Origin of the sequence: Bathymodiolus heckerae thiotrophic gill symbiont, assembly GCF_900128515.1 — a bacterium.
Classification (GTDB): domain Bacteria; phylum Pseudomonadota; class Gammaproteobacteria; order PS1; family Pseudothioglobaceae; genus Thioglobus_A.
In genome coordinates this window covers 1-49,332 of sequence record NZ_FQTP01000004.1, presented here as the reverse complement: position 1 = coordinate 49,332, position 49,332 = coordinate 1, and the positions used below count along the sequence as shown (strand labels likewise).

Here is a 49,332-nt window from a genome sequence, read left to right as displayed (position 1 = left end):
CCATTGTTTTTGGCTTGCTAAAAAGAGGTGATAAGGTTTATACTGAGATTGTTCCAAACTGCAAAAGTACTACCCTACAAAGGATTATCAAGGGTAAAACTAGTATTGAAAGCGTCATTCATTCTGATGGTTGGCGAGGGTATAATGGTTTAGTAGATTTTGGCTATAAGAAGCATTTTAGAGTACATCATAGCAAGAATGAATTTGCTCGTGGTAATGCACATATTAACGGCATAGAATCATTTTGGGGTTATGCCAAAACAAGGCTGGTAAAATTTAAAGGAATGAATAAAAATATGTTTAATTTACACTTGAAAGAATGTGAATTTAGATTCAATAATCGCAAGCAAAATCTTTATAAGATTTTGCTTGAAATGTTCAGAAAAGAGTCGCTTAAGTTGTCATGACCCTATTTAATATATTGCAACTGTTTAAAAATTTTCAAGTAGTTTTTTTACTCAGATTGAAAAACTTAAACAGTGTACATGCCACCATTAACGTGAAGCGTTTGGGCGGTAACGTAAGCGCTTGCATCACTCGCTAAAAACAACACCGATCCTGCAATCTCTTCAACCGAGCCTAAACGCCCCATTGGGATTTGCTTGACAATCGCCTCTTTCTGCTCTTCCGGTAGCGCGTCAGTCATGTCGGTTTTAATAAAACCAGGCGCAACACAATTAACTGTAATACCACGCGCACCAACTTCACGAGCAAGTGATTTAGTAAAACCCATAATGCCAGCTTTAGCAGCGGCGTAGTTGGTTTGACCAGCATTACCCATGGCGCCCACAACTGAAGCAATAGAAATAATACGACCCGCGCGTTTCTTCATCATGCCGCGAAGAACAGCTTTTGACATTCTGTAAACAGATGAGAGGTTGGTGTTCATAATATCGTCCCACTCATCCTCTTTCATGCGCATTAACAGGTTGTCACGAGTGATTCCAGCGTTGTTAATTAAAATATCAACCGCACCATAAGATTCAGTAATATTTTTCATTACCTCGGCAATTTGCTCGTTATTAGTCACATTAAGTGCCATACCTTGTCCAGCAATGCCGTTATCTTTTAACGTGGCACTAATTGCCTCTGCACCCTTATCACTTGTTGCTGTACCGATAACAGTTGCACCCACATTGCCTAATGATAATGCAATAGCTTGGCCAATGCCACGGCTAGCGCCCGTGACTAATACGATTTTTCCTTCTAAATTACTCATGGTGCAATCTCCTCTAAAGTTGCTGCAATGCTGGCTGAATCGAGTACAGCATTTGCAGTTAATGATTTTTCAATTCTTCTTGTTAATCCGGCTAATACTTTACCCGGACCCGCTTCAATTAATTTTTCAACACCCATGGCGTGCATGGCTCTTACCGTTCCTGTCCAAAGTACAGGCTTATGTAATTGTGCAACTAACTTCGCTTTCATGTCGTTAGTATCAGCTGCTTTTGCTGCATCAAAGTTATGCAACACATCAACACTACCCATTGTAAATTCAACCGCATCTACTGCTGTTTTAAATTCAACTGCAGCATCATCCATCAGTGAACAATGCGAAGGAACACTAACTGGTAAGATAACAGCGCGCTTTGCACCCGCAGCTTTCATCGCCTCACAAGTAGCATCTACCGCTTCTTTATTGCCTGCAATTACCACTTGGCCATTTGAGTTAAAGTTAACCGCTTGTACAATACCTGAGCCGGCATAATCATTACAAACCTTAACCACAACTTCATCCTCCAATCCAAGAATAGCAGCCATTGCGCCCACACCTTTTGGCACAGCCGCCTGCATAAGCTCAGCGCGCGTACGTACCAACTTAATACCATCACTAAAACCAAGTGAGCCCGAAGCTACTAAAGCTGTGTACTCACCCAAGCTATGGCCTGCCATACAAACAGGTGATAAATCAACCTCACTAGTTAACACCTTGTAAGTTGCGTAGCCAGCTGCCAACATTGCAGGCTGAGTATTTTGTGTTTGATTAAGTGCATCTTGATCTTCTTGAATGAGCTTCCAAAGATCAAATCCTAGAGCGTCAGAAGCTTCTGAAAACGTGTCTTTTACAATGGGAAAATTGTCAGCAAGATCTGAGAGCATGCCCAATGATTGAGAACCTTGACCTGGGAATACGATTGCGTATTTCATAATAAAATTAGTGGGTGAAATAGCTTTATTTTAATTAATAAAAAAGCGCCCGTAAGGCGTTTTTGAAGATAATTCTTTATTACGAATTATGCAGTTTCGATTGAAACCGTTTGACGCATGAATTTACCTTTCTTAGCAAAAACGACTTTACCGTCTGCAGTTGCAAACAATGTGTCGTCCTTACCTTTACGTACGTTAGTGCCTGGATGAACTTTAGTGCCTCTTTGACGTACTAAGATGTTACCTGCCAATACAGCCTGACCACCAAATCTCTTAACACCTAGGCGTTTTGATTGGGAGTCGCGTCCGTTATTAGTACTACCACCTGCTTTTTTATGTGCCATGGGTTATTCTCCTATGCCTTAATTTTTGTAATTTCGATTTCAGTGTAAAGCTGTCTATGACCTTGAGTCTTCATAGAGTGCTTACGACGACGGAATTTCAAGATTGTAACTTTCTTGCCTTTTCCTTGTGAAATAACTTTTGCTTCAACTGTTGCCTTTGCAACTGTTGGTGCGCCAATTTGAACGTTGTCGCCATCAGCAACCATTAAGACTTCGTCAAAAGTAATTTTTTTGCCTGGTTCAACTTCTAATTTTTCAACCTTTAAAGTTGTGCCTTCGGTTACTCTAAATTGCTGGCCACCTGTTTTAATAACTGCGTACATAATAAAACCTAAATGTGAATTCGTAAAAAGATGCAATTATACGCCAACGTGACTATTTATGAAAGGGGCTTTTAAGTATAATTTGTATTTTTATTTACACGGATGAGCGAGCGATGATTATTTTTGAAACAAACATGGGTGATATTCACATTTCAGTTGATGCAGACAAGGCACCTATTAGTGCTAAAAACTTTATTGAGTACGTTGAGTCAGGGTTTTTTGATGATACAATTTTTCACCGCGTGATCAAAAACTTCATGATTCAGGGTGGTGGCTTTAATGAAGACATGAGTCAAAAGCCAACCAATGCTGAAATTGAAAATGAAGCTAAAAATGGTTTAAAAAACAACAAATACACATTGGCAATGGCTAGAACTGCAGCACCTCATTCTGCTAGCTCACAATTTTTCATCAACACTAAAGATAATGCATTTTTAGACTACCCAGGTCAAGACGGTTGGGGTTATTGTGTATTTGGCGAAGTTGTTGATGGCTTCGATATAGTTGATAAAATCAACCAAGTAGCAACTGGCAACAAAGGTGGACATGGCGATGTTCCAAATGATGCAGTGATTGTAACTAAAGCTTACATCAAATAATTTTAAACCCGGCTTTGACTGGGTTTTTTATGTCTAGATCTGAATCACATACACAAACAACTGAAATGGTAAATACTATTTTAATTATTGCTGACCTTCATCTTGTTGTTGACGAGACAGGGAAAAATAAGCTGTTTGAAAGCTTTTGTAATCAAGCGCAAGATGCTGATCGGTTATTTATCCTAGGTGATTTGTTTAATACTTGGCTAGGGGACGATCTCTCTGCACCTCATTATCAACAAATTATTTCGACACTTAAAGCCTTAAGTAGTAAAACTGAAGTTCTGATCATGACTGGCAATCGTGATTTTTTACTGGCTAAAGAATTTTCAAAGCAAACAAATTGCACGCTAATTGATTCGCCTTACTTGCTAGAAACAAACGATCATCAATATGTACTGACTCATGGAGATGAGCTATGTACAGATGATGAGTCATACCAGCAGATGAAATCAGTCCTGCAGCATCCAATTACCAAAGCTATTTTTGTACGATTACCTAAAAAATGGCGCTTAAAATTAAGTGGTCAATTACGTCAAAAAAGTATTAATGCCCAGCAAACTAAGACTCGGGAAATTATGGATGTCAATCCACAAGCAGTAAGCGAGTTGATGAAAAAATATCCAGGTACTGATTTAATTCATGGGCATACGCATCGACTCAACACTCATATTGAGAAGAGATTTACGCGCTATGTTTTAGGAGATTGGTCACAAGCTCAAGGCAATGCCATCGAGATTACGGATAAATTACGTAGGCTTAAAATTAGCTGATCTTTCCATTATATCAACGCGTGCTACCTTGAGCATAATCTTATCATCCGGTTTAGGAATTTGATCTTCTTTGAATTTAACTTGATCCATAAGACCCACTTCAGGAATCATAAATAAAGCTTTATCACCGCGGATATCAACTACCACACCTTCGCCCTTCCAGCTAGGATTTCTCTTTAAGAACAAGCATTTATAGTGATCATTACTAAAACGAGTAACACGCCCAACACTGGCAAGCGCATTGTTATTAATACCGATAATTTCTTTAACTCTGGCTTTATCCAAAGTTGGCTTACCGGCAATAAAATTAGATAGTTGCTGGTGCGCCAACAAATCGTAATAGCGTCGCAATGGACTGGTAATTCTTAAATATGAATCTAAGCCTAGACCATAATGCGGCAACGGTTTAATAGAAGTGGCTGAACGCTTGAAAAATTTAATGGCTTTAAATGATTCAGCCGTACTTAAATTTTCTTTCTTATCTAGCACTTCCTGAGGGAAGTCGCCTTCATCTTGCAAAGCATAAGGCATAACAATATCATTTTCTTGAGCGTATTGTGAAATAGTACGACCTGCCGTTACCATTACTTCAGCAACAAAATCACGACTTGGACTGGTTTTCTGCAGCTCAATCTGCACTTCGCCGTCAATATAACGCACATCAACATTTGGCAAATTTAAACTGATAGAGCCACTCTTTGCACGGAAAGCCTTATGTTGATCAATGAACGTTTGAATTTGGATAAAATCAGCATTACTGTTACTTTCTAGCTCTTTATCCACCGCCTCATAAGTTGTATTAATTACTTTAATGGTGCTATGTACAACTTCAATATTGCTAATAATTCCTTCGTCCATATTAAGCCCAATCGACAAGGCTGGAGAGGTTTCATTTTCACCTAATGCTAACGCCTTGGTAATTGACGTGGGCAGCATATGAATAATTTGCTCTGGTAAATATAAGTTTGAACCACGCTCACGTGCGTATTCATCAAGCTCAGAGCCCGATTCAACAATGGTTGAAACATCTGCAATGTGAATCCAAAGGCGATCACCGTCAACACTAATTGCATCATCGGCATCATTAGAGCCTTCATTATCGATGGCATAACTATTCATGTGGGTAAGATCAACACGCTCAATCTCAGGCAGAGTTACTTCAATCTCTTTATCTTCTGGAATAGAAAAACGCGCTGGATATGGATTAAAACTATCGGAAAAATATTTAATTTTTAATAAAAATTTGTAAGCCGCTTCTTCGTTATTTTCAACACCCACATGATCCAAAATTTTGGCATGCTTTGATTGATTTAAAGCGACCTTGGCAACCTCTTCTAAGTAAGGTACATCTTGCTCATCAAAGGTATTATTATTAAGATTGTCAATACAATGTTGTAGACTTTCGGCGGCTAATTTTTCAGCATTGCGTTTTTCAACGATACCTTGAATTTGATCACTTGGACGAACAAAAACACTATCTTTTTGCCAATAGAAATACAAGCCATCTTCAACCAAAAGGCAAGTACACCAAGCAGTTTGAGCGGTATATTCATCAAACAGCCATTCGGTAATTTCTTGCAAACCAAGAGTTTCTTCTTGAAATTCTTCAAGTACACTGATATCTGCATGCGCACACGATTCATTCACCTTGGAGAAATCAGGATGAATAAATCGGAAATCTTTTTCTCTAACTTTGCGTGTTGAGCCGTCCAAAAATTCTAAATCAAATTTATGCGTGGTAACACTAACAATGCGCGCAGGCTTGCCTTTATAGGCAACCAGTGAATTAACCAAGACTAAACTTAGTCTAGTGTATTTGTGTAATCTTCAGCAGACATCAAACCTTCGATATTATCTGCTTTAAATTTAACCAACCAGCCGTCATCGTAACAACTTGAGTTTACTAGTTCAGGCTCATCATCCAAAGCTTCGTTAGCAGCAACTATTTCTAAGTCGGCAGGTGCATAAACACCACTTGCTGCTTTGACAGATTCAACTACACAAAACTCATCTTCATGAGAAGCTTCATCACCTTCACCAGGCAGTTCAACAAATACCATGTCACCCAACAATGCTTGAGCATGGTCGGTTACGCCCATGGTAAACGTGCCGTCACCGTTGTCTAGAATCCACTCGTGGGTTTCTGTATATTGTCTGTCGTCTCTTACTTCACTCATACCCTTTACTGCGTCTTTTTATTTTCTACTGTGTTAAATTTGAAAAATATTCAGTCGTGTAGAATTACTACACTCTCTCATATTTTGAAAAATTTCCTGGTAGAAAAGAAAAATACTTGCAAGCTCCTGTTAAATTAATAATATTTTTTAAACTAATACTTTGCCATTTCTTACAAATGGTGGTTTGACTATTTTAGCCGAAACCAATTTATTTCGCATCTCAATTTCACAAGATCTTGTTGTGCCCATTGGCACTCTCGCCAAAGCAATCGCCTTACCCATTGTTGGAGAAAATGTACCTGATGTTACTTCACCATCACCTAGGCTGGTTACTACTTTTTGATGATCACGAATAACACCTTTACCCTCTAAAATCAAGCCAACAATGGTTTTTTTCACGCCATCGTCTCTTAATTTTTCTAACGCTTGACGGCCAACAAATTGACGGTCTTCGTTATTTAGATCAATTGTCCAGGTTAATGCCGCTTCGAGAGGTGATACTTCATCGTTCATCTCTGAGCCATACAAGCTCATACCAGCTTCTAGACGTAATGTGTCACGCGCACCTAAACCACAAGGCTTAACGCCTGCTTCTAATAGCATTTTCCAGGTAAATTCAGCTGATTTTTCAGGCAACATAATTTCAAACCCATCTTCGCCTGTATACCCTGTTCGAGCAATAAATAATCCGCCCAAACTAGCTGCATTAAATGGCTTTAATTCACCCGCCACCTCTTCGACACCTGGCATCGCTTCGAATACTTTAGCCCTTGCATTAGGTCCTTGGACTGCAATCATGGCCAAATCAAATTGCGGCTCAACACTTACGTCAAAACCTTCAGCTTGCGCATTAATCCAGGCAATGTCCTTTTCTGTGGTGCCAGCATTAATCACCATGCGGTAATCTTCATCGTTAATATAGTAAACAATTAAATCATCGACCACACCGCCATTTTCGTTCAACATACAGCTATATAGCGCTTTACCTTGAGTTTTTAATTTATCCACATCATTCGCGATCAAAATTTTCAAAAACTCTTTTGCTTGAGCGCCTTTAAAATCAACTGTGGTCATGTGCGAAACATCAAACATGCCTGCGTCAGTTCGAACCTGATGATGCTCTTCAATTTGAGAGCCGTAATTTAGCGGCATTTCCCAACCACCGAAATCAACCATTTTTCCTTGTGCATCTACATGTGCTTGATATAAAGGGGTGCGTTTCATAATTTTTTCCTATTGTTCTTGTTTGGTATATTTACTAATCATGATGACCGTAATAATAATCAAAATAAATGTCAGGCCCATAGTACCGAATAATTTGAAGTTTACCCACGATTCTTCTGTGTGTTGTGCGGCTAAGCATAAATCCTGCATGGTTGTGGCTGCACACTCTAACTCTGTTAATTCAATTTTAGGATCTAAGTCAGTTGAGGCAAATAACAACTCTCTTGCACTCAATGCTAGCTTGACATAATAGGCATTAACAAACGCAATACCAACAAAACCAGCACCCCAAATCCAGCTCATTTTCTGCCATACAATTTTTGGTAAATCTAGCTCTTTGCCAAGCATTCTTTCTAATAGTGGCTTCTTGCCAACCCACATACTGCCAATTAGTACCAAAGCAAATACCACATACAGCACACTTACTTTCCACATTAAAAATGCTGGATCTCTAAGCGCTAGCGTAACACCGCCCAAAACTACTAGCAAGGCAAAGGTAATAAGATGGGTGTTTTCAAATTTACCCGTTTGATAACGAGCAATCAACATTTGCAAAGCAGTAGCACCGATCATGGCATAGATTGCCGCGTACAAACCCATAGTCTTGTAAACGATAAAAAATAAAGCAATTGGAAAAAAATCAAGTAAAAATTTCATAATGGATTACCCTAGACATTTTTTAGAACAAAAAGCTTTTCCATCATGAATAATCGCTTCATTTTCAGGAATATGGGTTTTGCAAATACTGCAAGACAACATTTTTCTAGTTGAAGGCAATGGAATATCATTGCTTTTTGGTTGCCTTAGTTTGCGCCAAACACTAAAGCCCAGCCAAGCAATCAAGAAAATAATAATTAACTTTATCATGAAAAATCCCACCTCAAAAAAATAGAATTTTACCGATGCTTAGTATATAATTGTTTCTTTTTCATGTGTCTATAATAATTACACAATTCATGCCCGGGTGGTGAAATTGGTAGACACACAGGACTTAAAATCCTGCGCCTTTATCGGCGTGCCGGTTCGATTCCGGCCCCGGGCACCATCTTTCGTTTTCACTACATCCCATCAAGACTCACAGAGCACATAAACAAAGGGATTGGTGTCAAAACTGTATTTCACACAATATCATGAAACGTCATACAATCTCACTATAAAGTGAGTAGAAATTTTATAATCTAAACAGGATGTCTATTCAAACTCTTGCCAACGCAAAAAAAATAAAGATGTGCTTTATTGAATGGTTGATAGTAATAGTCTGATAATAAAAATCTCTCTTACCCTTACGACATACCTAGGATTCAAATTTTTCATTGATATAAAATATATCCATGAAAAACAAACCTTCTCCAACTATCAAAACACTCGACGATCTTGCAAAATTAGCTGACTATTCTTTTGTGAATACACTCAACTGCGATCCCGACACAAAAATTAATGGTGTTGATCATGATCCAAGACAGGTTTTCACTGGCCATTATACTTTAGTCAATCCCACGCCTATTAAAAATCCAGAATATATTACACATAGTAAAGATTTTTTCAACGAACTTGGCTTTAATGATAGCCTAGCCCAGTCAGATAATTTTATACGCCTATTTTCTGGCGATACTTCACATTTACCCAAATCTATACGTACAGCTGGCTGGGCAACTGGTTATGCGCTCTCTATTTTTGGCACAGAATACTACCAGCAATGCCCATTCCAAACTGGCAATGGATATGGTGATGGTCGTGCAATCTCCATTCTTGAAGTTGTGGCTAATGACCAGCGCTGGGAGATGCAACTAAAAGGTGGCGGTCGCACACCCTATTGTCGTGGTGCAGACGGTCGTGCCGTTTTACGTTCTAGTATCCGCGAATTTTTAGCACAGGAACACATGCATGCACTAGGCGTGCCAACATCTAGATCATTAAGTTTGTACGTTTCAAAGACGCAAAAAGTTAATCGTCCTTGGTATTCGCAAGGATCGCGCTCAATGGATCCCGATATGCTTGCATCAGAATCTATCGCTATTTCAACGCGCGTTGCGCCATCATTTATTCGGGTTGGGCAGCTCGAACTCTTTGGTCGTCGTGCTCGCAAACAGGAACATCCAAAAGCCATGGAAGAATTGGAGATGCTAGTATTACATTTAATTGATCGAGAGTATGCTGATGAAATCGACAATACGCTTAGTACTGGCAAAAAAGTAGTGCAGCTTGCGCACCGGTTTAGGGATCGACTAATTTCACTAGTGGCTAATTGGATTCGTGTTGGTTATTGTCAAGGAAATTTCAATAGTGACAACTGTGCCGCTGGAGGTTTTACCCTTGACTACGGTCCATTTGGATTCTGCGATGAGTTTGATTCACAGTATCAACCTTGGTCAAGTGGCGGACTGCACTTCTCCTTTTTAAATCAACCGATAGCAGCAGAACAAAATTTCAAAATGTTTTGTAATGCTTTACTACCATTACTAGAGTCTGATCAAGAACTCTCAAGCAAACTGATTAATGTCTTCAATGGATTTTCAGCAGCAATGAAAATACAAATGGAAAAAATGTGGCGTGCAAAACTTGGGATTTTTGCTTTTGATGTAACACTGTTTGATGAATTAGTAATACTGATGGAAAAAACGCCAGTTGATTACACCCTATTTTTTCGTGAACTATCAGAAGTGCCTGCCGACATCGAGCCATTGAAAAAGAGTTTTTATCGCTCAACATCAGAACAAATAGATAAGCACTGGCTTGAATGGTTTGAGAAATGGCGGAAACTTAATGCTTGTTCTATCAATAAAAACTCAGCATCATTATCTCGCGAACAACTTTCTAAACAGATGAAACTTGTTAATCCGAAATACAGTTTGCGCGAGTGGTTTGTTGCTCCTGCTTATCAGCAGGCTGCTGAGCGCGATTATTCTTTAGTTCGAGAGCTGCAAGCAGTAATTACACAGCCTTATGCAGAGCAGTCTAAAGATGTGGAAGAAAAATACTACAAACTAAAGCCGGATGAACTCTTTAATATTGGAGGATTATCGCAATATAGTTGTTCATCGTAATTTATTGTCTGCATATTAGTAAAATATTTCGTATAATCATTTTTATAATTAACCTTTTAAAATAAATACTATGCAAAAACACATCATCTCAACAGACAAAGCTCCGCAAGCCATTGGTACCTATTCTCAAGCAGTACGTGTTACTGGTGGATCAACCATTTATTTATCGGGGCAAATTCCTTTAGTACCAGAAACCATGGCAATGATTGAAGGGGACATTAGTGCACAAATTAATCAAGTGTTTAAAAACTTAACCGCAGTTTGTGAAAAATCTGGCGGCAGTTTAAATGACATTGTTAAGCTCAATATTTTCTTAACAGACTTGAGTAACTTCCCTATTGTGAATGAAATAATGGCGCAGTATTTTGACAAGCCTTATCCGGCACGAGCAGCAGTTGGTATTAACGAACTACCTAAAGCCTCTATGGTTGAAATGGACGGAGTGATGATTATAGAATAGCCATTTTCTCAAAAAATATACCTTTACGAAACACAGCCGAAATATGCATGATCTATCTGATCCGATCATCTCACTCAATGGACTAGGGCCTAAAGCTCAAGAGAGGCTTAATGCTATTGGTATTTACAATCTTGAGAATTTGTTATTTCATCTGCCTAATCGCTATCAAAACAAAACCCATTTCACCACGCTAGATCAAGCAAAAGTTGGCAACGAGATTGTAGTTGAACTTACTATTGATCGCATCGAAGAAATTAACACCAAACAGCGTCAACTACTTTGTTACTTATCAGATGACAATAACCGAACTTTAATACTACGTTTTTTTCACTTCAACCAATATCAAAAACAACAGCTAACTCGGGGTGAGTTAATTCAGTGTTTTGGTGAGGTTAAGATTGGTCGTGACGGTCTGGAAATTCACCATCCTGAGTATCGATTAGTTTCTAAAGGACAACCAACTTTAATTGAAAAAACACTAAGTCCCATTTATCCATTAACAGCTGGAATTCATCAGCCGCAAATGAAAAAATGGATCAATTTTGCACTTGAAGCGCTAGATAAATCAACTGTTTTTGATAATTTTCAAAATTTAGCAAAAAACTCTATGCCAACACTCAAGCAAGCATTAAATACGCTACATCACCCACAAATTGATGATAATATCGACCAAATAGCCAATTTTAGGCACATTTCACAGCAAAGGCTTATTATTGAGGAGCTTTGTGCTCAAAAATTAAGCTTATTAAAGCTTAAGAATGAACGAAAAAGTAAAAACTCTAACGTTTTCAAAATTTCCGAAATTTTATCTAGTCAATTATTAAAAAATTTAGGCTTTGAATTAACCAATGCACAGCAACGTAGTATTGACGATATTAATACTGACTTAAGTTTGAACCATCCAATGCTTCGATTATTACAAGGTGATGTTGGTTCCGGAAAAACTATTGTGGCAGTATTTGCTTGCTTGCAAGCAGTGGAAAATGGATTTCAAACTGCTATTATGGCGCCGACTGAAATTCTTGCCAATCAACATTTTCATGGATTTGGTGATTATTTAAATCCACTAGGAATCAAAATTGCTTTTTTAACTGGATCTCAAACTACTGTAGAGCGCAGTATACAATTGGCTTTAATCCAATCAGGTGAAGCTCAAGTAGTGATTGGCACTCATGCACTATTTCAAGATGTGGTTGAATTTAGCAAATTAGGTTTTATTGTAATTGATGAACAGCATAAATTTGGTGTTCATCAGCGATTATCACTAGCGCAAAAAGCACACAATACACCGCATCAACTAGTGATGACAGCCACACCCATTCCAAGATCACTAACCATGAGCGCTTATGCAGATTTAGATTGCTCAATTATTGACGAACTTCCACCTGGTAGAAGCCCAATTCAAACGGTGGCACTAGCAAACGATAAAAAAGACAAGGTGCTTGATAAAATCAGGCAAGTCTGCAAGCAAAATAATCAAGTATATTGGGTCTGCACTCTAATTGAAGAGTCAGAAGTATTGCGTGCTCAATCCGCCATAGATACACACCTTTATCTAGAGGAGAATCTAACAAATTTATCTATTGTGCTAATTCATGGCCGAATGAATAAGCAAGAAAAAAACAGCATTATGGCGAGATTTAGTCGTGGAGATATTGATGTACTTGTTGCCACAACAGTAATAGAAGTTGGGGTAAATGTGCCTAACACCTCACTAATGGTGATTGAAAATTCTGAACGATTAGGCTTGGCACAATTACATCAATTGCGTGGTCGGGTTGGTCGTGGCTCTGATGCGAGTATTTGTATTTTGATGTATCAACCACCACTAAGTGGCAATGCAATTGAGCGTCTTGATATTTTGCGACAAACTAATGATGGTTTTAAAATTGCCAATAAAGATCTTGAATTACGTGGCCCAGGAGAGATTTTAGGCACGCAACAGACTGGTATTGCTAATATGAAAATTGCCAATATTGTTCGTGATAGCTACCTATTAAAACAAGTGGATTATTATGCGGCCGAATTTATGCAATTTGATGAAGATAAGCAAGTTGCACTAATTCATCGCTGGATTACTGATGACAAATCCCAATATGCCAATACATAGACTAAAATAACCAAGCTATGATTGATACACAAGACCTCACCTGGAGTTCGCTAAAAAACACAGATAACGTGCCAAAATTGGCACTTACTTGGCTGGATGATAGCAAATCACTTACCGAAAAATTAAAGAAAAAATTTGAGAATTTTTCTGTGAATGTATTATCACAAATAAAAACCGCTCCTCACGATAATGAAATAAGTATGCTGGACTTTGATGGCGATTGTGTGGTGCGTGAAGTCGCACTATTAAACGCTGAATCGGTAATGGTGTTTGCTCGCTCTGTCATTCCTATTACTAATGACACTAAAGACTTGTTAAATATTGGCTCTAAACCCTTGGGTGAAATTTTGTTCAATAATCCAACAATTAAACGCGGCCCACTACAAATTACTCACACAGGTAGCACTTGGGGTAGGCGCAGTGTATTTAACATTGGCAGTAGTAAATTATTAGTGAGTGAGTTTTTTATGGAAGAGTTGTATGCATCATAAGAAAGAATCTGGCTCTCGTGATGAAATATTTATCCAAGATAATGATTTAGTTAACTTTACATTTGATGCTCAAGTGGCTGATGTATTTGATGACATGGTCAGACGTAGCGTGCCTGGCTATCAGACCATGATTGAGATGATTGGCCTAAGCGTTAAAACTTATGGCCAAGATAATACCAATTATTACGACTTAGGTGCTTCAACGGGCGCCACTACTATTGCGCTTTGCGTTAACAATCCTCATAAAAACAATCGAATTATTGCAGTAGATAACTCACCTGATATGGTGAAAAAGTGCCAGCTAAATTTAAAAACAACGATTGGAAGTACATCTGTCGTTTGTGCAGATATAAATTCAATCAAATTTAATAATGCTTCATTGGTTGTGTTAAATTTAACCTTACAGTTTATTACGCCAGAAAACAGGCAAGCGTTAATTGATAAAATCTACTTAGGTCTAAATCCAGGAGGTGCACTTATTGTCTCTGAAAAAATTCACTTTAATGATAATAAAAAACAGCAATTAATAACCGATCTTCACTTGGACTTTAAGCGTGCCAATGGTTATAGTGAATTGGAGATTGCAGCCAAACGTCAATCGATTGAAAATGTGCTAATTACAGATGACGAGAAAACCCATTTTAAACGCTTTAAACAGGCAGGATTTAACACCAGAATTTGTCATTTTCAGTGTCTTAACTTCGCATCCTTTTTAGCGGTAAAATAGGCCTCACTATGTTACTCATGATTGACAATTACGATTCATTTACCTATAACTTGGTTCAGTATTTTGGCGAACTAGGACAAAAGGTTGAAGTGCATCGTAACGATGAAATTAATATTCAAGAAATTGAAGCGTTAAACCCTGAATTTTTAGTTATTTCTCCAGGGCCATGCACACCGACTGAAGCTGGAATTTCTATTAAAGCTATTAAACATTTCTCTGGGAAAATTCCAATAATGGGAGTTTGCTTAGGATTTCAAGCCATGGTACAAGCATTTGGTGGCGATATTATTGGTGCCAAAAAAATTATGCATGGAAAAGTATCCGCCATTCATCATACTAATAAAGCCATGTTTAGCGACTTAAAAAATCCACTTAATGCGACGCGTTATCACTCTTTAGTAGCTGATCAACTCACTTTACCAGATTGCTTCGAAATCACCTCTTGGACCGAAAATAACCAAGGTGAAATCGACGAAATCATGGGTATTAGACACAAAGAATTTACACTCGAAGGTGTACAGTTTCACCCAGAATCTATCTTGACTGAACAAGGTCATGAAATGCTGAATAACTTTTTACAAGGAAAAACACTATAACTATGGAAATTATTGATTTTTTATTTGCTGAAGAGCAATTATTTACAACCATCACTCTAATCGTTCTTATTATTTTACTTATTGGTAATATCATCACTGATAAATTAAAAAAATACGAGGATCTGGATGCCACTACCGCCACCGCTTTAATGGATGATGAAAATCTAATCATCTTGGACGTTAGAGAGAAAAAAGAAAGAAAAAATGGCTACATTAATGGCGATATGCATATTCCATTAGGTGATGTTAAAAATCAACTGGACAGGCTAGATAAAAATAAATCTATTTTGGTGTATTGTCGTAGTGGGTCACGTTCTGCTCATATCGCTGGATTGCTAACTCGAAATAAGTATGAAAAGGTATACAATCTTAAAGGCGGTATCCAGGCTTGGAAGCGAGCAAAAATGCCGGTAAAAACTTAACAACAAAGGAATAAGAAAATGAAAAAAAATAAAATTTATTGCAGTGACTCTTGTCCTTTTTGTCAGCACGCTTATCAATTACTTGAAAAACGTGGCATTCCTTTTACAAAACATTACGTCAAGAGCTCAAGTGATTGGGATGAAGTTGCTCAGTTAACTGGACGAAATACCGTACCTCAAGTGTTTATCAATGGCGTACATGTAGGTGGATTTGATGATCTTAGCGCTGCAGATCAATCTGGTAAATTGGATGATATACTGGCTCAGTAATGAGTAATAATCTTAGTATTATTGGGGCTGGCGCCTGGGGAAGTGCACTGGCTATCGCCTTAAGCGATAAGTTTGAAACCATCTATTTACACGCTCATACTAAAGATGAGTCTCAATCATTAAAACCTCAGCACCACGCCCTGCCTAAGCCCTATACAAGTAATATTGAGATAGTACATGGCTATGATGCGATAAGCCGTTGTCATAATATTCTTATTGCTTCGCCAAGCTATGCATTTAGCGAAGTATTAAAAACCCTTAAGCCTTTGCTAAGCAAAAAACACCAAATTGCATGGGCAACCAAGGGTTTTGATACTAGCGCTCATTGTTTTTTATATCAAAGTTTTGAGCGTATTTTGCCTGATTATCATGGCTGTGTTTTATCAGGGCCGAGCTTTGCTTTTGAAGTTGCAAGCAACAAACCAACTGCGCTCGTTTCTGCCTCTAAAGATAAAGCCACTAGAAAACACTGGGCTGATTTAATTCGAACCAAGACATTACGCGCTTATACCAACGAAGATATTGTTGGTGTTGAGATTGGCGGTAGTGTTAAAAATATTTTAGCCATCGCTGCAGGCATTGCCTCAGGCCTAGGTTATGGTATTAATACCCAGGCCGCTTTAATCACCCGTGGTCTTGCAGAAATGACGCGTTTGGGAAAAAGCATGGGTGCCAAATCATCTACCTTTGTCGGCCTATCTGGATTGGGTGATTTAGTATTGACTTGTTCGGATGATTTATCTAGAAATAGACGCTTTGGCAAAGAGCTTGCTAATGATCATAATGTTCAAAATGCACTCATTAATGTTGGTGCAACAGTTGAAGGATTAAATACACTAGATCTTATCCTTTCTATCGCAACCGAGCAGAAGGTTGAGATGCCAATTTGCGAACAGGTTTATTATGTAACCCAAGGAAAAATCAGTCCAATTGAAGCGGTTAACCATTTGATGTCGCGCGAACAGATTGACGAATGAAACTCAGCCTTCTTCGCCATGGAGAACCTGTAGGCGGTAGAATTTATCGGGGCGATCAAGATGATCCACTAACGGATAAAGGTTGGCAACAAATGCTTGATTCTACAAAGGATCAGTCTTGGTCATTAATTGCTAGCTCACCCTTAGTACGCTGTCAGACTTTTGCTAAATACCTTCAAACCAAACAACAATCTCAGTTAGAAATTATTAATGATTTTAAAGAGTTGGGCTTTGGAGATTGGCAAGGGTTAAGTGCCACAGTAATTGGGCAAGATCTTGTTGATTCATTCAAACAAAACCCTATTGATAATCGACCGCCAAATGCTGAAAATCTATATGAATTTCAAAAGCGTGTTATCAGTGCTTTCAACTCCGTTATTACTAGCAATACAGATAGCTTACTTATCGTGGCCCATGCTGGTGTTATTAGAGTAATTAAATCTCACCTACTTAATTTACCCATCGAAAAAATGTTTACAATAGAAATCATGAACGCTTCTTGTGAAAATTTTGAAATTTAAACCCCTTTTATTGAGTGTTGTTTTGCTTGCATCACACATTCATGCTGATGAATTTTGGGGGCTTGAATCTTGGATGAGTTCGCTTAAAACACCTAACTTTGAAAAAATTACAAATGTTAATGAGCGAAAACAGGCTTTTTTTAATTATCTATTGCCTGCTATTAATAAACAAAATACCAGGATTATTCAACTACGTCATGATATAAAAACTGACAGTATTAATCAATTCAAACTAAAGAAAATTTATAGATACTATAGCGTCACTGAGGGTGACTTGGAAACCCTTTTGACGCGTGTTGATGTTATTCCTGCATCGCTTATTTTGGCTCAAGGCGCTTATGAATCTAATTGGGGAAGGTCGCGCTTTGCCAAGCATTATCATAACTTTTTTGGCCTTTGGTGTTTTACAAAAGGCTGTGGCGTTGTACCTTTAGAGCGCAATAAAGAAGCCACCCATGAAGTGGCAAAATTTTCCTCTCTAGATAAAAACATTGAATATTACATGCGCTCTATTAATAGAAATTCAGCTTATGACATCCTTAGAAAAATACGCAAAAACAAACGCGATCAAAAACTACCTGTTACCGGTATTGCACTTTCCGAAGGTTTGGAAAACTATGCTGAAATTGGATATGACTATGTTGAGACTGTGCAATCTATCATTCGTTACAACAAACTCTCAAAATTTGACCTTATTAACAAATCTTAAGTAATAAAAAACCCGCAGTTAGCGGGTTTTTTATTGTGTTTCGAAAATGGTTTAACGTTTTGAGAACTGCTCGCTCTTACGTGCCTTCTTACGGCCAACTTTCTTACGCTCTACAATTCTAGCATCACGAGTAACAAAACCAGCTTTACGTAAATCAGGTCTTAAATCGTTATCGAATTCCATCAATGCACGGGTTACGCCCAAACGAATTGCACCCGCTTGACCTGTATCACCACCACCTTTAACCATGATATTGAAATCAAATTTATCTCTCATTTCAACTGTATCTAATGGTTGGTTAATAATCATTGAAGAAGTTTCACGGCCAAAATACTCATCCATTGGACGTTTATTTACTGTGAATACACCTTTACCTTTAGTCATGTAAACACGAGCTACTGATGTTTTTCTTCTGCCTGTTGCGTAAAATATTTCTGTCTTTGCCATAATAATTTCTTACCTTAAATATCTAAAACTTGCGGTTGTTGTGCAGCATGTGAATGCTCAGAACCTGCAAATACTTTCATTTTTCTAAACATATCTCTGCCTAGAGGACCTTTTGGCAACATGCCTTTAACAGCCTTGTTGATAATTTCTTCTGGTTTTTTAGCTTGTAAATCTTTAAAAGCGATTGATTTTAAGTTACCTACGTAGCCTGTATGGTGATGATACATTTTGTCATCAAATTTCTTACCAGTAACTTTAACTTTTTCAGCATTGATAATTACAATGTAATCACCTGTATCTGCATGCGGTGTGTACTCTGGCTTATGCTTGCCACGAAGGCGGGATGCGATTTCTGTAGCCAAACGGCCTAACGTCTTGCCATCGGCATCCACTAGGAACCAATCTCTTTTTACTTCATGTGCTTTAGCGCTAAATGTCTTCATAGTAAATCGTGTGTATCTTCAATCAGAATAATCGGACCATTATAATCACTTTTATGTCTGAATGTTGGCTTATCGTTTAATTTTGTCTTAAAACTTTTTTATTTAAAAACCACTTTTCACCAATCAAGGTTATTATATCCGCATAATGATTAATTCCCACGCACATCTAGATTTTGACAGTATGAATTCAATTGCACAAAATGCAATTGCGATTGTTCCTAGCATCGGCCATCAGAATTGGACTGACGTACAAATGTACCCTTATTTTGCTTTTGGTATTCACCCTTGGTTAGTGGAAATACACACTCAGCAAGATCTAGAACATTTAGAGTACTTGATTAAATGCAATAACCCTGTTGCTGTTGGCGAATGCGGTTTAGATTATATTAAAAATTCTGACAAAGAAACTCAGTTACACTTTTTTACATCGCAATTATCAATAGCGGAAAAATATGGCTTACCTATTATTATTCATGCAGTAAAGGCCACTGAAGATGTAATCTTCCTACTGAAAAAATATCCTAAAGTTACAGGAGAAATACACGGATTTTCTGGCAGTGAGGCTCAAGCCCAACAACTCACTAAAATGGGTTTTTATCTTGGCTTTGGCATGCAAATCATCAATCAAAAATCTAGCAAAATTCGTCAAATTGTAAAAAACTGCCCGTTAGAATTTACATTAATCGAGACAGATGACCACCCTAATCCAAATGATTTACAGTTAGTTGCAGAAGAAATCTCCTTACTTAAACAAATACCAATAGACACCGTCATTAGTCAATGTGATAATAACGCCATTACACTTTTCAATTTGACATAATGGCTGGAAGTTGCGCTCGTACTGAAATATTATTGGGTCAACAAGGCCTTGCAAGATTAGCTGAATCTCATGTTGTCATTGTAGGTTTGGGTGGTGTTGGCGGTGCTTGTGCTGAAAGTTTATGTCGTGCTGGCATTGGTACACTTACCTTGATTGATTTTGACATCATTGAAATAACCGATCTTAATCGTCAAATAATTGCACTTCACTCCACCTTAGGATTAAAAAAAGTAGATGCATTGGCTAATAGACTTCATGACATTAATCCAGATACGGTTATTATCAAACGTGATGAATTTATCGATCGAGAAAAGGCGCAGAAAATTGCAACAAATCAAAACTACGATTTTGTAGCTGATTGTATTGATGCAATTGCTTATAAAGCTGTATTAATTGACAGTTGCAATAAATCTGGCATGGCAATTATTTCAAGTATGGGTGCTGGAGGACGACTCGATCCAACGCAAGTGAAAATATCTCGTATGGACAAAACTCAAAATTGTGCACTGGCAAGAGAAATGCGAAAACAACTTAGAAATATCCGTGCTTCAATGAAATTTCCTGTGGTTCACTCTACAGAATTACCCATTAAAGCCTTGCCACATAAAGCAGTAACCAAAACCGATACAGTGCCTGCCGGCAGACCCAGAGCGGTTAATGGTGCAATTTCTTATATGCCTAATATTTTTGGTTTGATGATGGCAGGTCATATCATCCAAACTCTATTAAAATCTTAATAGAGGAAGGTCTGACCTTCCTCCTAAATTAAAAAAAGGAGAGATAACATGGTCAGTACAGAAACTCCCATTTGTGAATTTAGCGCCTTAGCAATCAACTTTAAACTTAAGGGTGTAGATGGAAAAATGCAGAAAATCTCTAACGAGATGAGTTTTACTTTTTCGTATTTAATTGATGAGACTCAAGCTGTAGCAAAAGCGTATGGCGCCGTTTGCACCCCAGACTTTTTTGGCTATAATACAGATTTAAAGCTTCAATATCGAGGTCGATTAGATGCATCACGTAAACAGAGCGCTGCTAAAGATGTTAAGCGTGATCTATTTGAAGCTATGGAGCAAGTAGCCAAAACAGGCAAAGGACCTTTGAATCAAATTCCATCAATGGGCTGTTCTATTAAATGGATTTAAACATCCAAATATAATAAATATCTAATATATATTTAATGTGAAGATTACTAAACGGGTATAATTGCGTTCTTTGCCCGTCTTATAAATCCACATGTCTGAACAAAAAACCGATGCCTCGTCACACAAAAAATTTAGCGACCTAGGTCTTTCTGATTCAATTCTAGGAGTGCTAGATTCAATCGGCTACGAGACCCCTTCTCCAATTCAAGAACAGTGTATTACTCACCTTTTGAACGGCAAAGATATTATTGGACAAGCGCAAACAGGTACTGGAAAAACAGCGGCATTTGCTCTGCCATTACTAGACAATATTGATTTAAATCTGAACGCACCACAGCTATTAATTTTAGCGCCTACACGTGAACTAGCAATCCAAGTATCGGAAGCTGTTCAGACTTATGCTCGTGGCATGAAAGGCTTTCATGTATTACCAATTTATGGTGGTCAATCTTATGACATTCAATTACGCCCTTTAAAGCGTGGCGTGCATTGTGTTGTAGGTACTCCGGGTCGTGTTATGGACCACATTAAAAAAGGCACTTTAAAATTGGACAATATAAAGTCATTCGTTCTTGATGAAGCGGATGAAATGCTTAAGATGGGCTTTATTGACGACATCAAATGGGTTATGGAGCGCATTCCTGAACAACGTCAAATTGCACTTTTCTCTGCAACCATGCCGAATGTTATTAAGCGTGTTGCTGAAGACTTCTTAAACGATCCAAAAATCGTAAAGGTTAAAACAAAGACAGAAACAGCACCGTCAATTACTCAAAAATATTGTTTAGTTGGTGGCTTAAGTCAAAAGCTAGACGCATTAACTCGAATTCTTGAAGTAACAGAATTTGATGCAATGATTATTTTTGCTAGAACCAAAAATTTAACAGTAGAATTAGCTGAAAAACTAGCAGCCAGAGGATTTTCTGCAGAAGCCATTAATGGTGACATTCAACAAAGTCAACGTGAAAAAATTATTAACAAATTTAAAAAAGGTGGCATTGACATTCTAGTTGCAACAGACGTTGCTGCCCGTGGTCTTGATGTTCCGCGTATTTCTCACGTAGTCAACTATGATATTCCTCAAGACGCAGAAACATATGTACACCGTATCGGTCGTACAGGACGTGCTGGACGTGAAGGTGAGGCAATATTATTTGTGTCGCACCGTGAGCGTCGCATGCTTAATAATATTGAGCGAGTAACTCGTCAAAAAATTGAACCACTAGAGCTTCCAACTGCAAAAATTATTAATGAAAAGCGCGTTGATACTTTCAAGAAAAGAATTACTGAAACACTTAGCAATCAAAACTTGGACGTTTTTGAAAAATTGGTTACTGAGTTTCAAGAAGCTAATGAAGAAACTTCACACCTTAAAATTGCAGCCGCGCTCGCGCATATTGCACAAGGCAACGAGCCATTGTTTTTATCTGAAAAAGAACCAAGCTTTGGAAGAGATCAAAAACCTGGTGAAGAAAAAATCGTACCCGTTGAGGCAAACTCACTTAAAAACCACCCAGATATTCCAATGCGTCGCTACAAAATTGAAGTGGGCAACAATAACAACATCAAGCCTGGCAATATCTTAGGTGCCATTGCAAATGAAGCGGACATGGATAGCGAATATATTGGCTCTATCCAAATTTTTGATAATTTTTCAACGGTAGATTTACCTGACGAAATGCCAAAAGACACTTTAGATGTATTGCAGAAAGTCGTTGTAAATGGCAAGCGTCTAAACATGGCTGAGCTAACTGAAAAGAATAATAAGGCAGCGGTTGGCGGCTCACAAGGTGGCAAACGCAACTTTGGTCGCAAGAAGTTTTCTAAAGGTGGCTCTAGAGATAGGGATGGCAGTCGTGGCGGCGGACGTGGCGGCAGAGACGGCGGCAATGGCGGTGGTGGAAATAGAAAGCCAAAGTTCTCACGCTCTAAGCCTAAAAAATAAATCATAGACATTTAATCTGCCAATAGGTACAAAATACGTTAAAATACACTTGCTGGTAAAGTATACAGCTGCTATTTATATTGTTTTGACTGATGGTTACATCCTCTCTAAGTTATAAATGTGGTCTATTTTTACGGTATTTTTTTAAACTTATAAGGAGACATTATGTCTACAACAGGAAAAGTAAAGTGGTTTGACGCTAAAAAAGGTTTTGGTTTTATTGAGCAAGATAATGGTGACGATGTATTCGTACATTTTCGTGCAATCCAAGGCGACGGTTACAAATCTTTAGAAGAAGGTCAAGAAGTAGTATTTGACTTAGAAGATGGTGCTAAAGGCCCTCAAGCGGCTAACGTACATCCACAGTAATTTTTAATTAAATTATTGAAAAAAACCCAGCGACAATGCTGGGTTTTTTATTGTCTAAAATTCGTTAAAATAAACTCATGAAAACATTTTACTGGTACGACTACGAAACCTTTGGTATCAATCCAAAGACAGACCGAATCTCGCAATTTGCAGGCATCAGAACTGATGAAAATCTTAACATAATTGATGAACACATGTTTTATTGCAAACCAACTAACGATTGCTTGCCATCACCAGAAGCTTGCAATGTAACAGGCATTACACCTCAATTATGCAAACAAAAAGGCATGATTGAACATAAGTTTATTAAAAAAATTCTTGTAGAATTTGCAACACCGAATACTTGTGTTGCTGGCTACAACTCAATTCGCTTTGATGATGAATTTACTCGCTACACGTTGTATCGTAATTTTTTAGACCCTTATGCTTGGCATTGGCAAAATGGCAATACACGCTGGGATATTTTAGATGTGGTACGCATGTGCTATGCGCTTAAAAAAGATGCCAGTTTACAGTGGGTACATGATGATAACGGCAAGCCAATTTTCAAGCTTGATCAATTATCTTTAGCTAATGGTATTGAGCATGCCAATGCGCACGATGCTCTAGCGGATGTACGCGCAACCATCGCCATTGCTAAAATTATTAAAGAAACTCAGCCTGGGCTGTTTGATCACGCTTTTAAATTGCGTGAGAAAAAATTTGTAGAATCTAAGCTTAATTTATTTGAGCCAATGTTGCACACTTCTGGCATGTACGCGGCTGAAAAATCTTGTACACGACTATCTGTCGCATTAGCGTATCACCCTACTTATAACGATCGAGCTATTGTTTTTAATTTAGATCAAGATCCATCAATCTTGTTAGCGCTAGACACTGAAGAGCTTAAAAAATTGATGTTTACCAAACAATCAGAATTACCCAAAGGAGTTGAACGTTTGCAAATTAAGGATCTAATCTTTAATAAAAGCCCTATGTTTGTGCCCAATGTCCATAAGCTTGATCCAAAGGTTACTGAACAGTTACAAATCAACATGGAGTCTTGCTTACAGCGCCTAAATTTTATTCAAGATAATCAAGTAGCTATTGAAAAAGTTGTTCAGGATCTGTATCGTAATGATCAAGATTTTACTGGCAACAAAGATGTTGATCAATCTCTATATGGTGGCTTTATGGACAATTCAGACAAACGTATTGGCGAGCAATTACAAGTACTTAATATTAACGAGCTAAAGGATTTTCATCCTAAATTCAAAGATGATAAATTAGCCACCCTACTCATCCACTTTAAAGCCAGAAACTATCCGGAAAGTCTAACTGAAGATGAATCTAAGAATTGGTTTGAAACTATTCAAGGCAGGGTTCAATCAGGCGAAAATGGTTATTTAGCAATTGATGATTATTTTCAGCGAATAAACATCCTGCGTCAACAACATCCAAAAAAAGAATCCCTTTGGCAGCAGCTTGAAAGCTATGGGGAATCATTTTTTTAGAGATATTTACATCTATATGATTAGGTCGTTTTGCTATTAATTCAGAATTAAGGTATAATCTCTGGCTATTGAGGAATTAATAAAAGAGAAGAATGAACGCTGAAACACGCTTTGAAATGTTCGAAAGGTTACTTAAAAAGATACCTAATCCAACAACAGAACTAAATTACACGACACCTTTTGAGTTATTAGTAGCGGTGACTTTATCTGCCCAAGCGACGGATAAAAGTGTCAACAAGGTGACTGATAAATTGTTCCCAATTGCCAATACGCCTGAAACAATTTTTGAATTAGGTGAAGATACACTTAGAGATACAATTAAAACTATTGGCTTATTTAATTCAAAAGCTAAGCACATCATTCAAGCTTGTAAAATTCTAATCGATAAATACGATTCTAACGTGCCTGAAACTCGTAAAGAACTTGAGGCGCTACCGGGTGTTGGTCGTAAAACGGCTAATGTTGTGCTAAATACCGCGTTTGGTCACCCGACTATCGCGGTTGATACGCATATTTATCGTGTCGCTAATCGTACTGCCATTGCTAGTGGCAAGACGGTTCTTGAAGTTGAGAAGAAACTGGTTAAATTCATTCCTGATGAATTTAGAGTACCCGCACATCACCTAATGATTTTGCACGGTCGTTATACTTGTAAGGCGCGTTCACCATTATGCACTGAATGTATTTTGCTTGATTTATGTGAATACGAAGAAAAAAATCTATAACTAGAGCAAATCGGTGCTCTACACCCAAGACAGATCTGAACAAAGAAAATTTCTTGCCAATGCTTGGCAAAAATTTCTGGATAAAAAAATACTTGATCCGCTAGAAACTCAGCTAACTCAAGTGATTAAAATTCATCCAGAATACCATTCACTGATTAAAAATATTGAATCTGACTACTTCCCAGAGCAAGGTGAGGTTAATCCTTTTTTGCATATCAACTTACATCTCTCTCTTAGGGAGCAATTATCAATTAATCAACCACCTGGTATTAAAGAAACTTATCAAAAAATTGTCAATAAAGTTGGTGACCCTCATAAAGCTGAACATCAAATAATGAATTGCATTGCAGAAATGATCTTCTCTTCACAAAAAAACAACTCGCCAATGAATCATCAAGCGTATGTTAAATGTTTAAAAAGTATTAACTGATAAGCCTAATGGGTGAGTTGTCAAAATTACAAGGTTTGGGCAAAAAATCTGAACTTCAATTAAATCAGATTGGAGTTTATACCAAAGCTGATTTACAAAAAATAGGTGCAATTCCTACCTATATTAAATTGAGCGAGCCGCATTTATGTTTTTTATACGCATTAGCAGGTGCACTTGAAGATAGAAGCTGGATAGATGTTGCTCAGAATGACAAAACTAGACTAATTATCGAACTAGACAATTACAAAAATATCTAAACTGTCCAGTTAACAAAATTAGTTAGCAATTGCAAACCATTATGTTGGGACTTCTCAGGATGAAATTGCGCCGCAAACATATTGTCTTTAGCAATCGCACAAGTAAAGTCAATACCGTAGTTGGTCGTACCTGATACCACACTAGCATCCACTTCTTCAACATAATAACTATGCACACTATAAAAACGTGAATTATCATCAATATTGTGCCAAAGTGGATGATCAACAGTCTGTTTAACCGTGTTCCAGCCCATGTGCGGGATTTTAAGATCGCTTTTTGCAAATTTAATTACATTTCCAGAAATTATTTCCAAACCTTCTGTTCCACCATTTTCTTGCGAATGGTCAAACAAAAGTTGTAGCCCTAAGCAAATACCCAAAAATGGTTTCTCATGGGCAGATTGCTTAATAACATCCGCTAAACCATGCTCATTAAGTGCGCTCATACAGGCACCCATAGCACCTTGACCAGGGAACACAATGCGATCCGCTTGTTTAATTAAATCTGCATTATTAGTCAATATGACGTTGTCGTTTGGCGCAACATGCTCGATGGCCTTTTGCACACTACGCACGTTGCCCATACCATAATCAATAATTGCAATGGTCTGCATAAATGCCTTTTAAAGCGAGCCTTTAGTTGAAGGAATAACACCAGCTTGACGCTCATCAGGCGTAACTGCCATTCTAAGCGCACGACCAAATGCCTTGAAAATAGTTTCTGCTTGATGATGAGAGTTAACCCCTTTTAGGTTATCAATGTGCAGTGTCACTAAAGCATGATTAACAAAGCCTGTAAAGAACTCGGAGAATAAATCAACATCAAAAGTGCCAATTAATGCACGAGTAAAACTAACATTAAGATCCAAGCCTGGACGACCAGAGAGGTCTAACACCACGCGTGACAATGCCTCGTCTAATGGCACATAAGAGTGTCCATAACGAGTAAAGCCTTTTTTATCGCCCGTTGCTTGAGCAAAAGCTTGGCCTAGCGTAATACCAATATCTTCAACGCTATGGTGATCATCAATTTGAGTATCACCATCACACTTAATGTTAATATCCATTAAGCCGTGACGCGCCACCTGGTCTAGCATATGATCTAAAAATGGCACACCTGTATCAATATTAGCCTTACCTGTACCATACAAGTTAAGCTTAACAGTAATATCAGTTTCGTTAGTTTTTCTAGAGACTTTAATCATAGTTTTTTATTTATAAATACTCTTCAATTAGAATTTCAGCAATTTGAACCGTGTTCAACGCTGCACCTTTACGAATATTATCAGAAACCACCCATAGGTTTAGTCCTTTCTCATGAGAGATGTCTTCGCGAATACGACTAACAAATGTGTCATCATGGTTTGTTGCTTCAACAAATGGTGTTGCATAGCCGCCATCTTCGCGCTTATCCATCACTGTAACGCCATTTGCTTTTGACAAAATCTTAGTCGCTTCAGCAGCAGTAATTTTGGTTTTAGTTTCAATATTAATAGCTTCTGAATGACCATAGATAACCGGCACACGTACTGCTGTTGGATTAACCAAAATATCTTCATCTTCGAAAATTTTCTTTGTTTCCCAAACCATTTTCATCTCTTCTTTAGTGTAGCCATTTTCTTGGAATACATCAATATGAGGAATTACATTAAAAGCAATTTGTCTTGGATAGACTTCAACATCTACATCAGTATCACCACCTAATAATTTAGTAGTTTGATTGATTAATTCAGAGATGGCTTCTTTGCCAGAACCAGATACCGCTTGATAAGTTGCCACGTTAATACGCTCAATACCAACGGCATCATAAATTGGTTTTAACGCTACCAACATTTGAATGGTCGAACAATTAGGATTAGCAATAATATTGCGCTTTGTGTAATCAGCAATAGCATGAGGATTAACTTCGGGAACCACTAATGGAATATCTTCATCGCGTCTAAAGTGCGCAGTATTATCAATCACAACACAACCAGCATCGGCTGCAATAGGCGCGTATTTTTCAGAAATACTGCCACCTGCAGAGAACAGACCTAGTTGCACTTGAGAGAAATCAAACTTGTCCAAATCTTGAACTGTCCAGCTCTTACCCTGACAAAATACTTTCTTGCCGGCTGAATTGGCACTGGCCAATGGATACAGGTTATCAATAGGGAAATTACGCTGCTCTAAAATTGAAAGAATGGTTTCGCCCACAGCACCTGTTGCACCAACAACAGCAACGTTGAAATTTTTAGTCGCACTTTTAGTGCGATTTATGCTATTTGCCTTGCTCATAAGTTTAATAAATAAAAGTTGTAAAAATCAGTCTTAATTATACTTTAACAACTCTGTGTCCATGGCTGATTAAAGCCCACACAAAAATCTAAATACTGCCTTCTTTTTCAACAACCAAGATTCTTGCTTCGCCCATGGGATGAGCTACACGCTTTGTACCCGTTGACGCAAAAAATATATCACCTGATTCTAGTATTGAGGAATGCTCTTTTCCTTGTTCTATATAGTGCATATCTACGGCTCCATCTAGAACAACAAACACTTCTTCCCGTTATTCACATGCCATTTATAAGGCTGATTTGCCCAATGCAGACGAACCGTAGTGCCGTTAATATTTGCAATATCCACCGCATCCCACGCTTTGCTTGGCAAGAGGTCTTTCGATTTTGTAATTTTCATCAAACAATATTATCAATATCAATATATTGATAATCAAGTTCAAATTGTTGAGATAAATGCTGAGCCAATGCTTGCACGCCATAACGCTCGGTGGCATGATGTCCAGCAGCAATAAAGGCAATGTTATTTTCTTTGCAAATGGCTGGAATTTGCTCTGACACTTCACCAGTAATAAAACAATCGGCACCCGCTTCAATTGCAAATTTAATGTAGCTTTGTGCGCCGCCACTGCACCACGCGATTTTATTAATCTGCTTATCTTTAGCGCCAAAAACTAAAGGCATTCGTGAAGTAATATTCATCACTGATTGAGCTACCTCGCTTAACGGTGCTTCAACCTCACCTTGCCATACCAGTGTGTCGCCAATGGGCTGTGGATTTTGAATATTAAAGCGCAATGCCAACTGAATATTGTTTCCTACAATCGGATGCGCATCAAGTGGCAAATGATAAGCAAATAAGTTAATATCATTTTCTAATAAAGCTTTGATACGGTTTTTTTTAATACCGGTAAGCACCTGCTCTTCGCCCTTCCAAAAAAATCCATGATGAACTAAAATCGCATCAGCCTTTTCATCGATGGCTTGATCAATCAAATCTTGATTTGCGCTAACGCCAGATATAATTTTACCAATATCAGACCTACCTTCAATTTGAAGACCATTAGGGCAATAATCTTCAAATTTAGCAATATTTAAGTAGTTGTTAATGTATTTTTCCAACTCTTTATTGTTAATCATTTACATCCTCTTGTAAGACGTAGAACTTATTAACAATTGCCATAAATAGTTGGTTTTGAATTTGATCTCCAACCGTTACACGCAAGCAATCGATTAACCTTGGCGAGCTACTGAGGTTTTTAATCAGCACGCCATTTTCTTTTAAATAATCAAATAATGCTTGCGTTCTAGGCGCTTTAAATAAAATAAAGTTTGCTTGTGATGGGTATACCGTCAACCCGCCAACTTGAATTAATGCTTCTAATAAAAACGCTCTCTGCTCAATAATAATAGCCGCATTTTTATTAATTTCTGTTTTTTGCTTTAGCAAGAAATTACCACTCACTTGGGTTAGTGTATTGATATTGTAAGGCAAACGCAGCTTATCCAATTCTGATACCGTCTCTTTTGAACCGATTAACAATCCTAATCTCAATCCCGCAAAACCGATTTTAGAAACTGTGCGCAACACCACTAAATTTGGATACTTAGCAATATCATCAATAAAACTATCACCTGCATAAGCATAGTAAGCTTCATCCAAAACCACCACCGCATCTGTAGATTTAATAATCGTTTCAATATCCGCCCTATTAAAAGTGTTGCCCGTTGGATTGTTTGGATAAGCAATAAAAATAAGCTTAGGATTTTTCTCAGAAATAGTTTGCAGCATTAGCTCCAAATCTAGCTGATAATCCGATGTTAACGCTACGCCTTGATAATTTAAACGCGTGAATTTAGCAATCATGTCGTACATGACAAAGCTTGGCTCAACACTCAAAATTGTGTCGTTTGTTGCACAGGCTAATGCCAATAACTGAATCAACTCATCTGAGCCATTGCCCAGTAAAACACCAAACTCTTGAGGAATTTGCATTAATTCTCTTAAGGTTTGATTGAGCTCATCTGCACCAGGACTCGGATAACGATTAAGCTCACACTCTGCCAAATAAGCCAAATATTGTTCAATCAGATTTTCAGGTAAGGCAAATGGTGATTCCATCGCATCGAGTTTTACTACATCGCTAGCAGGTGGCACATGGTATGCATTAATCTCTTGAATGTTAGATCTTAGCCAATTATTAATAAAACTCATATCAAGGGGGTTGTTCTATTAGGATGATATTGCATTTTACCTATTTGCTTGGCAGTTAGCAAAGTTTGGTAGGTGTAGTTAAGTGCACACTTTACAGCAATATTTACATCCAACTTGGAGGCTATCAGTGCACTAATTGCGCTACTCAATGTGCAACCAGAACCGTGATACTGCCCAGGAAGTTTATGATACGTAAACCGTTCTAGTAGTTCACTTTGATGATAAAGTCGATGCTCAATCATTTGTTCAGAAACATCAGTGGTGGTTAATAAAACCCATTCGCAAGGCAGTGAAGCGACCGCCTCTCGTTCACTAAGTCCAGGTGCTAAGCTTTCAAGTTCAGATACATTAGGTGTAAGTACATTCACCTTTGGCAGCAAAACTTGCTTGAGTGCATCAATAACTTGTTGAGTTAGTAATTTATCCGTGGTACTAGCCTTAATAATAGGATCAAGAATAACCGTATGATTTTCATCAATCCAACTAGCGATAGTATTGATTTGCTCAACTGATGATAACAATCCGATTTTAATAATATTGATATCAATATCTTCTGCTAAAGTATTAAGTTGTTTTTCAATCAGTTGACAGTCAACTGCTTGTATGAATTCAACATGCTGTGTATTTTGCACGGTTAGCGTAGTTACAATAGGTAGTGGCGTTATCCCAAATCGATTAAGTGTTTCAATATCAGCAGCAATACCGGCGCCACCACAAGGATCAAGACCGGATAAAACTAAAATTGTATCATTCAACTTTGCTTTCTTTTTTGATAAGATAATCTACCACTTTTAACATCTGAAGTGAGCTACCTGCATGAGTGGCATCGGTCCAATATTTACCATTAACCACAATTGCTGGCACACCTGAAGTGTGATATTTCACCGTATTAATTTTTGATTTATTAACTTTAGTTCTAACTGAGAATGAGTTTAAAGCTTTTTCAACTTTTTCTTTAAATTCTTGTTTGTCTTCTTTTTTATTTATATCAACCAGCCAATCAACAAAATCTGACTCAGAATTAATTCGATTTTTCTGAGCATGAATAGCATTGAATAATAAGCCATGCATTGATTTTATCAAGCCCAATTCTTCCAATGCATAATAAAAAATTGCGCCATTTTCCCAACGCTGAGAGAACACTGCAGGCTGACGAATAAACTCAACATCATTAGGAAGTTTTTTAATCCATGCGTTAAGTGTTGGCTCAAGATTGTAACAATGCGGGCAATAATACCAAAACAATTCTCGCACTTCAATTTTACTGCCTGTCGTTGTTTTAACTGGCTTATCTAATACCACATAATCCATGCCTGCTTCATAATTAGCGCTCGTGAAGGTGGTTAGCGTTATTAACAATATTGATAATATTTTTTTCATGATTCTGCTCCATTTAAGATTTGAATATTATACGATTTTAATTGCCTCATGGTTGTGCTCAATTGTTGGTAAGTTTTACCCGAAATAGGGTGATATTCATCTGAATTAAGTTGTGCTAAAGGCAATAAGACAAAATTATATTTTAAAATATCATCTCTGGGAATATTTAAATCTAGGTTGACAACTAAGTCATAAGTCACCAAATCTAGGTCAATTAAACGTGATGAAAATTTAGGCTGTGTTGTTTCACGTCCCAATTTTTTTTCAATATCTTTTAGCACCAAATTAACATCACTAGGTGTTAGCTTAGTTGTGGCGTTAATACCGACATTATAAAAATCATCGCCTTTAAAACCTTGCGCAGGTGATTCAAAAATATCGGAAATTTTGATATCGCTAAAATTAAGCCTTAAAAAATCAATTGCGCCGACAATGTTTGCCTCACGATTCTGATTTGAGCCAATATTAATATGAATTTTAGCCATTTTTAGTTCGATTAATGATCACACCAACCCCTTGAGCACCGGTAACTGCCTTACCTTTGTTCAAAGTAAGCTTTACCTGTTCAACATTAAACTCATTAAGAATAATTTCGCAAATTTTCTCAGCTAGGGTTTCTACTAGTTGAAATTCACTGTTTTTTACAAAATCAATTAAACGTTTTGAAACCAACTTATAGTCAAGTGTTTGATCAATATTATCCGTCTTGCTGGCAGGTTTAATATCAAATCCCATCTCAATATCTAGAATGATATCTTGACGAATTTCACGCTCCCAATCGTAAATACCAATCACACAATCAATTTTTAATCCTTGTATAAATACAATATCCATAGTAACATTCTGGGCAATTAATCCCTTTATCAAATTAAGCCACCATGTTACCTGAGTTCTCTTTTGCAATTATCCTTAGCTATCTTATCGGCTCCATTTCAACCGCAATTCTTGTTTGTAAGGCGCTTAATTTACCCGATCCAAGAACCCAGGGGTCAAATAATCCTGGCGCTACTAATGTATTACGTATTGGCGGTAAAAAAGCTGCTGCCATTACCTTAGTAGGTGACGGCCTTAAAGGTGCACTGCCTGTTTTACTTGCTGTTTATATGGGGTTTGATTTAGTTGATGCTACTTGGATAGCGTTAGCAGCTTTTTTAGGCCATGTGTATCCAGTGTTCTTTAGCTTTAAAGGTGGCAAAGGCGTAGCAACGTTTTTAGGTGCATTGTTCGCACTAGGTTTTACTATTGGCGCAAGTTTTACATTGATTTGGGTGTTTGTTGCCAAGGTGCTAAAAATTTCTTCGCTATCAGCATTAATTGCCACGCTATTAACACCTGTGTTTTTCTTTTTCTTAAGTGGTGATCTTAAAGCAACTTATATCATTTGTTTAATGAGTTTGTGGATTCTCTATACTCATAGAAGCAACATCAAACGAATGATTTCAGGCGAAGAAGACTCTATCAAGTCTTAATATTGACACCTCTTTTTAGTAGATAAAAAGCAACCACCGCTAGTACCAAAATCATAGAAATTAGCACCACCATAGAAACAACAAAATCAGTTGTGGAGCTACCTAAAAAACCCATTCTAAAACTATCAACCATATAGTAAATCGGATTAAATTTACTTAATACCTGCCAAAACTCTGGCAGAATTTCAATACTATAAAACATACCGCCCAAATAAATCATCGGCATTAAGATAAAGGTTGGAACGATTGAGATATCATCGAACGATTGAGCAAAAACTGCATTGATAAACCCTGCTAAAGAAAACAAAATAGCCGTTAGCAAGAAAGTGATTAAAACAATGCCAATACTATAAATTTTCAAATCAACAAAAAACGACACTACAATAAAAACACCCAAACCTACAGCAAATCCTCGGGCAACTCCGCCAGAAATATAGCCCAATAAAATCACCCAATAAGACACTGGAGAAATCAATAACTCTTCAATACTATGATTAAATTTTGCCAAGAAGAATGAAGAAACAGTATTAGCATAGGAATTTTGAATAACGGTCATTAAGATAATTCCGGGAATAATGAAATGCAAATAATCCACCCCCTGCATGTCTCCAATACGCTCACCCATCAAACCACCAAAAATCAACAAATATAGTGATGTGGTAATAATTGGTGGAAAAATGGTTTGCACCCAAATACGTGAAAAACGTAAAATTTCTTTAACAACAATAGTTTTATAGGCGATCCACATATTATTTTCCCTTTGAGGTTAAGCGTAAAAACAAAGTTTCTAAGCGATTTTGTGCACTTCTGACATGTTCAATCTCAATACCTTTTTTACTTAATTCACTCAATGTCCGACTAATACTCATACCATCTAATATTACTTGAATTGAGTTGTTATCTAATCTTTCAATAGAAAAATCAAACTCTGGCAAAACTTCTGGCAAAGTTTCAATACTTTCTAAAATTAGCACTTGATGAGCGACCTTGGTGAGTAATTTTTTCATACTACTTTGCTCAATCACTTGCCCGTTATCCAAAATAACAATATTACGACATAACAATTCAGCTTCTTCTAAATAATGTGTAGTGAGGATAACGGTCATTCCCTGCTCATTAAGCTCTTTTAGAAATTTCCACATAGAGCGACGAATTTCAACATCCACGCCAGCACTTGGCTCATCAAGAATTAAAATTTTTGGATCATGAATTAATGCTCTAGCTAACATTAATCGTCTTTTCATACCGCCGGATAAGGATTTTGCCATATTCAGGCGCCTATCCCAAAGCTCTACACGCTTTAGCAATACCTCTGCTCTAGCCCTAGCTGACTGACGATCAATGCCGTAATAGCCAGCTTGATTAATTAAGATTTCTTCAATTGGCTCAAAAGGATTAAAGTTAAATTCCTGTGGCATGAGTCCAATCATGCGTTTAACTTGATTAAGATTGGTCGACTGATCCAACCCTAGTACACTCACCTCTCCTGAAGTTTTATTCAATAAAGAGCTAATAATACCAATCATGGTAGTTTTACCAGCGCCATTACTACCTAGCAATGCAAAAAAATCACCTTGTTCAACGCTTAGATTAACCTGTGATAATGCTGATATATTATTGGCATAAGTTTTTGTTAAATTTGAAATTAGCAGCGCATTTGGCATTGTGTAATAAGGTCCTATAAAAAAATAATCCCAAGCATTAAAAAGTTTGGTTGAAAGTATTTTAACATTTATCCCCCTTTAAGGCCTATTTTTGCGATAATTATCACCTTTAAATGAGTAGTTAAATTTAGATTATGTCTGCGATAAAAAATATAGAATTGCCTGATATTGGCGACTTCGATGAAGTTGAGGTTATTGAGATTTTAGTGAGTGTTGGCGACACAATTGCGGTTGATGACAGCATCTTAACTTTAGAAAGCGACAAAGCTTCTATGGAAATTCCCACACCTAGTGCTGGCGTAGTAAGCGCTATTAATATAAATATTGGCGATAAAATTAAACAAGGTGATGTAATAATTAGCATTGAAAGTACCGAAGATACAGTCGTCAGCAATAAATCAAGCACTGAAGAATCCAACAATTCTGATCAAGTTGAATCAAAAATAGTGCCTGTTATTGTGCCAGATATTGGTGATTTTGACGAGGTTGAAGTGATTGAAATTTTAGTTTCTGCTGGAGATGAAATCGCAAAAGAAGATAGTATTATCACTCTAGAGAGTGACAAAGCATCTATGGAAATCCCAACTCCAATTGCTGGAAAAGTAATCGATATTAGTATCAACCTAGGCGACAAACTCACCTTAGGAGACCTTATTCTAACAATAGAAACTACTGCAAGTAATACAACGTCCGAGCCAACTAAAGTAGTACAAGCGGCTATACTCGCCCCAACTGCACCTATTACGAAAGCTTCCAAGCCAACATTAAATCAATCAATATCAACCTTACCAAAAGGTGAATCTCATGCTTCACCCTCTATTCGTAAATTAGCCAGAGAGCTAGGAGTTGATTTAAGCAACGTCTCTGGTAGCGGACCAAAAGGCAGAATATTAGACGAAGATCTAAAAGGCTATGTTAAACAAATTATTACTTTTGGTGGTACTGGCGGCGCATTGCCAAAAGTGCCAGTGATTGACTTTACAAAATTTGGTGGCACCGAAACAATAGCACTATCTAGAATTAACAAACTTTCAGGTAAACATCTAACTGCTTGCTGGCTGAATATCCCTCATGTCACTCAATTTGATGAAGTTAATATTGATCAAATGGAAGGCTTTAGACAAGAGCAAAAAGCTAAGGGTGTTAAATTAACACCACTTGTATTTATCATGAAAGCCGTTGTTCAAGCCTTGAAAAATCACCCAAGATTCAATGCTTCTTTGGATGAATCAGGTGAGAATCTTATTCTTAAAAAATACTTTAATTTAGGTATTGCTATGGATACACCAAAAGGCTTAGTTGTTCCTGTGATTAAAGAGATTGATAAAAAATCACTCACTGAACTGGCTACGGAGCTAGCTGAAACTTCAGCTAAAGCACGCGATGGAAAACTTAAACCGGGCGATATGCAAGGTGCAGGGTTTACCATTTCAAGTCTTGGCGGTATTGGTGGTACGCAATTTACACCAATTGTTAATGCGCCAGAGGTTGCTATTTTAGGTATTTCTCGCTCACAAACTAAACCAATCTGGGATGGAAAAAACTTCATACCAACACTAACATTGCCCCTAGCCCTATCATATGATCATCGTGTTATTGATGGCGCACAAGGCGGAAGATTTATGGCAGATTTAAACTCAATTCTGCAAGATATTAGAGAAATTTTATTATGATTACTAAAACTCAAGTTGTTGTTATTGGATCAGGCCCAGGTGGCTATACTGCTGCTTTTAGAGCAGCTGACTTAGGCAAAGAGGTTTAAACTCAATTCTGCAAGATATTAGAGAAATTTTATTATGATTACTAAAACTCAAGTTGTTGTTATTGGATCAGGCCCAGGTGGCTATACTGCTGCTTTTAGAGCAGCTGACTTAGGCAAAGAAGTTATTTTAATTGAACGCTATGAAGCGCTTGGTGGCGTTTGTTTAAACGTTGGTTGTATTCCTTCAAAAGCATTACTACATACCGCTCAAGTTATTAATGAGGCTGAAGAAGCAACACATTTAGGTGTGACATTTAACGAGCCAAATATTGACATTAATGGTGTACGCAGCAATAAAGAAAATATTGTTTCCAAATTAACAGCTGGTATTAAAGCACTTGCAAAAGCAAGAAAAGTAAAAGTTATTACTGGCTATGGAAAATTTATTTCTAATAATCAAATTGCTATTAATGATAGCGATGAAGTTATTGAATTTGAACAGTGTGTCATTGCTGCAGGATCTCGTGTAACCAAAATCCCAGCTTTTCCATTTGATGATCCGCGAGTTATGGATTCAACAGATGCGCTAGAATTAAGTGATATTCCCAAGCGCTTATTAATTGTTGGTGGTGGCATCATTGGTCTAGAAATGGCCACTGTATATGAAGCACTCGGCAGTGAGATCACCGTGGTGGAATTATCAGATCAGCTTATTGCCAGTGCTGATAAAGACATTGTTAACCCTTTATTCAGACGCATTAAAAAACGCTACGCTAATATTTTCCTTAATACCAAAGTAGCAAGCATGGAAGCAATAGACGAAGGCATTAAAGTTGGCTTTGAAGGTAAAAAAGCACCTGAATTTGACACCTTTGATAAAGTGCTAGTCTCGATTGGTCGCTCAGCAAATGGTAAATTGATTGATGCTGATAAAGCCGGTGTTGAAGTAGATGACTGGGGGTTTATTAATGTTGATAAACAAATGAAAACCAATGTAGAAAACATCTACGCCATTGGTGATATTGTTGGCCAGCCGATGCTTGCGCACAAAGCAGTTCATGAAGCTAAAGTTGCTGCTGAGGTTATTTGTGGACACAAATCTGGCTTTGACGCTCTTACCATTCCATCAGTTGCCTACACTGATCCTGAAATTGCCTGGACAGGCAAGACAGAAAAAGAGCTTAAAGCCGAGGGTGCTGATTATACAAAAGGTGTGTTCCCTTGGGCTGCAAGCGGTCGAAGCTTAAGTATTGGTAGATCTGAAGGCGTAACCAAAGGTTTATTCGATGCAAAATCTGGAAAAATTCTAGGTATGGGAATTTGTGGCACCAATGCAGGTGAACTCATTGCTGAAGCCACTTTAGCCATTGAAATGGGTTGTGATATGTCAGATATTGCTTTAACCATTCATGCCCACCCTACTTTAAGTGAAACCACTGCCTTTGCTGTAGAAATGGCTGAAGGCACAATTACTGATTTATTACCTCCTAAAAAACGATAAAAATTATGGACATATCGCAAGCTAGAAAAAACGCCATTGATAACCAAATTCGCCCTTGGGGCGGTTTGGACTACATTGCTAACAACGCTTTAAGAGATATTCCTAGAGAGAATTTTGTACCAGATAAATATAAAAACCTTGCCTTTGCTGATATTGAAATTCCGTTAACTGATAAAGCAAAAATGCTATCACCCAAAGTTGAAGGGCGACTTCTTGATGCACTTAAAATAAAAAAGAATGAAACCGTCTTGGAGGTTGGCACGGGTAGCGGCTATTTAACAGCTGTTTTATCAAAATTATGCAAGTCAATTACCAGCATTGAAATTGATGAGGGATTAAGTAATTCAGCTCAACAAAAATTCAAAAAATTGAATATTTCCAATATTACTCTAGAAGTTGGTGATGCCTCAAAAGGCTGGAAACGATCTACAGATTTTTTTGATGTAGTGGTTATTGGCACTTCAGTACCAAAAATTACCGGTCGATTCTTCCACTTACTCAATGTTGGTGGACGCATTTTTGTTGTCGAAGGTACGGAAAAAGCCATGAGTGCTAAAATTATCACTCGTCTTAGTGAGCATAAGTGGGAAACCAAATCATTATTCGAAACCCAGCTGGATGTTATGCAGGGCTTGAAAAAATCCACTAAATTTGAATTCTAACTTAGAAAAAATACACCAAAACTATGAACATGTTTTTTAATTTTGTTTTAAAAAAATCACTTTTAGGCTTAACCCTGCTCCTTATTATTGCGGGGTTTTTTGTTTCTCAAATTCCAAATTTTCAACTAGATGCTTCCTCTGACTCTTTGGTACTTGAGGGTGATGAAAATCTAGCTTTTTACCAAAGTATTAAGAAAAATTATGGCTCTGATGATTATTTGGTTATTTCTTATCAAGTAGAAGGTGATCTTCTCGATCCTACACAATTAACGCATTTAGAAAATTTTAAGCTAGATTTAGAGAAAATAGAACAAGTTAAATCAATTACTAGCATTTTAGATGTGCCTTTATTTCGCTCTCCGCCACTGTCATTAGTAAACTTAGGCAGTGAAAATATTACCATTGAAAATGGCAATGCCGATCTTACTCTTGCCATTAAAGAGTTTACAGCATCGCCTTTATATGCAAATAATCTGGTTAGTAAAGATGGAAAAACAACCGCTATTTTAGTTAGCTTAAAAGACAACCCAAGGTTTGAAGAACTTAGAGAGTCTCGCGATCAAATGCGCATTCAACGAGCTAATAAAACCCTTGATACTGAACAATTAGCCAAGCTTAAAAGTATTGAAAGACAAGTATTACGCAATGCAACCATTCAGGGCGATCAACAAGCTCAAACCATCACACAAATTCGCACACAAATCCTCAAATACTCTGATAAAGCCAGCCTATTCCTAGGTGGATTGCCAATGATCACTACTGATATCGTTAGCTATATCAGTAGTGATTTGATTGTTTTCAGTTTGGCAGTGATTGGACTAATGACACTAATTCTAGCACTTATTTTTAAAGGCTTACGCTGGGTGATTATGCCCATTGCTATTAGCATTACTGGCGCCTTAATCATGACTGGATTACTGGCATTTTTAGAATGGAAAGTGACTATTATTTCTAGCAACTTTTTCTCATTATTACTGGTAATGACCTTATCAGTCATTATTCATTTAGTCGTTAGATACCGAGAATTATCTCAACTCAATCCTGAATTTGGCTCTGATCAGCTAATCAAAGACACCTTAACCCAAATGTTCAAGCCTTGTTTATTCACCACACTAACAACCTTTGCTGCATTTGGATCACTATTAATTAGTGGCATTCGCCCTGTTATTGATTTTGGCTGGATGATGTCAATTGGCGTTACCATTGCACTGATATTGTCTTTCTTGGCATTTCCAATGATTATGTCACTATTGCCAAAAGCTAAAATTGCTACCCACAAAACTGAATTAGGCTTCACCACAACATTGGCTAAATTTGTAGAGCGCTTTGGCAATCATCTATTAATCGTTTTAGTTGTTTTTATTGGTGCCTCTGCTGTTGGGATCAACAAGCTTAGTGTAGAAAATCGATTTATTGACTACTTCAAAGAAAGTACTGAAATCAATCAAGGCTTAACTTTAATTGATGAAAAACTAGGCGGTACCATCCCATTAGAAATTATTTTCGATGATATAGCGGAAGACTATTGGTTCGATGAAGATCTGCGTGAAGAAATACACGAAGTGCATGAATATCTTGATAGCCTAGATGAAACTGGAAAAGTGCTTTCTATTGACACACTCATGAGTATCTTAACTCAGGCGAACGATGGCCAGGCACTCAATGGATTTTTCTTAAATATTGTTCGTGGTCAAATTCCAGAATCTGCCAAACAACACGTACTTGATCCTTATATTTCAGAGGAAAGCGGCCAGCTACGCATGGTGATTCGTATCCGAGAAACTAACAAAGAACTTAAACGTGGTGAGCTGATTGATAAAATCAACCATCATATCTCTGAAGAATTAGGCTTTCGTCCTGAAAGCTTCCGCTTAAGTGGCATGTTAGTACTTTATAACAATATGTTACAAAGCTTATTTGACTCCCAAATAAAAACCATTGCTGTTGTCTTTGGCATGATTTTTGTTATGTTTTTATTCATCTTCAAGTCAATCAGTTTATCTATTTTAGCCCTCATTCCAAATACGTTGCCATCACTATTTATCCTCGGCATTATGGGCTGGACCAATATCCCATTAGATCTGATGACCATTACCATCTCTGCTATTGCGATTGGTATTGGTGTTGATAATGCCATTCACTATATTCATCGTTTTAAAACTGAATTTAAGAAAGATGGTGACTATACAAAAACCATGTATCGATCTCATGCTAGTATCGGGCTTGCAATGTTCTACACATCAATTACGGTTACCTTAGGGTTTTTAATTTTGGCACTATCTAACTTTATTCCAAGTATTTATTTTGGTATATTTACGGCTATTGCCATGCTCAGTGCGCTACTGGCTAATCTAACGCTGTTGCCAAAATTGATTTTAATGGTGAAACCAAAAATCTAATCTACGCAAAACCATGTCTATACAGTATCAATTTGATGTTTTAATTATTGGCACAGGAAGTGCTGGTCTCATGAGTGCCTTGCAACTCTCAACCAATCTATCTGTAGCACTAATTGCTAAAGACGACCTATTAGAAGGTAGCTCTTTTTATGCACAAGGAGGCATATCAGCGGTTTTAGATGCACATGACAATTTCAAAGCACATGTGACTGATACATTATCAACAGCGTGCGGTTTGGCTGATGAAAAAGCAGTAAGTTTTATGGTGGAAAATGCACCTGCAGCTATTGCTTCATTAGAAGAATCTGGCGTTCACTTTACTAAAGACAATAACGATTACCATCTAACTACCGAAGGTGGACATACCCACCGGAGAGTGGCACACGTTGCTGATAAAACTGGGCAATCTATCCAGATAAATCTATTGGATAATGTCAAACAGCGTGACAACATCACTCTATTTGAAGATTATATTGCCATTGATTTACTTGTTAATAACGGCCAGTGCTTTGGTGCTTATATTCTCAATAAAAAAACTCATGAAGTAGAAAATTTTGTCACCCACAAGACTATCTTAGCAACTGGTGGTGCATCAAAGGTCTATCGTTATACATCAAATCCTGATACTTCGACAGGTGATGGCATTGCCATGGCAAGCCGTGCAGGTTGCTGTATTGTTAATATGGAATTTGCTCAATTTCACCCCACTTGTCTTTATCATCCGCATGCAAAATCATTTTTAATTTCTGAAGCTATTCGTGGTGAAGGTGGAAAATTACACCTTCAAAATGGTAAAACCTTTATGCACAAATATGATGAACGTGGCGAGCTAGCACCCAGAGATGTTGTTGCTAGAGCGATTGATTCCGAGATGAAATCAGGCGGTTTTGATTGTGCTTATCTTGATATATCATTCAAAGGCAAGGATTGGATTCAGCAACATTTTCCGACTATTTATGCGAAGTGTAAAAGTTTTGGTATTGATATTTCCAAAACTTCAATCCCTATCGTTCCTGCAGCGCACTATACTTGCGGTGGTATTGATACCAATCTAACCGGAAAAACCAATCTTACGAATTTATACGCCGTAGGTGAAGTAGCGCATACTAGTGTTCATGGTGCAAATCGCATGGCCAGCAATTCACTCTTAGAATGCATTGTATTTGCCAAATCGTGCGCACATGATATTAACCAACAAACACTGGATGATGTTTTTTTTCAATCAGAACCATGGGATGCTTCACGAGTTGCAGCTTCTAAAGAAAAGGTGGTTGTCTCTCATTTATGGGACGAGGTTCGTTCAATTATGTGGAACTTTGTTGGTATTGTTCGCTCAGATAGGCGACTTAATTATGCCAAGCATAGGCTCGAGCAAATTGAAACAGAAGTTGATGAATACTACAGCTTATATGTAATTTCTAGCGATTTAATTGAGCTTAGAAATTTGGTTAAAACTGCACAAATTATTATTAAATCAGCCCTTTCTAGACAAGAAAGCCGCGGCTTGCATTTTAATGAAGATCATCCACAGCAATCTGAAACTGCAAAAAACACTATAATATAGTTATGTTATTATCCATTCTACATTATCCAGATAAACGCCTTCGCACCAAGGCCATTCCAATCGAGAAGGTTGATGATACCATTCGCAGCTTAGTTAAAGATATGTTTGAAACTATGTATGAAGCACCTGGTATTGGCCTTGCAGCAACCCAAGTAGATCATCATATTCGCTTAATTGTAATTGACACTTCGGAAGATAAATCGCAGCCATTATGTTTGATCAACCCAGAAATCATCGAAAAAGATGGCGAACTAGAATGGGATGAAGGTTGTCTATCTGTACCAAATTATTACGAATGTGTTACTCGCGCTAATCATATTAAAATCAAAGCTCTCAATGAGAAAGGCGAAGAGTTTGAGCTAGAGGCAGGAGAAATACTGGGTGTTTGCATTCAACATGAGATTGATCATTTAGATGGTATTTTGTTTGTTGATCACCTGTCCAAACTAAAGCAAAGACGTCTGCTCGAAAAAACTCGTAAAGCTCAAAAATAAATTAAAATTGTGGCAATTAAAATTGGACCTTACAACCTAGACTCATCAGTGCTACTAGCGCCAATGGCAGGCACTAGCGATAAACCCTTTAGAATATTGTGTAAATCTTTGGGTGCTGGGCTTACTACCTCTGAAATGGTGGTTATCCAAGAACACCTACTCAATACTAATAAATCAAGATATCGACTAAATTTTGAAGGCGAACTAACCCCAATAAGTATTCAAATAGCAGGATCTGAAGCAAAAGAATTGGCTATTTCTGCGCAAAAAGCAGTTGAATTTGGTGCTGATATTATTGATATTAACATGGGCTGTCCAGCCAAAAAAGTATGCAACAAAGCTGCAGGATCCGCATTAATGCAAGATGAAAAGTTAGTTAAAAATATTTTAGAAGCAGTTGTTAGTTCAGTAGATATCCCAGTTACACTAAAAATGCGCACAGGCTGGAGTGTTGACAATAAAAATGCACCAACCATTGCACAAATTGCACAACAAGCCGGCATTCAAATGCTCAGTGTACATGGGCGTACAAAAGAAGATAAGTACAATGGCATGGCTGAGTACAACACCATTAAAACAGTTGTTAATCAAGTGAACATTCCCGTGATCGCTAATGGTGATATTACCAATGCTAAAAAAGCACAACAAGTGCTGGATTACACTCAAGCTTCTGGTGTAATGATTGGACGAGCTACTCAAGGAAACCCTTGGATTTTTAGCGAAATTAATCATTATCTAAAAACAGGAAAAATTTCTGACCCAGTACCACTTGAAGTTAAAAAAACCACCATTCTCCATCATATTCAACAAATTCACAGTTTTTATGGAGATTTTTTGGGATTGAGGCTCGCCAGGAAACACATTCTTTGGTATGCTACGCACCTTGATGAAAATCACGTTCAAGATTTTTGGAAAACCATCAATAAAATCACTGAACGAAAACAACAATTCAACATTTTGAAGGACTATTTAAGCCGACTATGAGCTCAACAGATTTACCCGCTTGTATCAATGCAAAACTAGCTCGCTATTTCGAGCGACTCGGTGGTGAGCAAGCGTCTGGCGTGCATAAAATGGTCACTAACGAAGTAGAGCCAATTGTCATTAAATTTGTTCTAAACTTAGTTGATAACAATCAAAGTGAGGCATCTCGAGTGCTTGGCATTAATCGTGGCACGCTAAAGAAAAAAATAGAACTCTATAAGCTCTAAAACTCTATAATAACCTTTGTAATTTAACTCCAAAATTCAAAGGAAAACATGTCTATACAACGCGCTTTAATCAGTGTTTCTGATAAAACTGGCATTACTGAGCTTGCTCAATTTTTAAGCAGTAAAAATATTGAAATTCTTTCTACGGGTGGCACAGCAAAATTATTGGCTGAAGAAGGCATTCCAGTGATTGAAGTATCAGACTACACCGGATTTCCTGAAATGATGGCGGGTCGTGTTAAAACGCTTAATCCAAAAATTCATGGCGGTATTTTGGCACGTCGCGGGCTCGATGAAAATGTCATGGCACAAAATGATATCAATCCAATCGATTTAGTTGTGGTTAATCTTTATCCTTTTCAAGCAACCATTGCCAATCCTGATTGCACCCTAGAAGATGCAATTGAAAATATTGATATTGGCGGCCCTGCCATGTTGCGCTCTAGCGCTAAAAACCATGCATCAGTAACCGTAGTGGTTGATGCATCTGATTACCAAGTTGTTATTGATGAGATCAATAACTCTGGTAACACCACACTTGAAACTCGCACAAAATTAGCATTAAAAACTTTTGAACATACAGCGCAATATGATGGCGCTATTGCTAACTATCTAGGCAAAGATGAAGATGGATTTTCAAACACAATGAACCTTCAGTTTCATAAAGTTCAGTCAATGCGTTATGGTGAAAACCCACATCAAAACGCAGCATTCTATGTTGAGAAAAATATTTCAGAAGCTTGTGTGGCATCTAGTTCACAACTTCAAGGCAAAGAAATGTCATACAACAACATGGCAGATGCGGATGCTGCACTAGAATGCGTACGCAGTTTTGATGAGCCTGCTTGTGTGATTGTTAAACACGCCAATCCTTGTGGTGTTGCTGTTCGATCTAACATTCACAGAGCCTATTTAGACGCCTTTAAAACTGATCCAACTTCCGCCTTTGGCGGCATCATCGCTTTTAATCGTCCATTGGATAAAGACACTGCTCAGGATATTATGGATAAGCAATTTGTTGAAGTGATCATTGCACCAAGTGTTGATACAGATGCCAAAAAAGTGCTTTCTGTCAAGCAAAATGTTCGTATATTAGAGTGTGGCAATTTAAGCACTGCACAACCTTCACTTGACTATAGGCGCGTTACCGGCGGCTTACTTGTGCAAGATAAAGATTTAGGTGTTATCACTGAGAACGACATTAAATGTGTGAGTGATATTCAACCAACAGCTGAGCAAATCAAAGATTTATTATTCGCTTGGAAAGTTGCAAAAATCGTTAAATCAAATGCCATTGTTTACGTTAAAAATGAAATGACAATTGGCGTTGGTGCAGGGCAAATGTCGCGTGTTTATTCTGCCAAAATTGCTGGCATTAAAGCTGCTGATGAAGGTCTTGTGGTAGAGGGATCAGTAATGGCATCAGATGCATTCTTCCCGTTTAGAGATGGCATTGATGCAGCAGCGCAAGCTGGCATTAAGGCCATCATTCAACCGGGTGGCTCTATGCGTGACAATGAGGTTATTGAAGCAGCTAACGAACATGGTATTGCCATGGTATTTACTAGTATGCGTCACTTCAAACATTAGGAGCTGTTATGTCAATTGAAACAATGGAAGTTTTTCCAATGATCCACTCGATTACCGTCGACAAGGAAAATGACCTAATTACAGAATTAGTTCAAGACATCAACGATGTCGAAGGTGTTAGGCAAAATTTATTGGAAGCTGTTGCTACCGTTCAGATGTATGAAAGAATTAAATTCTACCCTTTAGCGCCACCTACTTTTATTGAGGATGTTATGGGTAGCTTTGCGCAAATGGGCTTAAGTAAACACATTACTATTTCAGACAATACTTATCATGATATTTTTGGCTTCCCGGGCTGTACACGTGTATGGGAGCTTCCCTTAGTACTTAGAGATCAAGTAGAAGAAGCTTTGGTTGGCTACAAGGTTAACTATGATTCTGATTCTTGGGAAATTCTTGAAATTACACCACTAAAGAATTAATTATGGACCTTAATCTTTATATTAAAGATATTGTCGATTTCCCAAAAAAAGGCATTGTCTTTAAAGATATTTCGCCACTGCTAGCTAATCCAAAAGCATTCGCCCATGTGATTGACAACATTGCCAACAAATACAATACAAACTCTGTTGATAAAATTATTGGGCTAGATGCTAGAGGCTTTATTTTTGGTGCTGCTGTTGCTTACAAAATAGGCGTACCTTTTGTCATGGTGCGCAAGCCAGGTAAACTGCCAGACCAATGCATTAGTATTAATTATCAATTAGAATACGGTCAAAACACCTTTGAACTACATGAAAATTCAATCTCAGTTAACGATAAAGTATTGATTGTTGATGACCTTTTAGCAACTGGCGGATCAGTTAAAGCAGTTAGCCAATTAATCAAAACATTGCATGCCGAAGTTGTGGCGCTTGAATGTGTTATCGAACTAGGCTTTTTAAATGCTAGAAAAAATCTTGATATACAAATCAATGCACAAATAAACTATGACTAAAATCGGCATTGTTTGCGCTATGAGCAAAGAGGTTGAAAAAATCATTACTGCTTATGGGCTGGTTCAAATTGATAGCCACTTAGATTACAAAATTTATCAAAAAAATCACATTACTCTAATTGAATCCAACATTGGAAAAGTAGCCAGTACACTTGCAGTAGCAATACTGATTGACAAATTCAATATTGGCCGACTGATTAATATTGGCCTAGCAGGTGCTATCAATTCACTTCCTGCAGGAAGCGCATATTTTGTTAGCTCAGTCACTCAGCATGATGCCTTTATCCCTTTTGATGATTATCAACAAGACCTGTATCAAAGCATTGATTGCTATGTACCCGAGCATACCAATAAATCCATGGTTTTAACGACGGGCGATCAATTTCATCACCAACACTTCAATGATCAATAATAATGCTGATATGGTTGATATGGAAGGTTTTTCTGTTGCTTATGTGGCTAACAGATACGACATACCTGTTAGCTTAATCAAGGGTATTTCTGATGATGCTAATCATAGTAGCGAAGCTGAATTGTTTAAAAATTTAAATGCAGCTATGGATCAAACTATCTTATTGCTAAAAACAATTGTAAATTAAGACAAAATCCTCACTCTAAAATTTTTGCCTTTAAGCTTATCGTTTTGAATTTTCTTTAGTGCAACCTTAACCAAGCTTGACTCTACCGCCACATAAGACCAATTACTAGAAACTGTAATTTTTCCAATTTTGTCACCAGGTATGCCATCTTTTCCAGTCAGTCCGCCAACAATATCACCAGGACGAAGCTTATGTCTTTTACCGCCATCAATTTTCAAAGTGGTCATGGTTGGTTTTTTAATTGGTTTATCCAACAGAGTGTCGCCTGGTAATTCATCCGTGCTAATTTCAATCTCTAAATCGTCAAGCTTTCTAGTTTCTTTATCGCTATAAAAAGAGGCGGCAATACCGCTACGCCCTGCTCGTCCAGTACGGCCAATACGATGCACATGCACTTCAGGATCATGAGCAATATTAAAATTTACCACTAGATCCAATGCATCAATATCCAAACCCCTAGCAGCAACATCGGTTGCTACCAAAACTGAAATACTCTTATTAGAAAAACGAATCAACGCTTGATCTCGCTCACGCTGATCAAGATCACCATGAATCGCCAAGGCGTAAAAACCATAGTAAATTAACTCATCGGCCACATCTTGAGTATCACGCTTGGTGTTACAAAAAACCAGCGCAGAATCAGGCTTGTGCTTAGCCAGTAATAAGCGTAACGCATTCATACGCTCATCATCAGAATTAACTTGGTAGAAATATTGCTTAATGGTAGATTCTTCATGTGTTGAAGGCGCATTCACCACAGTTGGGTTTTTCATCACACGCTCAGCGATGTCTTCAATTTCTTGTGGAAAGGTAGCGCTAAACAATAAGGTTTGTCGATTGCTGGGAATTTTCTCAATAATATCATCAATCGCATCTTGAAAGCCCATATCCAGCATACGATCTGCCTCATCTAATACCAGTGTATCAATATGATCAAGTTTTAAGGTTTTCTTGCGCAAATGCTCTTCGATACGTCCAGGCGTGCCAACCACAATATGTGCACCATACTCTAAAGAGCCAATTTGCGGACCAAATGGTGCGCCACCACATAAAGTTAATACTTTAATATTATGCACAGCTCTGGCTAATTTACGGATCTCGTTTGCTACTTGATCCGCCAATTCACGAGTTGGACACAAAATAATTGATTGAACGCGAAAAGCTTTAACATCTAGCTTATTAAGCAACCCCAGGCCAAATGCAGCTGTTTTTCCTGAGCCGGTTTTACCTTGACCAATAACATCCTTGCCAGACAAAATCGGCGGCAAGCTTAACGCCTGAATCGGTGTCATTGAGTTGTAACCCAAAGTACTTAAATTTTTTAAAAGATTAGGCTCTAAATTTAAAGATGAAAAATCAAGATCACTCACAACAACTACCATTAATTAATATTCAATGAATTTTACGCTAATCTACTTATTGATCAGACAAACCTAGAACGATACCAAATCCTATAAAGGTTGAGCCGCTCAACTTATTAAACCTTTGACGATTATTCTTATTTTTTAACCACCTTTGAATATTACTAGATAGCATGGCATACAAGGAAAATGCGATAAATTGCACTAAGGCAATGGTTAAAGAAATAGTAAGCAGATGCACTATTTCAAAATTATTAACATTGATAAATTGTGGCAATAAAGCAGAAATATAAATCAATGCCTTAGGGTTTAAGAAAGT

Annotated in this window: 60 protein-coding genes, 1 tRNA gene and 3 pseudogenes; 39 read left to right on the top strand and 25 right to left on the bottom strand. The window is 37.6% G+C overall.

The features are described 5' to 3' along the window. Positions 1-407 (top strand): IS1595 family transposase (locus BTHERMOSOX_RS01310; RefSeq protein WP_249360569.1); only part of this gene is annotated, 407 nt, incomplete at its 5' end. 65 nt (positions 408-472) lie between these two features. Here the strand turns inward: BTHERMOSOX_RS01310 and fabG are convergent. The 4 genes from fabG to rplU all read right to left on the bottom strand — a co-directional run bounded on the left by fabG (position 473) and on the right by rplU (position 2,815). After that, a complete protein-coding gene (fabG, locus tag BTHERMOSOX_RS01305) occupies positions 473-1,219 on the bottom strand; it encodes a 3-oxoacyl-ACP reductase FabG (protein WP_138118634.1) in 747 nt (248 codons plus the stop codon). Next, on the bottom strand, positions 1,216-2,148 hold the full coding sequence (gene fabD, locus BTHERMOSOX_RS01300; protein WP_138118632.1) for an ACP S-malonyltransferase: 933 nt from the start codon (positions 2,146-2,148) through the stop codon (positions 1,216-1,218). Before fabD ends, fabG begins: the two co-directional genes overlap by 4 nt. A gap of 86 nt (positions 2,149-2,234) precedes the next feature. Further along, on the bottom strand, positions 2,235-2,492 hold the full coding sequence (gene rpmA / locus BTHERMOSOX_RS01295; RefSeq protein ID WP_138118630.1) for a 50S ribosomal protein L27: 258 nt from the start codon (positions 2,490-2,492) through the stop codon (positions 2,235-2,237). An 11-nt stretch (positions 2,493-2,503) separates the two neighbouring features. Further along, positions 2,504-2,815, bottom strand: a complete 312-nt coding sequence (gene rplU, locus BTHERMOSOX_RS01290; RefSeq protein ID WP_138118628.1) for a 50S ribosomal protein L21 — start codon at positions 2,813-2,815, stop codon at positions 2,504-2,506. A 113-nt stretch (positions 2,816-2,928) separates the two neighbouring features. Here rplU and BTHERMOSOX_RS01285 point away from each other — a divergent pair, with 113 nt between their 5' ends. Together BTHERMOSOX_RS01285 and BTHERMOSOX_RS01280 are read left to right on the top strand one after the other, a co-directional pair. Beyond that, positions 2,929-3,414 carry a peptidylprolyl isomerase gene (locus tag BTHERMOSOX_RS01285; RefSeq protein ID WP_138118626.1) on the top strand — a complete coding sequence of 162 codons (486 nt, stop codon included), beginning with the start codon at positions 2,929-2,931 and terminating at the stop codon, positions 3,412-3,414. 29 nt (positions 3,415-3,443) lie between these two features. Further along, the gene (locus BTHERMOSOX_RS01280; RefSeq protein WP_249360568.1) at positions 3,444-4,187 is read left to right on the top strand and encodes a UDP-2,3-diacylglucosamine diphosphatase; all 744 of its coding nucleotides are present in this window, start codon (positions 3,444-3,446) and stop codon (positions 4,185-4,187) included. Here the strand turns inward: BTHERMOSOX_RS01280 and BTHERMOSOX_RS01275 are convergent. The 5 genes from BTHERMOSOX_RS01275 to BTHERMOSOX_RS01255 all read right to left on the bottom strand — a co-directional run bounded on the left by BTHERMOSOX_RS01275 (position 4,164) and on the right by BTHERMOSOX_RS01255 (position 8,455). Next, positions 4,164-5,981, bottom strand: a complete 1,818-nt coding sequence (locus BTHERMOSOX_RS01275) for a ribonuclease catalytic domain-containing protein (RefSeq protein WP_138118624.1) — start codon at positions 5,979-5,981, stop codon at positions 4,164-4,166. The two genes, BTHERMOSOX_RS01280 and BTHERMOSOX_RS01275, sit on opposite strands and share 24 nt — an antisense overlap. Positions 5,982-5,989: 8 nt before the next feature. After that, complete coding sequence (gene gcvH, locus BTHERMOSOX_RS01270) at positions 5,990-6,364, bottom strand: glycine cleavage system protein GcvH (RefSeq protein ID WP_138118622.1); 375 nt, start codon at positions 6,362-6,364, stop codon at positions 5,990-5,992. Positions 6,365-6,511: 147 nt separating this feature from the next. Then, entirely contained in the window at positions 6,512-7,588 is a 1,077-nt protein-coding gene (gene gcvT / locus BTHERMOSOX_RS01265) for a glycine cleavage system aminomethyltransferase GcvT (protein WP_171004612.1), read from the bottom strand. Between the two features lie 9 nt (positions 7,589-7,597). Beyond that, positions 7,598-8,245 carry an inner membrane-spanning protein YciB gene (locus BTHERMOSOX_RS01260; protein WP_138118618.1) on the bottom strand — a complete coding sequence of 216 codons (648 nt, stop codon included), beginning with the start codon at positions 8,243-8,245 and terminating at the stop codon, positions 7,598-7,600. A 6-nt stretch (positions 8,246-8,251) separates the two neighbouring features. Continuing rightward, a complete protein-coding gene (locus BTHERMOSOX_RS01255) occupies positions 8,252-8,455 on the bottom strand; it encodes a PP0621 family protein (protein WP_138118616.1) in 204 nt (67 codons plus the stop codon). Between the two features lie 91 nt (positions 8,456-8,546). Here BTHERMOSOX_RS01255 and BTHERMOSOX_RS01250 point away from each other — a divergent pair. The 12 genes and pseudogenes from BTHERMOSOX_RS01250 (at position 8,547) to BTHERMOSOX_RS01195 (ending at position 17,915) form a co-directional block, all read left to right on the top strand. Then, positions 8,547-8,633: transfer RNA gene (locus tag BTHERMOSOX_RS01250), tRNA-Leu, on the top strand. 286 nt (positions 8,634-8,919) lie between these two features. Then, positions 8,920-10,632 carry a protein adenylyltransferase SelO gene (locus BTHERMOSOX_RS01245; protein ID WP_138118614.1) on the top strand — a complete coding sequence of 571 codons (1,713 nt, stop codon included), beginning with the start codon at positions 8,920-8,922 and terminating at the stop codon, positions 10,630-10,632. A 70-nt stretch (positions 10,633-10,702) separates the two neighbouring features. Next, the gene (locus tag BTHERMOSOX_RS01240; protein WP_138118612.1) at positions 10,703-11,092 is read left to right on the top strand and encodes a RidA family protein; all 390 of its coding nucleotides are present in this window, start codon (positions 10,703-10,705) and stop codon (positions 11,090-11,092) included. A 40-nt stretch (positions 11,093-11,132) separates the two neighbouring features. After that, positions 11,133-13,202 (top strand): annotated as a pseudogene (gene recG, locus BTHERMOSOX_RS01235) (ATP-dependent DNA helicase RecG); the annotation flags it as partial. Positions 13,203-13,219: 17 nt separating this feature from the next. Next, a complete protein-coding gene (locus tag BTHERMOSOX_RS01230; RefSeq protein WP_138118608.1) occupies positions 13,220-13,693 on the top strand; it encodes a chorismate--pyruvate lyase family protein in 474 nt (157 codons plus the stop codon). Beyond that, positions 13,683-14,420 (top strand): carboxy-S-adenosyl-L-methionine synthase CmoA, encoded by a 738-nt coding sequence (cmoA, locus tag BTHERMOSOX_RS01225; RefSeq protein ID WP_138118606.1) that lies wholly within the window; start codon positions 13,683-13,685, stop codon positions 14,418-14,420. Before BTHERMOSOX_RS01230 ends, cmoA begins: the two co-directional genes overlap by 11 nt. 8 nt (positions 14,421-14,428) lie before the next feature. Continuing rightward, entirely contained in the window at positions 14,429-15,016 is a 588-nt protein-coding gene (locus BTHERMOSOX_RS01220; RefSeq protein WP_138118604.1) for an anthranilate synthase component II, read from the top strand. 2 nt (positions 15,017-15,018) lie between these two features. Beyond that, a complete protein-coding gene (locus BTHERMOSOX_RS01215; protein ID WP_138118602.1) occupies positions 15,019-15,438 on the top strand; it encodes a rhodanese-like domain-containing protein in 420 nt (139 codons plus the stop codon). Positions 15,439-15,456: 18 nt separating this feature from the next. Further along, entirely contained in the window at positions 15,457-15,708 is a 252-nt protein-coding gene (locus BTHERMOSOX_RS01210) for a glutaredoxin domain-containing protein (protein WP_138118600.1), read from the top strand. Then, entirely contained in the window at positions 15,708-16,685 is a 978-nt protein-coding gene (locus BTHERMOSOX_RS01205; RefSeq protein ID WP_138118598.1) for an NAD(P)H-dependent glycerol-3-phosphate dehydrogenase, read from the top strand. Before BTHERMOSOX_RS01210 ends, BTHERMOSOX_RS01205 begins: the two co-directional genes overlap by 1 nt. Continuing rightward, positions 16,682-17,206 carry a histidine phosphatase family protein gene (locus BTHERMOSOX_RS01200; RefSeq protein WP_138118596.1) on the top strand — a complete coding sequence of 175 codons (525 nt, stop codon included), beginning with the start codon at positions 16,682-16,684 and terminating at the stop codon, positions 17,204-17,206. Before BTHERMOSOX_RS01205 ends, BTHERMOSOX_RS01200 begins: the two co-directional genes overlap by 4 nt. After that, the gene (locus BTHERMOSOX_RS01195; protein WP_138118594.1) at positions 17,196-17,915 is read left to right on the top strand and encodes a glucosaminidase domain-containing protein; all 720 of its coding nucleotides are present in this window, start codon (positions 17,196-17,198) and stop codon (positions 17,913-17,915) included. Before BTHERMOSOX_RS01200 ends, BTHERMOSOX_RS01195 begins: the two co-directional genes overlap by 11 nt. A 51-nt stretch (positions 17,916-17,966) precedes the next feature. Here the strand turns inward: BTHERMOSOX_RS01195 and rpsI are convergent, their stop codons facing one another. After that, on the bottom strand, positions 17,967-18,362 hold the full coding sequence (gene rpsI / locus BTHERMOSOX_RS01190) for a 30S ribosomal protein S9 (protein WP_138118592.1): 396 nt from the start codon (positions 18,360-18,362) through the stop codon (positions 17,967-17,969). Positions 18,363-18,376: 14 nt separating this feature from the next. Further along, the gene (rplM, locus tag BTHERMOSOX_RS01185) at positions 18,377-18,805 is read right to left on the bottom strand and encodes a 50S ribosomal protein L13 (RefSeq protein WP_138118590.1); all 429 of its coding nucleotides are present in this window, start codon (positions 18,803-18,805) and stop codon (positions 18,377-18,379) included. A gap of 145 nt (positions 18,806-18,950) precedes the next feature. Here rplM and BTHERMOSOX_RS01180 point away from each other — a divergent pair, with 145 nt between their 5' ends. The 9 genes from BTHERMOSOX_RS01180 (at position 18,951) to BTHERMOSOX_RS01140 (ending at position 25,989) form a co-directional block, all read left to right on the top strand. Beyond that, the gene (locus tag BTHERMOSOX_RS01180; protein WP_138118589.1) at positions 18,951-19,625 is read left to right on the top strand and encodes a TatD family hydrolase; all 675 of its coding nucleotides are present in this window, start codon (positions 18,951-18,953) and stop codon (positions 19,623-19,625) included. Next, positions 19,625-20,362: a tRNA threonylcarbamoyladenosine dehydratase gene (locus BTHERMOSOX_RS01175; RefSeq protein ID WP_138118588.1), complete on the top strand. Its 738-nt coding sequence runs from the start codon at positions 19,625-19,627 to the stop codon at positions 20,360-20,362. The genes BTHERMOSOX_RS01180 and BTHERMOSOX_RS01175 overlap by 1 nt, the downstream gene beginning before the upstream one ends. Before the next feature lie 48 nt (positions 20,363-20,410). Continuing rightward, a complete protein-coding gene (locus BTHERMOSOX_RS01170; protein WP_138118587.1) occupies positions 20,411-20,770 on the top strand; it encodes a thioredoxin domain-containing protein in 360 nt (119 codons plus the stop codon). A 91-nt stretch (positions 20,771-20,861) separates the two neighbouring features. Continuing rightward, positions 20,862-22,715 (top strand): DEAD/DEAH box helicase, encoded by a 1,854-nt coding sequence (locus BTHERMOSOX_RS01165; RefSeq protein WP_138118586.1) that lies wholly within the window; start codon positions 20,862-20,864, stop codon positions 22,713-22,715. A gap of 165 nt (positions 22,716-22,880) precedes the next feature. After that, positions 22,881-23,084, top strand: a complete 204-nt coding sequence (locus BTHERMOSOX_RS01160) for a cold-shock protein (protein WP_138118585.1) — start codon at positions 22,881-22,883, stop codon at positions 23,082-23,084. A gap of 77 nt (positions 23,085-23,161) precedes the next feature. Next, positions 23,162-24,577, top strand: a complete 1,416-nt coding sequence (gene sbcB / locus BTHERMOSOX_RS01155; protein ID WP_138118584.1) for an exodeoxyribonuclease I — start codon at positions 23,162-23,164, stop codon at positions 24,575-24,577. 92 nt (positions 24,578-24,669) lie between these two features. Then, positions 24,670-25,302 carry an endonuclease III gene (nth, locus tag BTHERMOSOX_RS01150; protein WP_138118583.1) on the top strand — a complete coding sequence of 211 codons (633 nt, stop codon included), beginning with the start codon at positions 24,670-24,672 and terminating at the stop codon, positions 25,300-25,302. A gap of 13 nt (positions 25,303-25,315) precedes the next feature. After that, positions 25,316-25,732 carry a DUF1841 family protein gene (locus tag BTHERMOSOX_RS01145; RefSeq protein WP_138118582.1) on the top strand — a complete coding sequence of 139 codons (417 nt, stop codon included), beginning with the start codon at positions 25,316-25,318 and terminating at the stop codon, positions 25,730-25,732. 17 nt (positions 25,733-25,749) lie between these two features. After that, positions 25,750-25,989 carry a TfoX/Sxy family DNA transformation protein gene (locus BTHERMOSOX_RS01140; protein ID WP_428992034.1) on the top strand — a complete coding sequence of 80 codons (240 nt, stop codon included), beginning with the start codon at positions 25,750-25,752 and terminating at the stop codon, positions 25,987-25,989. On the opposite strand, the gene hisH is transcribed toward BTHERMOSOX_RS01140, so the two are convergent. The 10 genes and pseudogenes from hisH to folB all read right to left on the bottom strand — a co-directional run bounded on the left by hisH (position 25,986) and on the right by folB (position 32,694). Beyond that, positions 25,986-26,603, bottom strand: coding sequence for an imidazole glycerol phosphate synthase subunit HisH (gene hisH, locus BTHERMOSOX_RS01135; RefSeq protein WP_138118580.1), 618 nt, complete (start codon positions 26,601-26,603; stop codon positions 25,986-25,988). The two genes, BTHERMOSOX_RS01140 and hisH, sit on opposite strands and share 4 nt — an antisense overlap. A gap of 9 nt (positions 26,604-26,612) precedes the next feature. Further along, positions 26,613-27,194 (bottom strand): imidazoleglycerol-phosphate dehydratase HisB, encoded by a 582-nt coding sequence (hisB, locus tag BTHERMOSOX_RS01130; protein WP_138118579.1) that lies wholly within the window; start codon positions 27,192-27,194, stop codon positions 26,613-26,615. 10 nt (positions 27,195-27,204) lie between these two features. Beyond that, complete coding sequence (locus BTHERMOSOX_RS01125) at positions 27,205-28,266, bottom strand: aspartate-semialdehyde dehydrogenase (RefSeq protein WP_138118578.1); 1,062 nt, start codon at positions 28,264-28,266, stop codon at positions 27,205-27,207. Positions 28,267-28,354: 88 nt separating this feature from the next. After that, positions 28,355-28,665, bottom strand: a pseudogene (locus tag BTHERMOSOX_RS01120) (cupin). Continuing rightward, on the bottom strand, positions 28,665-29,405 hold the full coding sequence (locus tag BTHERMOSOX_RS01115) for a Nif3-like dinuclear metal center hexameric protein (RefSeq protein WP_171004611.1): 741 nt from the start codon (positions 29,403-29,405) through the stop codon (positions 28,665-28,667). The pseudogene BTHERMOSOX_RS01120 and the gene BTHERMOSOX_RS01115 overlap by 1 nt, the downstream one beginning before the upstream one ends. Further along, entirely contained in the window at positions 29,398-30,480 is a 1,083-nt protein-coding gene (hisC, locus tag BTHERMOSOX_RS01110) for a histidinol-phosphate transaminase (RefSeq protein ID WP_138118577.1), read from the bottom strand. The genes BTHERMOSOX_RS01115 and hisC overlap by 8 nt, the downstream gene beginning before the upstream one ends. After that, positions 30,477-31,235: a bifunctional hydroxymethylpyrimidine kinase/phosphomethylpyrimidine kinase gene (gene thiD / locus BTHERMOSOX_RS01105; RefSeq protein ID WP_138118576.1), complete on the bottom strand. Its 759-nt coding sequence runs from the start codon at positions 31,233-31,235 to the stop codon at positions 30,477-30,479. The genes hisC and thiD overlap by 4 nt, the downstream gene beginning before the upstream one ends. Next, positions 31,228-31,860 carry a thiol:disulfide interchange protein DsbA/DsbL gene (locus BTHERMOSOX_RS01100; RefSeq protein WP_138118575.1) on the bottom strand — a complete coding sequence of 211 codons (633 nt, stop codon included), beginning with the start codon at positions 31,858-31,860 and terminating at the stop codon, positions 31,228-31,230. Before BTHERMOSOX_RS01100 ends, thiD begins: the two co-directional genes overlap by 8 nt. Then, positions 31,857-32,345 carry a 2-amino-4-hydroxy-6-hydroxymethyldihydropteridine diphosphokinase gene (folK, locus tag BTHERMOSOX_RS01095; protein ID WP_138118574.1) on the bottom strand — a complete coding sequence of 163 codons (489 nt, stop codon included), beginning with the start codon at positions 32,343-32,345 and terminating at the stop codon, positions 31,857-31,859. The genes BTHERMOSOX_RS01100 and folK overlap by 4 nt, the downstream gene beginning before the upstream one ends. Beyond that, positions 32,338-32,694 (bottom strand): dihydroneopterin aldolase, encoded by a 357-nt coding sequence (gene folB / locus BTHERMOSOX_RS01090; protein WP_138118573.1) that lies wholly within the window; start codon positions 32,692-32,694, stop codon positions 32,338-32,340. The genes folK and folB overlap by 8 nt, the downstream gene beginning before the upstream one ends. Positions 32,695-32,738: 44 nt before the next feature. On the opposite strand from folB, the gene plsY reads away from it, so the two are divergent. Further along, complete coding sequence (plsY, locus tag BTHERMOSOX_RS01085) at positions 32,739-33,329, top strand: glycerol-3-phosphate 1-O-acyltransferase PlsY (protein ID WP_138118572.1); 591 nt, start codon at positions 32,739-32,741, stop codon at positions 33,327-33,329. Here the strand turns inward: plsY and BTHERMOSOX_RS01080 are convergent. Next, complete coding sequence (locus tag BTHERMOSOX_RS01080) at positions 33,319-34,077, bottom strand: ABC transporter permease (protein ID WP_138118571.1); 759 nt, start codon at positions 34,075-34,077, stop codon at positions 33,319-33,321. The genes plsY and BTHERMOSOX_RS01080 overlap by 11 nt on opposite strands. A 1-nt stretch (position 34,078) precedes the next feature. Next, positions 34,079-34,993, bottom strand: a complete 915-nt coding sequence (locus tag BTHERMOSOX_RS01075) for an ABC transporter ATP-binding protein (RefSeq protein WP_138118570.1) — start codon at positions 34,991-34,993, stop codon at positions 34,079-34,081. A gap of 134 nt (positions 34,994-35,127) precedes the next feature. On the opposite strand from BTHERMOSOX_RS01075, the gene BTHERMOSOX_RS01070 reads away from it, so the two are divergent. The 14 genes and pseudogenes from BTHERMOSOX_RS01070 (at position 35,128) to BTHERMOSOX_RS01005 (ending at position 47,652) form a co-directional block, all read left to right on the top strand. After that, positions 35,128-36,666 (top strand): dihydrolipoyllysine-residue acetyltransferase, encoded by a 1,539-nt coding sequence (locus BTHERMOSOX_RS01070; protein WP_138118569.1) that lies wholly within the window; start codon positions 35,128-35,130, stop codon positions 36,664-36,666. Continuing rightward, positions 36,663-36,752, top strand: a pseudogene (locus BTHERMOSOX_RS01065) (FAD-dependent oxidoreductase); the annotation flags it as partial. The gene BTHERMOSOX_RS01070 and the pseudogene BTHERMOSOX_RS01065, both read left to right, overlap by 4 nt. Before the next feature lie 37 nt (positions 36,753-36,789). Continuing rightward, positions 36,790-38,196 (top strand): dihydrolipoyl dehydrogenase, encoded by a 1,407-nt coding sequence (gene lpdA, locus BTHERMOSOX_RS01060; protein ID WP_249360567.1) that lies wholly within the window; start codon positions 36,790-36,792, stop codon positions 38,194-38,196. Positions 38,197-38,201: 5 nt separating this feature from the next. Beyond that, positions 38,202-38,858, top strand: a complete 657-nt coding sequence (locus BTHERMOSOX_RS01055) for a protein-L-isoaspartate O-methyltransferase family protein (protein ID WP_138118567.1) — start codon at positions 38,202-38,204, stop codon at positions 38,856-38,858. Positions 38,859-38,881: 23 nt separating this feature from the next. After that, on the top strand, positions 38,882-41,257 hold the full coding sequence (locus tag BTHERMOSOX_RS01050; protein WP_138118566.1) for an efflux RND transporter permease subunit: 2,376 nt from the start codon (positions 38,882-38,884) through the stop codon (positions 41,255-41,257). A 13-nt stretch (positions 41,258-41,270) separates the two neighbouring features. After that, positions 41,271-42,821 (top strand): L-aspartate oxidase, encoded by a 1,551-nt coding sequence (gene nadB / locus BTHERMOSOX_RS01045; protein WP_138118565.1) that lies wholly within the window; start codon positions 41,271-41,273, stop codon positions 42,819-42,821. Positions 42,822-42,823: 2 nt separating this feature from the next. Then, positions 42,824-43,315, top strand: a complete 492-nt coding sequence (def, locus tag BTHERMOSOX_RS01040; RefSeq protein ID WP_138118564.1) for a peptide deformylase — start codon at positions 42,824-42,826, stop codon at positions 43,313-43,315. 6 nt (positions 43,316-43,321) lie between these two features. Then, positions 43,322-44,299, top strand: a complete 978-nt coding sequence (gene dusB / locus BTHERMOSOX_RS01035; protein ID WP_138118563.1) for a tRNA dihydrouridine synthase DusB — start codon at positions 43,322-43,324, stop codon at positions 44,297-44,299. Further along, the gene (locus tag BTHERMOSOX_RS01030) at positions 44,296-44,526 is read left to right on the top strand and encodes a helix-turn-helix domain-containing protein (protein WP_138118562.1); all 231 of its coding nucleotides are present in this window, start codon (positions 44,296-44,298) and stop codon (positions 44,524-44,526) included. The genes dusB and BTHERMOSOX_RS01030 overlap by 4 nt, the downstream gene beginning before the upstream one ends. Before the next feature lie 48 nt (positions 44,527-44,574). Continuing rightward, positions 44,575-46,116 carry a bifunctional phosphoribosylaminoimidazolecarboxamide formyltransferase/IMP cyclohydrolase gene (gene purH, locus BTHERMOSOX_RS01025; RefSeq protein WP_138118561.1) on the top strand — a complete coding sequence of 514 codons (1,542 nt, stop codon included), beginning with the start codon at positions 44,575-44,577 and terminating at the stop codon, positions 46,114-46,116. Between the two features lie 8 nt (positions 46,117-46,124). Then, positions 46,125-46,538 (top strand): hypothetical protein, encoded by a 414-nt coding sequence (locus tag BTHERMOSOX_RS01020; protein ID WP_138118560.1) that lies wholly within the window; start codon positions 46,125-46,127, stop codon positions 46,536-46,538. Between the two features lie 2 nt (positions 46,539-46,540). After that, positions 46,541-47,053: an adenine phosphoribosyltransferase gene (locus BTHERMOSOX_RS01015; protein ID WP_138118559.1), complete on the top strand. Its 513-nt coding sequence runs from the start codon at positions 46,541-46,543 to the stop codon at positions 47,051-47,053. Continuing rightward, a complete protein-coding gene (locus BTHERMOSOX_RS01010; RefSeq protein WP_138118558.1) occupies positions 47,046-47,465 on the top strand; it encodes a 5'-methylthioadenosine/S-adenosylhomocysteine nucleosidase family protein in 420 nt (139 codons plus the stop codon). The genes BTHERMOSOX_RS01015 and BTHERMOSOX_RS01010 overlap by 8 nt, the downstream gene beginning before the upstream one ends. Next, positions 47,455-47,652, top strand: coding sequence for a phosphorylase family protein (locus BTHERMOSOX_RS01005; protein WP_138118557.1), 198 nt, complete (start codon positions 47,455-47,457; stop codon positions 47,650-47,652). Before BTHERMOSOX_RS01010 ends, BTHERMOSOX_RS01005 begins: the two co-directional genes overlap by 11 nt. Here the strand turns inward: BTHERMOSOX_RS01005 and dbpA are convergent. Together dbpA and BTHERMOSOX_RS00995 are read right to left on the bottom strand one after the other, a co-directional pair. Then, entirely contained in the window at positions 47,649-49,022 is a 1,374-nt protein-coding gene (gene dbpA, locus BTHERMOSOX_RS01000) for an ATP-dependent RNA helicase DbpA (protein ID WP_138118556.1), read from the bottom strand. The two genes, BTHERMOSOX_RS01005 and dbpA, sit on opposite strands and share 4 nt — an antisense overlap. A gap of 46 nt (positions 49,023-49,068) precedes the next feature. Further along, positions 49,069-49,332 (bottom strand): LysE family translocator (locus tag BTHERMOSOX_RS00995; RefSeq protein ID WP_171004610.1); only part of this gene is annotated, 264 nt, incomplete at its 5' end.

What these genes read in the sequence shown, in the direction of transcription:
- hisC (WP_138118577.1), bottom strand. Translation starts at nt 30,480, where the DNA reads ATGAGTTTTATTAATAATTGGCTAAGATCTAACATTCAAGAGATTAAT.
- BTHERMOSOX_RS01160 (WP_138118585.1), top strand. Translation starts at nt 22,881, where the DNA reads ATGTCTACAACAGGAAAAGTAAAGTGGTTTGACGCTAAAAAAGGTTTT.
- BTHERMOSOX_RS01005 (WP_138118557.1), top strand. Translation starts at nt 47,455, where the DNA reads ATGATCAATAATAATGCTGATATGGTTGATATGGAAGGTTTTTCTGTT.
- BTHERMOSOX_RS01055 (WP_138118567.1), top strand. Translation starts at nt 38,202, where the DNA reads ATGGACATATCGCAAGCTAGAAAAAACGCCATTGATAACCAAATTCGC.
- BTHERMOSOX_RS01255 (WP_138118616.1), bottom strand. Translation starts at nt 8,455, where the DNA reads ATGATAAAGTTAATTATTATTTTCTTGATTGCTTGGCTGGGCTTTAGT.
- rplU (WP_138118628.1), bottom strand. Translation starts at nt 2,815, where the DNA reads ATGTACGCAGTTATTAAAACAGGTGGCCAGCAATTTAGAGTAACCGAA.
- def (WP_138118564.1), top strand. Translation starts at nt 42,824, where the DNA reads ATGTTATTATCCATTCTACATTATCCAGATAAACGCCTTCGCACCAAG.
- rpsI (WP_138118592.1), bottom strand. Translation starts at nt 18,362, where the DNA reads ATGGCAAAGACAGAAATATTTTACGCAACAGGCAGAAGAAAAACATCA.
- folK (WP_138118574.1), bottom strand. Translation starts at nt 32,345, where the DNA reads ATGGCTAAAATTCATATTAATATTGGCTCAAATCAGAATCGTGAGGCA.
- BTHERMOSOX_RS01205 (WP_138118598.1), top strand. Translation starts at nt 15,708, where the DNA reads ATGAGTAATAATCTTAGTATTATTGGGGCTGGCGCCTGGGGAAGTGCA.
- BTHERMOSOX_RS01165 (WP_138118586.1), top strand. Translation starts at nt 20,862, where the DNA reads ATGTCTGAACAAAAAACCGATGCCTCGTCACACAAAAAATTTAGCGAC.
- nth (WP_138118583.1), top strand. Translation starts at nt 24,670, where the DNA reads ATGAACGCTGAAACACGCTTTGAAATGTTCGAAAGGTTACTTAAAAAG.
- BTHERMOSOX_RS01030 (WP_138118562.1), top strand. Translation starts at nt 44,296, where the DNA reads ATGAGCTCAACAGATTTACCCGCTTGTATCAATGCAAAACTAGCTCGC.
- fabD (WP_138118632.1), bottom strand. Translation starts at nt 2,148, where the DNA reads ATGAAATACGCAATCGTATTCCCAGGTCAAGGTTCTCAATCATTGGGC.
- BTHERMOSOX_RS01075 (WP_138118570.1), bottom strand. Translation starts at nt 34,993, where the DNA reads ATGCCAAATGCGCTGCTAATTTCAAATTTAACAAAAACTTATGCCAAT.
- BTHERMOSOX_RS01010 (WP_138118558.1), top strand. Translation starts at nt 47,046, where the DNA reads ATGACTAAAATCGGCATTGTTTGCGCTATGAGCAAAGAGGTTGAAAAA.
- gcvH (WP_138118622.1), bottom strand. Translation starts at nt 6,364, where the DNA reads ATGAGTGAAGTAAGAGACGACAGACAATATACAGAAACCCACGAGTGG.
- nadB (WP_138118565.1), top strand. Translation starts at nt 41,271, where the DNA reads ATGTCTATACAGTATCAATTTGATGTTTTAATTATTGGCACAGGAAGT.
- BTHERMOSOX_RS01260 (WP_138118618.1), bottom strand. Translation starts at nt 8,245, where the DNA reads ATGAAATTTTTACTTGATTTTTTTCCAATTGCTTTATTTTTTATCGTT.
- BTHERMOSOX_RS01230 (WP_138118608.1), top strand. Translation starts at nt 13,220, where the DNA reads ATGATTGATACACAAGACCTCACCTGGAGTTCGCTAAAAAACACAGAT.
- BTHERMOSOX_RS01015 (WP_138118559.1), top strand. Translation starts at nt 46,541, where the DNA reads ATGGACCTTAATCTTTATATTAAAGATATTGTCGATTTCCCAAAAAAA.
- BTHERMOSOX_RS01070 (WP_138118569.1), top strand. Translation starts at nt 35,128, where the DNA reads ATGTCTGCGATAAAAAATATAGAATTGCCTGATATTGGCGACTTCGAT.
- BTHERMOSOX_RS01050 (WP_138118566.1), top strand. Translation starts at nt 38,882, where the DNA reads ATGAACATGTTTTTTAATTTTGTTTTAAAAAAATCACTTTTAGGCTTA.
- BTHERMOSOX_RS01215 (WP_138118602.1), top strand. Translation starts at nt 15,019, where the DNA reads ATGGAAATTATTGATTTTTTATTTGCTGAAGAGCAATTATTTACAACC.
- sbcB (WP_138118584.1), top strand. Translation starts at nt 23,162, where the DNA reads ATGAAAACATTTTACTGGTACGACTACGAAACCTTTGGTATCAATCCA.
- BTHERMOSOX_RS01100 (WP_138118575.1), bottom strand. Translation starts at nt 31,860, where the DNA reads ATGAAAAAAATATTATCAATATTGTTAATAACGCTAACCACCTTCACG.
- BTHERMOSOX_RS01280 (WP_249360568.1), top strand. Translation starts at nt 3,444, where the DNA reads ATGTCTAGATCTGAATCACATACACAAACAACTGAAATGGTAAATACT.
- hisB (WP_138118579.1), bottom strand. Translation starts at nt 27,194, where the DNA reads ATGATTAAAGTCTCTAGAAAAACTAACGAAACTGATATTACTGTTAAG.
- purH (WP_138118561.1), top strand. Translation starts at nt 44,575, where the DNA reads ATGTCTATACAACGCGCTTTAATCAGTGTTTCTGATAAAACTGGCATT.
- rpmA (WP_138118630.1), bottom strand. Translation starts at nt 2,492, where the DNA reads ATGGCACATAAAAAAGCAGGTGGTAGTACTAATAACGGACGCGACTCC.
- BTHERMOSOX_RS01245 (WP_138118614.1), top strand. Translation starts at nt 8,920, where the DNA reads ATGAAAAACAAACCTTCTCCAACTATCAAAACACTCGACGATCTTGCA.
- hisH (WP_138118580.1), bottom strand. Translation starts at nt 26,603, where the DNA reads ATGCAGACCATTGCAATTATTGATTATGGTATGGGCAACGTGCGTAGT.
- folB (WP_138118573.1), bottom strand. Translation starts at nt 32,694, where the DNA reads ATGGATATTGTATTTATACAAGGATTAAAAATTGATTGTGTGATTGGT.
- BTHERMOSOX_RS01125 (WP_138118578.1), bottom strand. Translation starts at nt 28,266, where the DNA reads ATGAGCAAGGCAAATAGCATAAATCGCACTAAAAGTGCGACTAAAAAT.
- plsY (WP_138118572.1), top strand. Translation starts at nt 32,739, where the DNA reads ATGTTACCTGAGTTCTCTTTTGCAATTATCCTTAGCTATCTTATCGGC.
- BTHERMOSOX_RS01220 (WP_138118604.1), top strand. Translation starts at nt 14,429, where the DNA reads ATGTTACTCATGATTGACAATTACGATTCATTTACCTATAACTTGGTT.
- fabG (WP_138118634.1), bottom strand. Translation starts at nt 1,219, where the DNA reads ATGAGTAATTTAGAAGGAAAAATCGTATTAGTCACGGGCGCTAGCCGT.
- BTHERMOSOX_RS01285 (WP_138118626.1), top strand. Translation starts at nt 2,929, where the DNA reads ATGATTATTTTTGAAACAAACATGGGTGATATTCACATTTCAGTTGAT.
- BTHERMOSOX_RS01200 (WP_138118596.1), top strand. Translation starts at nt 16,682, where the DNA reads ATGAAACTCAGCCTTCTTCGCCATGGAGAACCTGTAGGCGGTAGAATT.
- BTHERMOSOX_RS01115 (WP_171004611.1), bottom strand. Translation starts at nt 29,405, where the DNA reads ATGATTAACAATAAAGAGTTGGAAAAATACATTAACAACTACTTAAAT.
- BTHERMOSOX_RS01020 (WP_138118560.1), top strand. Translation starts at nt 46,125, where the DNA reads ATGTCAATTGAAACAATGGAAGTTTTTCCAATGATCCACTCGATTACC.
- BTHERMOSOX_RS01180 (WP_138118589.1), top strand. Translation starts at nt 18,951, where the DNA reads ATGATTAATTCCCACGCACATCTAGATTTTGACAGTATGAATTCAATT.
- gcvT (WP_171004612.1), bottom strand. Translation starts at nt 7,588, where the DNA reads ATGAAACGCACCCCTTTATATCAAGCACATGTAGATGCACAAGGAAAA.
- BTHERMOSOX_RS01210 (WP_138118600.1), top strand. Translation starts at nt 15,457, where the DNA reads ATGAAAAAAAATAAAATTTATTGCAGTGACTCTTGTCCTTTTTGTCAG.
- BTHERMOSOX_RS01170 (WP_138118587.1), top strand. Translation starts at nt 20,411, where the DNA reads ATGGTCAGTACAGAAACTCCCATTTGTGAATTTAGCGCCTTAGCAATC.
- rplM (WP_138118590.1), bottom strand. Translation starts at nt 18,805, where the DNA reads ATGAAGACATTTAGCGCTAAAGCACATGAAGTAAAAAGAGATTGGTTC.
- BTHERMOSOX_RS01240 (WP_138118612.1), top strand. Translation starts at nt 10,703, where the DNA reads ATGCAAAAACACATCATCTCAACAGACAAAGCTCCGCAAGCCATTGGT.
- BTHERMOSOX_RS01080 (WP_138118571.1), bottom strand. Translation starts at nt 34,077, where the DNA reads ATGTGGATCGCCTATAAAACTATTGTTGTTAAAGAAATTTTACGTTTT.
- cmoA (WP_138118606.1), top strand. Translation starts at nt 13,683, where the DNA reads ATGCATCATAAGAAAGAATCTGGCTCTCGTGATGAAATATTTATCCAA.
- BTHERMOSOX_RS01175 (WP_138118588.1), top strand. Translation starts at nt 19,625, where the DNA reads ATGGCTGGAAGTTGCGCTCGTACTGAAATATTATTGGGTCAACAAGGC.
- lpdA (WP_249360567.1), top strand. Translation starts at nt 36,790, where the DNA reads ATGATTACTAAAACTCAAGTTGTTGTTATTGGATCAGGCCCAGGTGGC.